This window comes from Sphaerospermopsis sp. LEGE 08334, assembly GCF_015207205.1.
GTDB lineage: Bacteria > Cyanobacteriota > Cyanobacteriia > Cyanobacteriales > Nostocaceae > Sphaerospermopsis.
The window spans coordinates 113,648-155,017 of record NZ_JADEXH010000005.1 but is presented as its reverse complement, the minus strand read 5'-3'; the positions used below and the strand labels follow the sequence as shown (position 1 = coordinate 155,017).

The window sequence follows — 41,370 nt, the reverse complement described above, 5'->3', positions numbered from 1 at the left end:
CCCTCCCCTTGTAAAGGACTGGATTTTCCGGTTTCTCACCTTTGTAAAATCGCTATTCACAATATTCACAACTTTCATGAACTCACAAACACAAACATCACTAAAATTAGCGATTCGGAAATTAATCCACAGTTCCCAAGTCAAACCGGAAGCAGTGCGGGTAATAGTTGAAGGGTTAGAAAATGAGCAAGTTACTAATGAATATTGGGAAAATCTCTTTAATAATGAAGGATCTGATATTGCGATCAAACAAAAAATTTATAGTCCTCAGTTAGTGCAACTAATGACACTAAGAGCTATTGTTATTCCAGAGACTTTACCGCAGTTTTTGGCATGGTTGAATATTCAACCTAATAAAAAACCTGATGAAAATCAAATAGTGTCTTTAGAGTTTCAATCTCAAATTAGTGGATATGTCAAAGAACAAATAAAAAAAGAAATAATTGATGGAATTGATTTGTTACTGATTGAGTTACTAAAGAAACAAATCACCCCTGAGATTTTAGCATCATTCTTTCAGCTTAAAGGTAGCATTTGTAATGCTTGTTATCAAGATTTAGTGATGAGTATCAAAGATGATTTAAATGTCATTGCTAAAGCTGGTAGTTCTCCTCAATCTCAAAAGCTAGAATCTTTGAATATGTTGAAATTTGATCTTCATTGGTTATCAATTAAAAACGGAAAAGCTACGTTAAGCTACTATAAACCTTTAGGTGAATTATTTGAATTATTAGCAGAATACAAATTAGCTGCATATTTTTATCAAGTGAGTTGTGGCGAAGTTCCTAAAAATATTTTATCCAAAATGTCTCTAGATCCTCAAACTTATAAAGCTCGTGATTCTGGTATTATTATTTATGGCTTGTATATCACACGCAAAGCAACAAAGATTGAGTTAATGTCCATGCAGATGATAGAATTGATGATATACATCAAACAAGTCAAGATAAAAACCATGAGAATCTACCTTTACATCATAGCCGACATTACATCAGCCTTAAATAGTTCCTAAAATAGTTCTAAAAATTACTGAATTGTTGTAAAATATAGATACTGCATTGAGAAATTATCACTTCCTGCGGAATGCTCCCCGAACAAAGTTTGTAAATTTCTGGGTTTACTTACTGACAATAAGAGGATAACAAAATGAATACTAAATTACTTGATTCCCTGATTCAAATTATTAACTCTCTAAGTGATGAAGAAAAAAAGATCATCTCTCAAAATATAACTACATCGTTTCCTGTGCAGCAAAATAATTCTATCAATTTAGAAAATGAACCATTTATTGGAATGTGGAAAGATAGAGAAGATATGGAAGATAGTAATCAATGGTTACGTCAGTTAAGACAAAATGAGTGGAAAGTGGAAATAGGAAATGAATAACATTATTGTTGTAGATACAGCTAAAAATTTATATTTAAGCAATCAAAAGATACACCAACCATGAGAATCTACCTTTACATCATAGCCGGGATTACATCAGCCTTACTAGGCTGGAATATAGGTCAATTTTTCCTCACAGATTTGGGTTTATTTACACAATTTCCCGAAATTACCCTATTTCCCTGTATAGCAATTTCCCTAGCATTTGGCATGGTGATGAATGAAATATTTATCAGCAACCCCACCAGACCAAAACGCAGTTTGCAAACTGCTAAACAACCCCTATTAATCGCCTTGGGATTAGGTACACTTTCTGGTTTAATAGCTGGTATTATTTCCCAAATTCTCTTTTTACCAATTATTCGTGTACCTACACCCATAGTCAGAACATTAGGATGGTTATTAATTGGTAGTTCTGTAGGTATTGCGGAAGGTTTAAGTTGGCGGTGGTATAGTATAGAAGCGGGAAGTAAAAAACGCTTTCAACAAAGATTAAAAACTAGCGTTGTTGCTGCCAGTGGGGCGAGTTTTACCGCAGCAATTTTATTTGAACTTATCCGTTTAAATTGGGGGACAATGCCGGCAGAATTTAAAGGTATAGAAGATCCCATTGGTTTTAGTATTTTAGGTCTGTTATTAGGTGGTGTTTTTAGTCTCACCAACTCCCCTAGTTATATTGCAGCTTTGCGGGCGGGTAGAGGTTTTGAATATATAGAATTTAAAGATGTTCCTCCACAATATATAGAATTTAACGATGATCCTGAAGAACCTGTAGAATCTGAAGATGATCCTCAAAATCCACTAATACCAAAGATCAATCAATCTTATCCTGCGATTGATAAGTCTTCCCTATCATTTACCACGGAAACTGAGAATATTAATGATGATGAAATTGAAGAAGGTTTGTCAATTCAGTTACCTGGTCATGGTACAATCAGAATAGGTTGCGCTGTTGAAAATACACATATTTCTATTCCTGGTATACCTCTCCATGTGGCTGATATTAAACTAGAAAAAAGGACGGCTACTCTCATTCCAGATAATCAGTTTTTTTATGCCATAGAAGTAAATGGAACTAGGTTGAAATCTCGACGCAGTATTCCTTTAAAACATAATTATGTATTAACCTTTTATGCAACTAGTCTCAATGGCATTAATGAAGAGAAATATTATCGCTTTGTCTACTATAACCGCTTTCTAGATCCCCAGGCTTAAAGATATGGTAAAAACAGATTTGACAAATAATCAAATATTGTGGGGTGGGCATCCTGCCCGCCCATTAAAAATCATCAGTAAACAAATAATATCAATTACCAGCATTACAGGCAAGATGCCTGTTCCACAAGAGTTGATTAAAAATTGTTTTATTGGTAAGTATTTGGCTGTTTCTTTTTTGTTGGTTGCTGCTTTAGTTGATCCTGGTTTAGCGGCAGTTAAAAAAGCTGAAATTGTGGGTAATCCTACAGTTAAAAATGATAAAGTGACAATTAGAATTAAGGTCAAAGGTGAAGGTGATAAACCTGTTATGGGTTTACAAGATACTAATTTTAAATTAACAGTTGATAACCAAGAAGTCAAATTTAAACCTAAAGATTGGAAAAGCCCAGAAGAAACTGTACCTCCTCCTGCTTGGATTATAGTTTTACTAGATTTTAGTGGTAGTATGAATCAGGTAGATAGTAGGGGAATCAAAAAAGTCACCGGTGCAATTAATGCAATTCGGCAATTTACTAAAATTTCTGGAGAGAGAGGAGGAAATACCCAAATTTCTATAGTTCCTTTTGGTAAGTCTGGTAGTAATTGTCCTGAATATCCTGTGAATAAAGAAACTTTGGATAAATTTCTGGCAGCGAATGATTTTAAACTACAAAATAATTTAGACTATTTATCTAGTTTAACTCCTTGTGCGTCTACAGATTTGTATGAACCTTTAACCAAAGCGGTGAAGTTTTTAGGGAATACAGAAGATGAGCGTTTTTACTTACCAGAAAATTCTTCCCAACCACAACCAAGACTATCAATAATTCTCTTGTCTGACGGTTATCATAATGCACTGAATGAATATGCTGATTTTGAGGATTTAAAAAAGTTATTGAAACGTTATGAAAATATTACAATACATACTTTAGGTTATGGATTGACACCACAGGAATTAGGTGTAAAATATAAATTAGGTAGACCTGCTACCCGTGGTGATATCAATACAAGAAAAGTTCCTGAAGCCCAATTTGTAGATCAAACAAGACTAGCGGAAATTGCCAATTTAACGGGAGGTATTGCGGAATTTTCTGGTGATGCGGAAGCAATAGCGGAGAACTTGAAATTATTTTTAAATGCTTTATTAGGAGAATATGAAATTACCTATACCCAACCCAATGCAGAACGGGGTTCTAAACATAATGTTAAGGTGGGGGTAAGTGATGAAAAAGGTAAAGTTGTGGATGCAAAACAGGTAGAATATACTATGCCTGTATTTGGGCGATCGCTTCCTTTAGGAGTTCGGTTAATTATGGTAATAACGGTGTTATTTCTCATCATCATTGGGGGGATAGTTCCTTTTCACTATTGGGGAAAATATCTCAAAGCAGAAGCACAAAGGGATTGATTTACAGGGATTAATTTACAGGAATGAATTTAAGGAATCAATTTTATGAAAATTCCTCTATTTTCTCTAACTGCTTTGAGTCTTTATTTGTTAACAGGTTGTTTGCAAATTCAACCACTAAATAAAACAAGTATTTCTCAAAATACCTCTGAATGTCCCAACCAACCAACGACAGTTTTAGAAACCAACAATGTCAAAACTGTTTCTCTCAGTTCTCAAACCATCACAGAGTCAGGAATGGTGACAAATAATAAATCACTTGGTTACACTTTCACTGGTAAAACTGGTAATAAGTTAGTTTATCAAACTAATGAAAATATTTGTATTTGGGTTTATACACCAGATAATCAATTAATTAATAATCCTATTTTACCCGTTGATGGTAAATATATTATCCAAATTGCTGCTATGCAAGGTGCAACTACTTTTGATTTAGGATTGCAATTAGAAGATAATACCCAAGTTGTTAATTTATCATCTTCCCCTACACCTGTAGAAACAACTCAGGTGACTAGCCCAACATTAGCAAAAAATACAAATGCTATAACAACTCCCAAATTAACCGCTAACTGTGATGTAGTGAATATTGAATCTGGACAATTAGCACTGCGGTTTACACCCAACGGTACAGCTAAAGCAGGTTTAAATAATGGCGATCACGTTATACTCCGAAAACGACAAAGTATTTGGGCTTATGTTACTGTCATCAGTGGACCAAATAAAAAAGTTGACGGTTTGGAAGGATGGGTTAATTCTAATTATCTTTCTTGTACTAATAATGCTATATCAAATTCAGATAATTCAGATAATTCAGATAATGTTGATAGACCATCGCCAGCAAAAGCTATAGAAAACTATTATACTATGATTAATAATCAACAGTATGATTCAGCTTGGGATATTTATCCTACAGCAGTTAAAGAAGACAAAGAATTACATCCTAATGGTTATGATTCTTTTGTTGAATGGTGGACAAAAGTTAATTATGTCACCGTTAATAATATTAGTATTGCATCAGAAAATAATGATTCTGCTATTGTCAATTTTAGAAGTCGCTATGAAATGAAAAATGGTAAATCAATTCCTTTGAGATTAAAATTTTATCTTGTTTGGGATCAGGAAAATGAGACTTGGTATGTCACTAAAATTAAACATAATAATTAATTTTAAGAAAATATGAAAATATTCCTCAAAATCAAAAATTTATTCATTTATTCTACCTTTGTATCAATTATGGGTTGTCAAAATCAGTCTGCTTTATCTAATTATCTCAGTTCCTCTGTTTGTAGTGAAAAACCTACAGTTTCCTTGAGTGCAAAAGATGTAGAAACGGTAGTATTAAGTGAAAGTACAATTACAAAATCTGGTCAAGTCAGCACTAATAAACATCATGGTTACACCTTCACTGGTAAAACTGGTAATAAATTAGTTTATCAAACTAATCAAAATATTTGTATTTGGGTTTATACACCAGATAATCAATTAATTAATAATCCTATTTTACCCGTTGATGGTAAATATATTATCCAAATTGCTGCTATGCAAGGTGCAACTACTTTTGATTTAGGATTACAATTACAAAAAGATGCAGAAACTCCAATCTCATCAACCGAACCAACCACCTTAGAAACAAATCAGAGCGAAAATTCAAATCAAAAAGATCCTGCTGTTTTTATTAGAAATCATTATTTATCTTTAAACAACCGCGAGTATCGTCAAACATGGAGTAATTTATCAGATCAGTTTCAAAATTATTCTGGTAATTATTCCGAATATCAAAAATGGTGGAATAGTGTTAAAGAAATCAAAATTGGTAACATTGAGATTGTAAATATTAGTAACAATACTGCTAGTGTAGATGCTGACTTATGGTACTATATGAACAATGGTAAAGATTTTAAAGATACCCGCAATCGTATTTATTTAATATGGAGTGAAAATAATAATACTTGGCTAATTAATGACAAGTCTGAACCATGATTATTAAAGTTAATATTGATCCGAGAAAATTATCTGAATAAAATTACATGAGATGAGATGATTAAAAAGATAATTGTGTATTCTACCTGTCTATCTATCCTTGGTTGTCAAACAAACGTCAATCCACTTACTGCTATTTCCTCTAATGTTGTTACCTCCTCTGGTTGTGGTGATAAACCTACAGTTTCTTTGAGTGGAAAAGATGTAGAAGCAGTTGCATTAAATGAAAATACAATTACCAAATCTGGTCAAGTTAGTGTTAATAAACATCTTGGATATACTTTTACAGCAACCACAGGACAAAAATTAAATTACAGCACTGATGCGGATATTTGTCTTTGGGTGTTTACTCCAGATAATGAAATTATTAAAGGTGGAGAATTACCTAAAGATGGTAAATATATTATTCAAGTAGCTGCACCCCAAGGGGTAAAAACTTTTGATTTAAAAATAAGTTTAGGGAGTTTAGAAACTGCGGAATCTACTCCTACACCTGAATATACTTCTAGTGTTCAACCTACTCCTACACCTGAATATACTCCTAGAGTTCAATCTACTCCTACACCTGAATATACTAATGTGCGTCAAAATAACACTTATGAATCAAGTTCAGAAAATAAGAATTTACAACCACAACATGATATTTCTCAAGAAGAAGCATTAGAATTAGTCCAAAGATGGTATGCAGCAAAACCCCAGATATTTGGACCTCCTTTTGATACTAGCTTGGTAGATCAATTAGCAACAGGAAAACTACATACATTTACAACTAAACCTGATGGACCAGTAGCGTGGTTAGAAGAAAATGATGCTTATTACAAATACAATTCTTCAGAAATACAAAGAGTTATTGATTTTTCTAATTCGGGAAAATTACCTTACATAAAAGTTAGAGTATCCGAGGAACTGTATTTATACGGTAAAAGAGGAATTGATAGACAAAATTCAGGATCTTACACTAATAATTTTATCTACGTTTTTGAAAAAGAAAACGGAACTTGGAAAATTTATGATTATAGGAAGGTAGCAAGATGAATAATAAAACTCGGATCAAAAAATATAAAATCAATAAAAAAGTATTATTGAAAAGGTTGATTTTTCTTTTCTTGTTACCTATTTCCTTGTTAATAATTATTGTTAATAAATTGATTGCGAATCAATCTGAAAAATCTCTACCTACAGTTCAAATAGATGTTACTTCTAATCCTAGTATTAGTGGTAAAAATGAGATTTCTGTGCCTTTTAGTAAGAGTCAAATTCCTGTTTCTTTATCAAAGGAAAATATAACAGAAAAAACAATAGAAAAAACAACAGAAAAAACAACAGAAAAAACAGAACAAATGTCAACTACTTCTCCGTTAATAATGGAAAATACTATATTTACACCACCAAGTATAGGACTGAACGAAACAAGATTGATTCAACCTGATGATTATAATTTAGAAAATCTACCAAATAAATATGCTAGTCTAGTCTATAATGTCAAGTCTCCAGAATTTAAAAGTAATGAAAATCTAGATAACATAGTTAATCAAATTGTAAATTATGTGGAAAATAAAGGTTTGCCGAGTGATAAACTATCTGTTAGTTTATTACAAATAAATGAGCCGGAATTTCCTACTTATTCTGGACATTTACCAACAAAACCTAGATTTACTGCAAGTGTAGTAAAATTATTTTGGATGGTTTATTTGTATGGAAATTACAACAGTAATAAGTTGCAACGAGGAATCATCTCTGATAAAGATGTAAAGAAAATGATTCAGGATTCAGATAACGAATCTTCTAGTGTGATTGTAGATAAAATCTCAGAAACAACATCAGGTGAATCTTTATCAGAGGAGGAGTTAAAAAACTGGATTCAAAAGCGTTTAGCCATGAACTTATTTTTTCAAAATGCTGGTTATACAATTAATATAAGCCAAAAAGTGTTTCCTACTTCTTATCAAAAAAATGATAGCCCTGTAGGTAGAGATTTACAAATTCGTAGTAGTAAAACAAACCCTATTCGCAATTATACCAACTCTTATGATGTAGCAAGATTATTATATGAAATATATACAGAAAAATCAATTTCTAAACAGTACAGTCAAAAAATGAAAAAATTAATGAAAAGAGATTTAGCACCAGCAGCTTGGAAAAATAAAGAATTTAATGCTATTGAGGGTTTTTTAGGTCAAGGACTACCTGAAAATGTCGAGTTTTATTCAAAGATGGGCTGGAACTCTAAAACTCGTAATGATGCAGCTATTATAATTAGTCCTGATGGAAAAAATAAATACATATTAGTTATTTTTGGAGATGACCCAAGTTTTTTTCAAGATAAAACATTATTTCCAGAAATCTCGCGTTTAGTTTACGAAAAAATGCTAAATAGTTCTAATACAATATCTGAATTAAATAAAAAATATGACAAATTTTCACCTCATTAAGCGCTTAATAAACAACAAACCTCTATTATTTGCAATATACGGTGCTGGCGGTTGTTTTGCATCAGCAATTTTATGTTTAACCATGATGAATTTTCAAAATTCATGTTGGTACATTACAACTTTAATCAATTACATGATATGATTAAAAAGATAATTGTGTATTCTACCTTTTTATCCATGATAGGTTGTCAAACAAACGTCAATCCACTTACTGCTATTTCCTCTAATGTTGTTACCTCCTCTGGTTGTGGTGATAAACCTACAGTTTCTTTGAGTGGAAAAGATGTAGAAGCAGTTGCATTAAATGAAAATACAATTACCAAATCTGGTCAAGTTAGTGTTAATAAACATCTTGGATATACTTTTACAGCAACCACAGGACAAAAATTAAATTACAGCACTGATGCGGATATTTGTCTTTGGGTGTTTACTCCAGATAATGAAATTATTAAAGGTGGAGAATTACCTAAAGATGGTAAATATATTATTCAAGTAGCTGCACCACAAGGGGTAAAAACTTTTGATTTAAAAATAAGTTTAGGGAGTTTAGAAACTGCGGAATCTACTCCTACATCTGAATATACAAATACTTCTGAAAACTCTACGGATAATAATACACATAATAATTATGAATCTAATTTAGAACCGAATAATCTTCAACCTGAAAATGATATTTCTCAAGAACAAGCATTAGAATTAGTCAAAAGATGGTATGCAGCAAAACCCCGGATATTTGCGCCACCTTTTGATAGAGACTTATTAGGAGAACTGGCAACAGGAAGATTTTATGCACGAGTAGGAGGTGTAGATGGTTCAATAGATTGGTTGCAAAAATATAATCGTTATTATACCTATAATAAATCAGAAATTACCAACATTATGGGTTTTTCCAGTTCTGGAAGACTACCATATATTAAAGTTAGAGTAGTAGAAGAATTATATTTGCAAGGTGAAAAAGGAATTGATAAAACAAATTCTGGAGAATATCAAATTGATTATATCTATTTTTTTGCTAAAGAAAATGGGACTTGGAAAATATATAATAATCAGAAAATATGAAGATCGTTTTGAAGATGATTTTAATTCAAGGATCAATAAAAAATATCACCTTTGTGTCTTTGGGTAAAAAATAAATTGATGTACCTTAATGTAATTGATATAGAACCAATATGTTGAACCTACTTAATCGCTTAAAAAACAACAAACCTCTACTATTTGCAATATACGGCGCTGGTGGATGTTTGACAGCAGCAATTTTATTAGGAGAACCATTTTTAGCCTTAACTAAATTTGCTAAACCTACCCAAAACGAACCCCAAGCAATAGTTTTGTTAATTGACACATCCTCAAGTATGAGTGATGGCAAATTAACAGAAGTCAAAACCGCAGCTAGTAAATTTATAGAACGTCGTAATTTACAGACGGATCAAATAGCGGTCGTCAATTTTGGTATAGAAGTTAAAACTGTTACTCCTCTGACAAACGACATTAACACTTTAAATAATGCCATTAGCACTTTATCAGAAAATGGTTCTACACCAATGGCTGAAGGTATGGACGTAGCTTTAGGAGAATTACAAACAACTGCATTAAATCAGAACATCAATAAAGACATCAATAAAAACATCATTTTATTTACCGATGGTATACCAGATGATCCCAATTTTGCTTATAATTCAGCTTTAGCAACTAGAAACACAGGAGTAAAATTAATTGCAGTCGCTACTGGAGATGCGGATATTAATTATTTAACTCAAATTACAGGCGATCGCTCTTTAGTATTTTATGCTAATTCCGGTCAATTTGAGCAAGCATTTCGCAACGCAGAAGCTGTAATTTATCAACAATTAGTTGAGTCTAATTCTGGAGAAAACTACAGTATTGGTGATTTATTATTACGTATGGGTGGCTGGACAGCATTTTTAGCAATGGGAATATCCCTAGCCTTAATTATGGGACAAAACCGCTATATGCGTCTACCATTATTAACAACAGAAAAAGGAATTATTACCGCCAGTGGTAGTTTAATAGCGGGAATCATAGCAGGTACAACAGGACAATTATTATTTTTAGTATTTTCACCCTTGTCTAATATAGCATTATTAGAAGTTGGCAGAATTGCTGGCTGGGTAATTTTAGGGGCGTTAGTAGGAGGAGGTACAAAATTTTTCGTTCCCAATTTAAACCTCAAAAATGCTTTAATAGGAGGCACAATTGGCGGGGGAATTGGTGCTAGTGGTTTTTTAGTTGCTGCCAGTATTTTCGGTGATATTTTGGGGCGGTTAGTCGGTACATCTATCCTGGGATTTTTCATAGGTTTAATGATAGCTTGGATAGAACAAAAACAATTAGCATCAGCACCATATTTATTGGTACATTGGACACCCACCGAAAAAACAACATATTTATTAGGGACAAAACCAATTTTAATTGGTACATCTTTAAATGTGGAAATTCCTGTAAATGCTGCTGATGGATTTACACCAATTACTGCTAAAATATTCAAAGAAGGAGAAAATATTATTATGGAATTTAATCAAGAATATGCGATGATGAAAAAAATGAAGAAAAAAACTCAAGATTTAAAGATTGGAGATACTCGGAAACTAGGACAAATTACCATAGAAGTGAAGGATAAAACCGCTAATCAATAATTAACTAACAATGGTTAAATATACATTTAATCTCAAACTCCAAAATTCAACCGAAAATTATAATTACACCTTAGATTTAAACCCCATGCAGGAAGATACACCAGAACAGGTTTTTACTCCTACCCTCAAGGAAAATATCCGTACAACATTACAAAATCTCAGCTTATCAGCAATAAAAGATCAGCACCTTAACAACATTATTCAAACCTGGATAGAAGATATTAGAGAAGGTTATAGATTTAGTTCATTAACTCTTAATTTAAGATTATTGATAGAGGAAAACATTGATAAATTACAAGAAAACGGAAATCAAGAACCACCGAAAATTATTAACCCAGATATATCAAACATAGAACCACAATTTGGGATGTTACCACCTTTAAACTTTGTTTAATTGTTGTTTAATTATTCAATTAGGAGATAAAAATGCAGAACGCTATTAACATTAATATTACCCCCCATCGGGAATTTATGCCAGCAGATACAGCAGCACAAAAATTATTTGTGATGTTGAAATTACGACCCATCAAAGATATAGCTGCAAGTCGCCCACCTACTACATTTACCTTTGTGATTGATACCAGTGGATCAATGTATGAAATAGTAGCAGGAGATGTCAAACCTACAGGTATTACCTATCAACAAGATGGGAAACAATATGAACAGGTGACAGGGGGAAAATCAAAAATAGATATAGTCATTGAATCCTTATTAGCATTAGTAAATTCAGGAAAATTAACAACAAGCGATCGCATTTCCATAGTCCAATTTGATGATAATGCTTCCCAAATTATTGGGTTAACCAGTGCTACAGAAATTAAACAACTAGAAACCGCCATTAACAACCTGAGAAACTTTTCCGGTGGTACACGCATGGGTTTAGGATTACGTCGTGCATTTGATTTGTTAAGTGAACAACAAATGACAGTCAAACGTACTCTATTATTTACCGATGGACAAACATTTGATGAAGATCAATGTCGGTCAATTGCTAATAATTTCGCCACCAATAATATACCCATTACAGCATTAGGAGTAGGGGAAGAATTTAACGAAGATTTACTTACTCATCTCAGCGATTTTACCGGAGGAACATTATTATATATAGTACCAGGAATAGCCAAAGGTACAGAAACATCAATTTTAGAATTACCTAATAAAATTATCGCCGAATATAGCCAAGCCCAACAAGAAGTTATCACCAATTTAGCCTTAACAGTAAAAACAGTCAAAGGAGTAGAATTAACTCGCATCGTTCGCGCTTATCCTACCCAAGCAGAATTTCCTATTAATCAAGATCCTTATCCATTAGGAAATGCGATCGCTAACGACGAAACCATATTTATTTTAGAATTTACCATTAATAACCGCCCCGCTTCTCGTGTACGTATTGCCCAACTAGGCTTAACTTATGACATTCCTGGGCAAAAAATACGCGGTGAACTACCACCACAAAACCTAATTATTCAATTCATTACCGGACAACAAAATGCAGCCCAAGTCAATCAAGAAGTCATGGATTATGTACAACAATGCAATATATCTAACTTTGTTGATCAAGCCATTAGGATAGCAGAAAAAGACCCAGAAAAAGCCGAACAAATATTAGAAACAGCCCGACGCATGACCATGAAAATTGGCAATACAGACATGACAGAATCCTTAAATAACGCCCAAGCAGAACTGCGTAAAACCCGAAAAATCTCCCCAGGAACTCGGAAAACAGTCAAAATGGGTGCAAAAGGTAAAACCGTCAAAATGGGTGATGATATTAATGAAATGCCATCAGAAGAAGAAATGCGAAAACTCACAGGAACATAGTAATTGATAATTGATAATTGATTCATAATAGCATTAATAATTGAAAATAAGGATAAAAAACCATGATTACCTGTACAGCTTGTGGCTATGATCAAAACCCAGAAAACACAGAATTTTGTAACGCTTGCGGTTCAGAACTGCAAACCATCACCACCACACCAAATATAGAACCAAGCATAGCACCTACAGTTATTCAACCACCCCTACCACAACCCAACTATCCACCAATTACTAATACTAATATATCCACAAATGCTAAACTAATATGCAAACAAATTAACGCCCCTATTCCCGAATTTCTCATCGAGAATAACGCCATAGTAGGCATATTTGATCCCGACATTGGACCAGTAGATATAGACTTAGAAACATTTTTTGGAGGAGAAACAGTATCTCGCAATCATGCCGAAATTTATCAAGAATTAGGAACATGGAAAGTCAAAGATTTAGGTTCTACCAACGGCATATTTATCAAATCCCCAGGACAAACACGCTTTAGTTCCAGAATTACCATACCCACCCCTTTAAACTCTGGTGATGAAATAGCATTTGGTAAAGTTAGATTTCTATTTCAAGCAATATAAAAAAATCAAACTTCCTTTTTTTTAAATTAATGAGTGAAATTACAAATCAATCCCCATTAATAATTCAAGAAAACATCTGTTTGCAAATCCAAAACCTGCAAATAGAAATCATCTCTTATTTAGGAAAAATCACCCCTGATATTGACTACTTCCAAGTTAACATCATAAATTCTGAAAAACCAGGGTTACTCAGAATAGGTGGAACTGACAGCGCCCTCAACCGAGAACTAGAATTAAGAAACCAATTAGGAGATTACAAATTAATTTCTCCACTCCTCGCGCAAACCAGAGAAGATAATATAAATATTCAAGTTTCTCATATTAATCATCTTCAAATTTCTGCCAACACAGAAATAGATACACCATCAGAGACTTTAGAATTAGAAACTTTAGAAGATGAATATTTAGAAGATAAATATTTAGAAGATGAATATTATCCCGAAGCAGAAATCATCAGCAACACATCAAATCAAAAACTACTACTATTAACCTACCTTCCCCACGAAAATCAAACCTTAGAAACTTGGTTACAAACCGAACATACCTTAGAAGAATCATTATTAATTACCAGCCAAATCTGTCAATTATTCCGCTATTTACATCAAAGACAATGGTGTATTATTAATATAATGCCCCAATTTATGCAAATAGGAACACCTATCGAATTTTTTGATTTAACTAGCGCCTATCCTGTAGGTGAAAATCTCAATAGTGGCTTAATGGGGAACTATTGCGCCCCCGAATTAGCATACTGTAAATATCCTATTCAAGAAACAATGAGTAGTTATACAGTAGCAGCATTATTATATCATATAATTCACCACCAAAACCTACCTAACGATCCAACTATAGAAATACAAATTAATCCCATTCCTCACCTTTATCAAATCCTAAAAATTTGCCTATCTCCCATCCCCGAAGAAAGATTTACATTAGAACAACTATTAAAAATATTAGTTAGCACCCGTCAAGAAATTAGCACCCCGGATATTAATTGGGAAATAGCCAGTTTGTCTACTGTAGGATTATCAATAAATCGGCTAAAAAATGAAGATAACTATGGGATTAAACAACAGAAAAACAGTAATCAAGAAACTATGATTTTAGGTGCGATCGCCGATGGTATGGGGGGAATGTCCCAAGGAGAATTAGCCAGTAAATTAGCAATTAAAACTATATTAGAAACACCCATACCTCCAACAAATCAAACTAAAGAACAATATCAAGAATGGTTAACATCCTTATTTATCCAAGCTAATGAAACAGTATCTAACCAAGTTAAAGAAGGAGGAACAACCCTCAGCGTAATTTTTGCCATATCCCAACAATTGATCATCAGTCATGTGGGTGATAGTCGTATTTATTTACTACGTCAAGGAGAAATAAAACAACTCAGTCAAGATCATTCTCTCGTTGCCATATTATTAGCTAGTGGACAAATTACAGCAGACGAAATTTCCACACATCCAGATAGAAACGTCCTCACAAAATCCATCGGCGGAAAACGCAGATTAAGCGATGATTACGTTCAAGATTTAAGACAAACAACCTCAGAATTAACGATGAAATTAATAAATCAAGATATCATTTTACTATGTTCTGATGGTGTTTGGGACTTAGTTTCTCAAACTGAACTAGCGGAAAATTTCACCAATCAATCAAACCTACAAACAGCCGTCAATGTTACTATTAACCAAGTCTTAGAACGAGGTGCATTTGATAATGCCACCCTGTTAGCATTACGATGTTTAGTTAGTTATTTTTAGTTATTTTTAGTTATTTTTAGTTATTTTTTAATCACCTATTATCCATTACCTATCACCCATTACCCATCACCCATTACCATCTATGCAATGTCCCACCTGTCTCACCGATAACTTAGATCATGCCATGAGTTGTATTGCTTGCGGTACACCTTTAACTTCTCATTCCCCTACATCAAATCTGCATTTAACCCCAGGAACATTAATTGGCAATCGCAGATATAGAATAGAAAACATCTTAGGACAAGGTGGGTTTGGTATTACTTATGCGGCAACATATCTACAAAACTCAGCCAAAGTTGCCATCAAAGAACTATGGCCAGAAAATGCCGCCAGACAAGGTAATACAGTTTTGTGGCCAATGTCAATCACTCCCGTACAGCGTCAACAACAACTGCAAAAATTTCAAATAGAAGCCAACTATTTACAAAAATGTGTACATCCAAATATCGCTAAAATTTATGAATATTTCCTAGAAAATAACACTGCATACATGATCATGGAATTACTGGTTGGTAAATCTTTAGATCAGATATTAGCAACAGAAGGAATATTAGCAGAAAATCGAGTTAAACATTATTTTCTGCAAATTGCTGACGCTTTAAAAGTAATTCACAGTCATAATTTATTACATCGAGATATCAAACCGGAAAATATTATCATTGTAGATCCAGATCAAGCCGTATTAATTGACTTTGGTGCAGCTAGAGAATTTATTGCCAATCAAACTGGAGATATGACTAGAATCTTAACACCGGGATATGCACCCTATGAACAATATATTCAAAAAAGTAAACGTTTCCCTGGTACTGATTTTTATGCTTTATGTGCATCAATGTATGAATTACTAACAGGAAAATTACCAACCGAAGCCACAGAAAGAGCTAGTGCATTTTTACAAAACAGTGCGTTAAATACATTAAATACATTAGTAGATCCATTAATTCCACCGCGACAACTTCGCCCTAATTTAAGTCCTTTAATAGAAAAAGTCATATTAACAGGAATGCAATTTAGAATAGAAGATAGATTTCAAACGGCTGATGAATTAATAGCGGCACTCAAAGGTAAATTTATTTCTCCCCAGCATCAAAGGGCTAAAGAATTAGTGAAACAAGGTAAATTAAATGATGCAGCCCAAGCATATCAAAAATATTTGTCAGTTGAACCAGAAAACGGAGAAGCAGCAGTAGAAATAGCATTATTACAAATACATATTGATGAAAAACAAGCAGAAATAGCCGCCCAAAATGCTATTAAATTACAAGCAAATGATGGCAGAGGATATGGAGTTTTAGGATTGATTAATTGCCGTCAAAATAATTGGCAAGAAGCAGTTAAAAATTTACAAATAGCTGTTAATTTATCTCCTAATGAAACTTGGATACAAGCTAATTATGCTTGGGCATTAGCTAAGTCTGGTAATTTAACAGCAGCCGAAAAAACCATAGATACAGTATTAAAAATCCAACCAAATTGTACTTTTGCGTTGAGTTTGCAATCATGGATATATATACAGCAACAACAATGGAAATTAGCTATTCGTACCGCTACTCAAGCAATATTTAAAATAAATAATCAATTACAAAATCAGCTAAATCATCATGAAAAGCAATTACAAACTAACTTACAAAATAGTTTATATACTTATCTAATTCTTGCTTTAGAAAAAGCCGTTGTTACTAAACAAGCTAATGACGTAGAGAGAAGAATTGCCGAATTTATTCAGCAATCTCCTAATAGTAGCATAGCTTGGGGTTTCAAAGGTTGGAAACAAGCAAATCAATATTTATGGCAAGATGCACTTATCAGTTTTGAAAAAGCTACTCATCAAACATCTATTCCTGGTTGGGTATTACTTAATTATGCCATTACTCAAGAGAATTTAAAGAATTATCAAGATGCTATTCAAATATATGAAAAGTATTTACAAACATTTCCCATTATAGCCTTTCCTTGTTTTCGTCTTGGTACTTTATATGCCCAAATAGGAGTATGGGATCAGGCTAAATTATATCTGGAAAAAGCTATTAAATATAACAATAATTATGCAGAAGCATATCATAATTTAGGTTGGGTCTTACTAAATATTAAAAATCCAGATGGACAAATAGAAAATAGCCGAGAAATGTTATCTGCTTATAGTCAATCTATCAAATTATATGCCTTATCTGCCACATCTGCAAGATTGCAACTATCCGCAAATATTAAACAGGCATTTCAATTAATAGGTGTGAATATAGGTGTTAATATTTAGGTGTGAATAGTTAGGGTTTAATTAATAAATATTAGGCTAGGGACAATTCATGAATTGTCCCTACAAGGATTTTAAGTTATGCACATTTCCAGATCATTACTCCTAAAAAGGTAAAAATTGCAATAATACAGATCCCAGACTACCAACAAAGTCCATAAAACTGGGTTTACCCTTGCTGATATTTTCTGTATAGGGTGTTTTCAGTTCCAGAATAAAAGCTTGTGCTGTTTGTAAACCTTCGGTATTTTTCTGCTCTTCAAACAGTTTTGCGGCGATTTGGGCATCTTCTAAGGCGCTTTTTCTGTCTAAGTTTTGGTAACTGGCTACACCACGGGATAAATAAGCACCTGCGTAGTCTGGTTTGAGAGCGATCGCTTGACTAAAATAATCAATAGCTGGTTTGAGATTACCTTTTTCTGCTGCTGCTACACCCCAAGCATAAAAGTCTTCTGGTTTAGCTATTTGTGCAGGTATGCCTACAGCACCTTGAAAGTTAGTACCGCTAAGGTTTGCATTTGTCAATTCTACATTCATTAAGTAGCTATTTCTCAAATCTGTACCAGTTAAATTTGCGCCATTGAGTTTAGCATCAGCCAAGTTTGCGCCAAATAAACTCGCACCAGTTAAGTTTGCGCCCCGCAAGTCTGCACCACTCAAATTAGCACGACTCAAGTTAGCACCTGCAAGATTCGCACCGCTTAAATTCGCTCCTGATAAGTCAGCCATCACTAACCCAGCATTGCGGAGGTTGCAGTTAGAGCATTTATTGGTTGCTAATAACTGTCTGATCTCTTCATTGTTGAAAGCTTGGGCAGTTACTGGTAAGCTGATGGTAAGTAAAAATGCTGCTGTGGCAATAATTTGGTTTTTCATAATCAGTGTTACAAGAGTAAAAATTCAAAAGTCAGTAGTCAGAATACTGATAAAATATTGAACCCAATTTAACATACTGGGAATAGAGAGTAGGGAAGAAAGCAAGTTAAAATTTTGCTCTACCTACTCTGATACGGGAAAAGCAACCCCACCTCTACTGACTCCTGATTACTGATTTGAATTTCTTTCTTTTGCATCCAATTCTTTATTTTTGTAACGTTGAGTTAACAGAAAAACTGCATGGTTATGTGAGGGAGTTTGCGCCACTTCTTTTTTAGCATTAGACCAACCGATATCTGCAAATAGGCTGACGCTAAATGTTAGGATGGATGCTAATAATAGTTTTTCTAGCATAAGCGTAACTCCTCATAATCATCACTCAATAACTTAATAATTTATATATAGGACTCCTATTTGATTTTTGAACAGAACTCCGTACATACTTAAAGCCTCCTTTCCTGTTCTCTGTTAAGAGTTCCCTGTTCCCTGCCTCCACGAAAAATTCATGAATCAAATCGAATCACTATATTTACAAATGATTTACCTGATTAGAAAATAACTAACTATTTAATCAAGTACCAATGATTTCAATGTTATAATTTCAGTCATTACTATCACAACGGTATTTTTACTGTATTTTCAGTTTTGCACCACTTATCTGTTCATCCTTTTTGATTTATGGGATATCTCCGAAAATTAAATAGACATCTCCGAAAAAGAATGTAGAGACGTTGCATGCAACGTCTCTACAAGGGTTCTGGAAACCGCATATTTAATTTCTGGAGATGTCTAATATAAATAACCTGAAACCCTTGGTAGGGAAAATTCATGAATTGTTCCTACATCTTTTTCGGAGAGTTCTATTGTTTAAGGTACTATATACAGCAGTTTAGACGTGAATGAGGTACAAATTTAGATCACAAAACCTTACACCAAAAGGATTTTCAAGCTGATAGCTGACCGCTGATAGCTGAAAGCTGCTGTATCTATCTATAACCAATGGCATAAATATAACTTCCTCCAAGGGATTGATGATACTTGCATTCAAAAACGTAGTAATAGAGTTATGGCCTTAAAGTCATTCAGAAATAACAGGAATATCACAAGATTTCTGTTTTGCTGTTGGAGGAATATAAAGTATGGTTATGGGTATACATAGGCGTGCTGTAGGCGTATTTCCAGATCGACGTGATGCTGAACAGGCGTTACATGAATTGAGAGATTCAGGGTTTCCAATGGAAAGAGTTTCTGTTATCGCTAGACATCACGAAAATGAAGAAATTGCTGGTCATCAAGTCCGTGAAAAAGTTGGTGATCAGGCGGAAGAAGGTGCAACAATTGGCGCAATTTCTGGTGGTGTTTTAGGTGGTATAACCGGTTTATTAGTAGGACTAGGAACGTTAGCTATTCCCGGAGTTGGTCCAATTATGTTGGCTGGTGCTACAGCTACAGCTTTAGTGACAACCCTTGCTGGTGCTGGTATTGGTGCTGCGGCGGGAGGTTTAATTGGTGCGTTAATTGGTTTAGGAATTCCCGAAGAAAAAGCCAAAATTTATCATGATAGAGTACAGAGAGGAGAATATTTAATCATTATTGATGGCACAGATGCGGAAATTGCGAGAGCTAAAGAAATTCTCCATCGTTGGCGAATAGAAGAATTTGAAGTTTATGATCAACCAGATGGGAAACAGCCAGCCAGGGATGTTATTTCTCAAGATGTCACGGTTCATAAAGATGTTACCGTTCCTAGAGAAACAACTGTTCCTAGAGAGACGACTGTTCATAGAGAAACGACTGTTCGTAAATATGCAATTGGCTATTTTTCACTGCTGCAAGATGCGGAAACTGCTATTAATGATTTAAGAAATGCAGGTTTTCCTTTGAACCAAATTGCTTTAATTCATAGAGAATGTCAACACAGAGATGCTTTTGGGGGTGTTCATTGGAGCGATCGCTTTGAGTCTACTCGCTTTAATATTCCCGATCATCAAACTCAGTTTTACAACGAACGCATCCATCAAGGAGACTATATCATTATCGTCAGTGGTACAGATACCGATATTCACCGGGCTGCAACTATTCTCAACCGACATGGAATTAAACAATGGCAAGTTTACGAAGCAAATGGTCATGTAAAAGCAACTTCGCCAGCACCTTTACAACCCACTAATGTACAAACCACTAAAAGAGCAGTTGGTGTATTTTCCCATCGCCGTGATGCAGAAACAGCACTCAGAGACTTGAGAAATGCTGGTTTTCCCATGAACCAAGTTTCTCTCATCGCTAAAGACACAGACAGCGGTGAAAAAAGGAATTTAGAGGGTAATAAAGCAGATGAAGGACTCAAAGCCGGTGCTGCTACTGGTGGCGCTATTGGTGGTTTAGGTGGTTTATTAGTTGGTTTGGGAACTTTAGCAATTCCTGGAGTTGGACCTGTAATGGCTGGTGGTGCGGTAGCAACTGCTTTAGCCACAACCTTAACCGGTGGTGTTGTCGGTGCAGCAGTGGGAGGTATTGCAGGGGGGTTAATTGGTTTAGGTATTCCTGAAGAAAGAGCGCGAGTTTATAGCGATCGCTTCCAAAGAGGTCATTATTTAATCATTGTTGATGGCACAGAAACACAAATTCACCAAGCTGAAACTATCCTCAAAGGTTTGGGAATTGAAGAATTTGATATTTATGATGCCCGTGATGTCAGCGAATATCAACCAAGTGAACATCAACGCAGTTTTGAAACTGTCAAACCTACAGAAACCGTTCATGGTGATTTTACAGGAGAAGCACCAGTAATTATTATTGACCACCGCCAAAAAACAGTTTAATTCCCATTAATTTTACCAAATTTGAGGAGCAAGAAAATTCAAATTTTGCTCCTGACTCCTGAACTCTGCTATATCAAAATCAAACAATACACCAATGAAAAAATTAACTTCATTCTTAATAGGTTCACTTTTACTTTTTAGTGCTGCTTGTGATAATACTGCTAAAACAACTGTGACTGCACCTGAACCAGGAGAAGTTCCAGTCAGTCCAGCAGCAGAAACCAGACAAGAAACTCAAGAAGACGCTCAAAGTGAACTTCGCAGAAGACAACTCAACGCTGATATTCGCGCTCGTGAAGAACGAAATCTGCTAACTACTGATCGTACAGAAAGAACAGCAGCAGATTTAGCTAGTGAAGTCCGTTCTAAGTTAGAAGCTAATATTCCTGGTGGTGCATTAACAGTTAAAGCTACCGATGATGGTACTGTTACTGTATCAGGAACTGTAAATAATCAGGATCAGTTAGCTAAAATTGAACCTTTGGCCAAAGAAATTAATGGAGTGAAAAATGTAATTGTTAATGCAACAGTCGCACAACCAGGAAGGTAAAACTGCTCACAATTAATATCTGTTAATATCTCTAAGTTGATGGACTTAAATAAGTTTTTCTGGTCAATTCTCAGTAATCAAGATACAAACTGAAATATTTTTGACTTGGTATTCTGAGTCAAGACTGTTATATTGATTTACGTCCAGTCACTTATCAACACTGTTGTGCCAGATGGCAAACATTATGGAAACTCAACAACAGCAAGACTCTGCTACTTCCATCTCACCACCAGGGGTATTATCTCTTGAAGGTGCAGAAACTGGAAATTTGCCCAAACTGCAACCAGCTAAAGCGCCTAACAGCCAATGGCAACGAATTAGCTCACAAATAGTTGACTTATTAGATCAACTACCAAATTATGTGGGTAGTTTTTTTGCTAAAAATCAGCAAGCTATCTTAACAATTGTGTTAATTTTGTCTGCCTTTGTTACGGTTAAGGTAGCGATCGCCGTTTTAGATGCTGTTAATGGTGTGCCTTTACTAGCTCCCATTTTTGAGCTAATTGGCATATTCTATGCTATGTGGTTTGTCTTCCGTTATCTCCTGAAAGCGGAAAATCGCCAAGAATTATCCCACAAAGTTAGTGCATTCAAACAACAACTTTTAGGTTAATCATAGGTTAATAATTCAGAAGTCAACAGTTCTGAATTTTGGTTTTTAGATTTTGGATTTTGGATTGTTTTCACTTAGCACAATCTAAAATCTAAAATCTAAAATTTTTTATTTTTTTGCCCTATACCATACAAACTATCTCAAGATGCAGATAAATATGATCGGGAAATTATTCCAGCGGAAACAGCAGCGCGTCAAGCTAGGGAAGGAGAACATTATCAACAAGTTCCCACAGAGGATAGAGAAGGATATTTAGTTAATTAATGATTTTTCAAATATTCTGACTCCTGACTTCTTATGTAGATTCCTCTTTTATTTCTACAGTTAGGTTAGGTAAACCATCTAATTTTTCTGTGGGAATTTCTTCTTTTACATAAGGAACAAAAACCGTTAACCCTGCTGGGATACATTTAATTTCTACAGGAGTTTTACCCACTATTTCCCCATCTATAACTACTTTTTGCGGTGGTTCTGTGGTGATTTTAAATTGTTTAGCTCGCAAATAACCAATATCATCTCTTTCCACTGGTGTACCTGTAGCAGCAGTTTGGAATAAATGAAATGTGGCAGCGATCGCACCTGTTTTATTTTCCGGAGATACTATTGTTAAATCTAATAATCCATCATCATAAATAATCCCGGAAGGTCCTTGAGCTAAAACTGAAGTCGGAGGTGCTGCGTTTGCCACTGTGACTGCTGATGCAAGAGTTTGAATTATCTTATCTTCTGTTTCAATTTCCACAGCAAATCTTTGTAAATTTCCCAGTTCTTGAATACCAGCTAAGATATAAGCTATCATCCCAAAACGATTTTTAGTTTCTCGATCTGCTTTTTCTACAGTTTCTGCTTCAAAGCCAATACCTGCTAATAATACCATCGGATGATCATGACAATAAGCAACATCTACTGTCCGAGTTTTACCTTGTAAAATAGTTTGACAAGCGGCAGCAATTGTATTAGGAATATTTAAAGCAGCGGCAAAAGCGTTTGCTGTTCCTCGTGAAATAATCCCCAAGGGAATATTAGTATTAACTACAGCTTCTGCTGCTGCTGATAAGGTCCCATCTCCCCCAGAAACAATGATCGCTTCTACTCCCCTTTCTACTGCTGCACGTGCGAGTTCATCAGCATCAACTTCTTCAGTGGTGAGATAAATATCTAAATCAATTTCTGGTTCTAATATTGACCTAATTTGATCTAATTCAAAGTCTGGATCACCTTGACCGGCAACTGGGTTAAAAATTAAACAAGCAGAACTAATCATAGAGATAATTGATAATTGATAATTGACAATTGATAGTTGTTTCAGTAATGGTCAATTGTTCATTATTCATTGTTTATTATTGAATATTAGCATATCTTTCAAATTTAAACTTCTCTCTCAAGACTACTTTGGCTGATAATTTACTAAAATTTATTTATTTATTTTGCTGTTTCCTATTCCTTTACCTAAAATATAATTTCTCAATGTGTAAATTGATTTTTATCTAACGAAATAAATAAAATGATCTGAGACTTGATATGATTGAACCGCAAAGGGCGCAAAGGACACAAAGGGAAGAAATTTTCAGAGATTTTTTAGTGTTGCTGCGGTTGTTTTTTCTTTCATTGAGATAGTCCCCATCAATCTTTGTTGTAGTATCTAAAAAAATCTGCATATAGGTAGATGCGGAAAAATCAAATATGTAAAAATATACATAACGTTTTATTAAACTGGTAGCTGCTGTTGATATAAGAAAAATGTAACTGAATGTAAAGAGAGTGATTCCATCCGGTAAGTCACTTGCTGCGGTAGTCTAGATCAATGTGAATTTATCGCCTGGTTTGACAAATTGTTTTATGACTTCAGTTTCTAGCCCTCCACGCACTATTCGTATTGGTTCACGTAAAAGCCAACTAGCTCTAGTTCAAACATACTGGGTAAGAGAGCAACTTCAGAAAAGTTATCCTGATATCAATTTTGAAGTCCATACCATGTCTACCCAAGGCGACAAAATCCTGGATGTAGCATTAGCTAAAATTGGTGATAAAGGATTATTTACCAAAGAACTCGAACTGGGAATGATCGAGAAAAGTATTGATTTTGCCGTTCATTCCCTCAAAGACTTGCCTACTAACTTACCAGAAGGTTTAGCACTAGCAGCAATTACAGAACGGGAAAATCCAGCCGATGCGGTAGTATTCCATGAGAAATACAAAGGACAAACTCTGGAAACTTTACCAGCAGGTGCGGTGATTGGTACATCTTCTTTAAGAAGATTGGCACAACTACGCCATAAATTCCCCCATTTTACCTTTAAAGATGTGCGGGGAAATCTCAACACACGCATGGCTAAGTTGGATGCGGGTGAATATGACGCTTTGATTTTAGCGGTAGCTGGTTTAGAAAGATTGGAAATGAGCGATCGCATTCACCAAATTTTACCCCCTGATATTTCCCTGCACGCAGTTGGCCAGGGTGCTTTAGGTATAGAATGCCGTGCTGATGATGCGGAACTGATCACCATTCTCAAAGCCATTGAACATCCGCAAACACGCGATCGCTGTTTAGCAGAACGCTCTTTTCTCCGCTCTTTAGAAGGCGGTTGTCAAGTTCCCATTGGTGTCAACACAGAAGTTAATGGTGATAATTTAACACTAACTGGTATTGTAGCTAGTGTAGATGGTAAAAAACTTGTAAAAGATACCGTTACTGGTTTAGCCAAAGATGCCGAGGCGTTGGGTACACAACTAGCCAACACCTTACGTCAACAAGGTGCGACTGAAATTTTAGAAGAAATCTTCACCGAGATTAAACGCGGATCTTGAGGTGACAGGTGACAGGTGACTGGGAAGAGAAATTTTAGATTTTAGATTTTAGATTTTAGATTGGAATTGACAAAAACAATCCAAAATCCAAAATCCAAAATTGAATCACCAATTACCAATCACCAATTACCAATTACCAATCACCAATTACCAATTACCAAATTATGCGAATTCTCTTTGTTGCAGCGGAAGCTGCTCCTATTGCCAAAGTAGGTGGAATGGGTGATGTTGTCGGTGCATTACCTAAAGTTCTCAGACAAATGGGGCATGATGTACGGATATTCCTGCCCTATTACGGCTTTTTGCCAGATAAGATGGAAATTCCCAAAGATCCGATTTGGAAAGGCTTTGCCATGTTCCAGGACTTTTCGGTTTATGAAAGTGTCCTGCCGGGAACTGATGTTCCTTTGTATTTATTTGGACATCCGGCTTTTACACCCCGCCGTATTTATGCCGGAGAAGATGAAGATTGGCGGTTTACCTTATTTGCTAACGGTGCGGCGGAATTTGCCTGGAATTACTGGAAACCGGAAATTATTCACTGTCACGACTGGCATACAGGCATGATTCCTGTTTGGATGCACCAAGATCCAGATATTACCACTGTGTTTACTATTCATAACCTCGCTTATCAAGGACCTTGGGAATGGTATTTACGGAAAATTACCTGGTGTCCTTGGTATATGCAAGGACATAATACAATGGCCGCCGCCGTGCAGTTTGCTGACAGGGTAAATACAGTTTCTCCCACCTATGCAGAACAAATCAAAACTCCTGCTTACGGTGAAGAAATTGAAGGGTTGCTATCTTTTATTAGCGGCAAGTTATCAGGGATTATTAACGGTATAGATACAGATGTTTATGATCCGGCAACTGATAAATACATTAACCAAACTTTTACTGCTGATACCTTAGATAAACGCAAAGCTAACAAAATTGCCTTGCAAGAAGAAATGGGATTAGAAGTTAATTCTAGTGCCTTTTTAATGGGTATGGTGAGCCGGTTGGTAGAACAAAAGGGTTTAGATTTGGTGATCCAAATTCTTGACCGCTTTATGGCTTATACAGATGCTCAATTTGTGTTGTTGGGAACAGGCGATCGCTATTATGAAACCCAAATGTGGCAGTTAGCATCCCGTTACCCTGGCAGAATGGCCACCTACCTTTTATATAATGATGCCCTTTCCCGTCGCATCTATGCTGGTACTGATGCTTTCTTAATGCCAAGTCGTTTTGAACCTTGCGGTATCAGTCAAATGATGGCGTTGCGTTACGGTTCAGTTCCTATCGTCCGTCGTACAGGGGGTTTAGTTGATACCGTCACCCACCACGACCCCGTAAATGCCGCAGGTACAGGTTATTGCTTTGACCGCTATGAACCTTTGGATCTATTTACCTGTATGATTCGGGCTTGGGAAGGTTTCCGTTACAAACCCCAATGGCAAGAATTACAACAACGGGGTATGAATCAAAACTTTAGTTGGTATGAATCTGCTAAACAGTACGATAGTCTATATCGTTCTATGTATGGTTTACCACCAAATGAGTAGGTGAATGGGGACAAAAATTTTAGATTTTGGATTTTGGATTTTGGATTGTATTTAATTACTCCAATCTAAAATCTAAAATCTAAAATCCAAAATTGAATTACCAATTACCTAATTAATTCAAACTTTCCGGATCAACACCCAAATTCTTGAGCATTTCTGCTAATTTCCGGGATTTTTCTTCAGATTCTAAAAGTTGTCTTTCAGCCTGTAAACGTCTTTCTTCTGATTCCTGAATCCGTTCTTCTGGGGTGAAAAATCTTTTTCCCTGCTCATCAAACCAATATAACCATTCTCTAGTTATACCTTGATAAGTTCCCCTTTCTCTACCAATTCCTAAACCTATTTCTGGCAACCAAACGGGATTTCCTGACAGTAGTATGTATTCCCTATCAACTAATTTATAAACTTCTAAAGGTTCTTTTCTCTTGCGGAGGGGATTATAAACCACATAATACAAAATCCCAAATTCATGGGCATAAAAATCCTTTTTAGTGCTATATTCTCCCCGATAAGTTTGGGAAACAACTTCTAATACCAAAATCGGTAATTTATTTTCTTCCCACAATACATAACTAGGACGTAAACCTTCATCAATAAATCTATGTACCCCAATACTTAAAAACCCATCTGGGACGATTGCAGGTTGATAAGGGTCATGATATATTCCCATATCTACACCAAAAAACCAATCCCATCTTTGAGACCACAATAAAGCAAGAATGCTTTCTAGCAAACCGGGAATGAGATGCTGTAATTGATTATCCACTGGTGTGTCGTCAGAGTCGGGTAATTCTTCTGAAGATGGTAAACAATGCAATGGGTTGTAATTGAGCATGATTGATTTTACCAATTCTTTTTTTATTATATATGATTTGTTTCATTAAGCTTTATAAGCTGTTGTGCAGCTAGATTGTATAATAGGGAATTAGGTAACTAAGCTATCGCTTCTGAATTATGCCAGCAAAAAACCATCTATCTCAAAAACAGAGAGAAAATACTAATATTACTGTTGATGAATGATGGAAAAACTTACTAGGAAATAAGTGATTTTTTAATCATAGCATATACAACAATAGCATATTGGGCAGTGCATAGAGATCAGGATAACATAGACAGTTTTTTAGATGGAAGAAGAGAAGGTAACTTCCGTAAAGTAACAAAAGAATATGAGAATTTGTTGTTGGAAGTAATTGAGAAGAACCCTGATGAATGTGGATATGAATTTGGCAGATGGACATCATCAAGACTAGCGACATATCTAGAAATAGAGACTAGCCATTTTCGGACAGGTCTAATAGCAAAATTCGTCTAAAGACGACTGGAAAAATTTTTTAGTCCACTTTAGTGGACTTGAACTATTAGACTGGGAATTAATTCCCAGGCAGTTCAGGAAGCTAATCGAGTATATTGTAAGATGTAAGGATTCAAATATTTACCCATAAATAAACCTTACTTCCGACCACCCAACCATTTAGCCGCCGCAATACCGATAATTCCTGCCACAATAGGATTACTCAAAAACTTAATAATTCCTGGTTGTTCTGCTAACACATCACGGAAAACATCAGGATGATTATGATAAGTAAAAGATGCAAGTCTACTCACATCATCAGCAGTCATGCGGTTAGGGTGATGGGTAGAAAGATTTAACTGCTGTTCTAACCTTTTCTCATCCAGTCCTCGTTCCTTTAATTGTTTGAAAAAAGCCCTTGCTACATCATCTCTTTCATTCGGTTTAATTTGAGAAATGGCCTTTTGTAATTCTGGCTCCATTTGACTTGGAGGAATACGTTCTGGTTGCAAAGATTGATTAAATAAATGTCTTCTTTGATCCTTGGTTGTGCGTTGAGCAAAATCATCAAAAGTTTCGTACTCATCCGTTGTCATGGCGTTAGTATTATCCAAAGATTCTACATTTCCCTGCGCCAAATCTTGTAAAATATTACGTCTATATTCTTCACTACTTCTCACTTTAATTATCTCCTATATTTTAGGGTTTTTAATTTCCTAATATTTGAAAAACAATTCTCCTAGCTATACCTAATTTGATTAGTCTGAGCAACATAATCAGCAGTCAAAATTAGTTTTTTATCAGGACTATATACCAAAACCTTCACATCCTGATTAGGAAAATTCTTTCTAAAACCTTGTACCAAAGAACTCGCTAAAGGACGCACTTCATTAGGACTAACTTGAGGAGAAATAACCACACCTAGCTTATTATTATCTCGCACATAAGCGTCAGTAATTAACCCCTTAGAAGTTTGTACAACCCAATTACCAAAATTTTGCCCTGCGGGAGTATTACCACGTTCTAATTCAGCATAAGTCACATCTCTACCCACTGCTGGAGTTGTCGTTGTCCGATCAACTTCTGCAACTCTTCCTCCACCACAAGCAGTAGTTAAAGTTAATATTAAAATCAACACAAAAGCCATCAATATTTTGCGACTTTGCTGAATTAGATTCATAATTCAACCTCCTCAGATAACAAACTTTTTACCAAATAAATCATCTGCGTTCCTTTAATCAAGCTTTTTCTTCACATTATCTTTGACATCTTCCACAGCGTGACGCACTTCACTTTCTGCTTGTTTAGCTTTTCCTTCTGTTTTATCTTCTGGATCTCCAGTAACGTTTCCTAATGCTTCTTGTGCTTTACCTTCAATATTTTTCGCTGTAGCTTTTGCTCTTTCTTCTAAACTCATTTGTTTTCCTTTTTGCAATTACTATCCTAAATTAACGGAAATATAGGCTGATTACTTCCATCATCAGGTAGACAGTTGATATAAAATATCTATATAAAAAGGAATATTTAAGCAAATATTCTGATTCTTGATTTTGGCATTTTTCCCATAAAAAATCCCAGTTTATGAATAAAACTGGGTTGTTCAATAATGGACAATTAACAATGAAAAATTTTTTTTGGTTTTTTCCCCTGGAAAGGGGAGCTTTTAAACCGTTCGGCTGACGCTCACGGCGGAAGCCTTGAATGAAACAATTATCAATTGTCAATTGTCAATTATCAATTGATAAAAGTATGAGGATAATTTTGGTAAATTAGTCTAGAAAACCCATCAAAATATCAGAATCATCAATGGTATTTGATGCTACTGGACGACTACCAAAAATTGAATAGTTTTCAGAAACTACCAACGCACTAGAACCGATGGGACGATTTCCAGATAAGTTGATACTGCTGACAACGCTGAAAGTATTAGCACCAATGGGACGAATACCCATTGCATTGTATGTTTCAACTACTTGTAAGCTACTTGTACTGATAGGACGTAACCCAGCAATGGATACTGTCCCTGCGACTTGTAACCCACTGCTACCAATAGGACGCTCTCCAGCGACTACAATTGTTCCTTGAGAAGCTTGTTCTGTATTACCTTGGTTATTTTCTTCCACTTTTTTATCTCCTTTGCTGCTAAGATGCTTTGTTAACTAACGCATCTAGCTGGTTACGTGAATTTTACAATAATTAAGGAAAGGTATTTTTTCCTAATATATGTAGAGTTTAACTCTAAAAAACGACCCTTATATATAAGTTTCTGCAAAAGTGATACATAAGTAAACTTAAACTATTAATTTATGTAAACAAGTATTGCTAAATGTTTTCTTCAGATCCCCGACTTCTTGAAGAAGTCGGGGATCTCGACCTTAGAGGATGTCGCTACTATAAGAAAGGTATATTTAACAAAACGGTGATTATGGAATTTAGTCTCAAAGCGCCTTTTACTCCCACAGGTGATCAACCACAGGCGATCGCTCAACTTTTGAAAACCATCCAAGCGAGTAATCGTTATCAAACTTTACTCGGTGCGACGGGAACGGGTAAGACGTTTTCTATCGCCGCAGTTATTGAAAAAGTTGGTAAACCTACCCTAGTTCTGGCACATAATAAAACCCTAGCAGCGCAGTTATGTAACGAGTTACGGGAATTTTTCCCCCATAACGCTGTTGAGTATTTCGTCAGTTATTACGACTATTACCAACCAGAAGCATACATTCCCGTTACTGATACATATATAGAAAAAACCGCAGCAATTAATGATGAAATAGATATGCTGCGACATTCTGCAACCCGTTCTCTGTTTGAAAGGCGTGATGTTATAGTTGTTGCTTCCATTAGTTGTATTTACGGTTTAGGGATGCCCGCAGAATACCTCAAAGCCGCAATTAAACTAGAAATAGGTATGGAAGTTGACCAACGGCAAGTTTTAAGAGATTTAACATCTGTGCAATATAGCCGCAATGATGTAGAAATGGGAAGAGGTAAATTTCGCGTTCGTGGTGATGTTTTAGAAATTGGACCAGCTTACGAAGATAGAATAATTAGAATTGAATTTTTCGGCGATGAAATTGACGCAATACGTTATATTGATCCGGTAACAGGAGAAATTCTCAGCAGTTTAGAAAAAGTGAATATCTATCCTGCGCGTCACTTTGTCACCCCAGAAGAACGTTTAGAAATTGCTTGTGCAGATATCGCTGCGGAATTAAAATCACAGAAATTAAAATTAGAAGAATTAGGAAAATTAGTAGAAGCACAAAGAATAGATCAACGCACTCGTTATGACATTGAAATGTTAAGAGAAGTAGGATACTGTAACGGGGTAGAAAATTATTCTCGTCATTTAGCAGGGAGACAAGCGGGAGAACCACCAGAATGTTTAATTGATTATTTTCCCCAAGATTGGTTATTAGTAATTGATGAATCTCACGTTACAGTACCACAAATTCGCGGAATGTACAACGGTGATCAAGCACGGAAAAAAGTTTTAATTGATCATGGTTTTCGTCTTCCTAGTGCTGCTGATAATCGTCCTTTAAAAGCAGAGGAATTTTGGCAAAAAGTCAATCAATGTATTTTCGTTTCTGCAACTCCGGGAACTTGGGAAATTGAAGTTTCTGAAGATAATATAGTAGAACAAATTATTAGACCGACGGGAGTAGTTGATCCAGAAATATTTGTCCGTCCCACCGAAGGTCAAGTTGATGATTTATTAGGAGAAATTAAGGATAGAGTTGATAAGAAAGAACGGGTTTTAATTACCACGTTAACTAAAAGAATGGCGGAAGATTTAACAGAATATTTGGAAGAGAGAGGAATAAAAGTTAGATATTTACATTCTGAGATTAATTCTATTCAAAGAATTGAAATTTTACAAGATTTAAGAAATGGGAAGTTTGATGTTTTGGTAGGGGTGAATTTATTAAGAGAAGGTTTGGATTTACCGGAAGTTTCTTTAGTTGCTATTATGGATGCAGATAAAGAGGGTTTCTTGCGTGCGGAACGTTCGTTAATTCAAACTATTGGCCGTGCAGCGCGTCATATCAATGGAAAGGCAATTATGTATGCTGATAAGTTAACAGATAGTATGATTAAAGCCATTGAGGAAACTGATAGAAGACGGGGTATTCAAATGGCTTATAATAAAATGCACGGGATTACACCGCAACCCATTGTTAAAAAATCAAGTAATGCAATTTTATCATTTTTGGATGCTTCCCGCCGATTGAATGCGAGTGATTTAAAGGTGGTAGATGAACATATTGATGAATTTGCTTTGGAAGATATTCCTGAGTTAATTACTGTGTTGGAAAAACAGATGAAGGATGCAGCGAAAAAGATGGAGTTTGAGGAAGCTGCAAAGTTGCGCGATCGCATTAAGCATTTAAGGGATAAAATGTTGGGTAGATGATTATGGGATTTTTGAAAACGAACCGCAGAGACGCAGAGAACGCAGAGAAAATGAGGTTTTTATGTTAACTAATATTCGTCAAATTAGTGTTACAGAATATCATAAAATGGTGGAAATGGGGATTTTTCACCCGGAAGAACGTCTAGAATTATTATCAGGACAAATTATCAAGATGGCGGCTAAAGGAACTGCACACGAAGCAGCTATTACTCGTATTCAAAGAATTTTAAATCAACGTTTGGGTGATCAGGTTTTAATTAGGACTCAATCACCTATTACTCTTGATGATTTTTCTGAACCTGAACCAGATGTTGCGGTTGTGAAAACGAATATTTTAGATTATGAAGATCATCATCCTCAACCATCGGAAGTGTTTTTGGTGATTGAAGTTGCTGATTCTAGTTTGAAATATGATCGAGAAGTTAAAAGTTTAGTTTATGCTAAGTCTGGTATTATTGATTATTGGGTTTTAGATGTAAACGGACGTAAGTTATCTGTTTATCGTGATCCTCATATCAAAGGTTATCAAAGTGAAAGTATTTTAGGGGAAAATTTGACAATTTCACCTTTAGCTTTTCCTGGTTGTGAAATTAAGATTAGGGATTTTTTGAGGAAGGTTTAAAATAGGTAAAAATTGGCGATCGCATTAAGTCTTTAAGGGATAAAATTTTATCGAAATAGGATTTTAGCCAATAAATTATTTAAATTGTTTACTTCATAAATTCCTTTTTTTCTTGATCAGAAATGTAACCTTGTTTAACAGCTTTATTAACCAAATCCCGTAAAAATCTTCTGAATACGTATAATACTTGAACTCTCTCTAACGTAAATTTATGTGTTTCATGAGAGTAACCATACTCTTGCCAAATACAATTTATTTTCCAAGTATCTAATGATTTAAAACTAATTGCGAAACCACTTTCTGGAAAATCCAGTTCAATGTTTTGACCTATTAAAAGCTGATAAATTTTTTCTGGTAACTCTTCTAGTACCAGAATTATATCAGGATCTAAGAAGATTTCCTTTCTCTTTTTTCCAAGTTTGATTAAAACTTTTTGATTATTTCTAAAACAAAAAAGTCTTAACCCCATTTCTAAATGAGAAAGTTCACCTTTAGGATCTTCAGGGGGTAGACAATATTCTACATTGATAAATTCTTCTAATTTCAGAGAAAATGTATTCATTCTTACCTCTTGCATAAGATTTAACTTAGTCTAAATGTATCTAAAACAGGATATCCACAATTGAATGTTCCATCATCTTTTCTTTTGATAAATACACGAGTTACATTTTCAATAATAGTTCCGTCAGTTTGATAAACTCTGCCAATAGGACGTTTAAAATCCAAAATATATCTACCTGGATATTTAGGTATAATTTGCTCCGCCTCTACCCAGTCTTCTTCATTTAACCATTGTCCTTGAGGATTTTGTGTACTGGCTATTCTTCCCCTTAATTGCTCTATTCTAACTCTAGGTCCATGATGTCGCTCAATATGATCATAGGCTTTTGTTGATCTAGGATTATTCCATTGTGGTTCTTCTCCCTTACCTCTCCACATATACCCACTTCCTACTTCTATATTAGAATTTGTTATCTCCTGTTGTACAACTTCCGCAGATGGGTAATTTTGCTGAAAATTTGTAGAATTGTCACTCAAAACGCTCTATTCCCCTACTTTATTAGTTGATCAAAACGATTTTCTCATGTTTTTATGCACCACAGCTAAATACCACATATAATCATCAATTTTATATTTATCCGCAGCTTTCACAATATACTCTTTTGCTAACTCTTCATTCCCCTCCGCTTCATAATACAAACCTAAATAAAGATGACTGTAAAAATTACCCTTTACACCTTCTAATTTACCCACAATCAAAACATCATCAGTTGTACAATTACCTGCAAATAAATCATATACACATCTCATGATTTTTCGCGGATCATTTTTCACAGGTAATAAAGAATTTCTCGCTTCTTCCACACCCGATAACCTAGCAATACAAAGATATCGCCACACAGTTTCTTCTACATCCTGTGCATTCACCGTTAAATCAATTTCAAATTGTTTTGCACCTTCCGCAAATCTTTCCGCGTAATAATAAGATAAACCCCTTTGCCACAAATAAGGAGTAATTCGATCATCTAATTTTTCAGCAGTATCAAAATCTGTAATTGACTCCTCAATTTTACTCAGTTGAAAATAAACCATTCCCCGACGAATGTACACATTAGGGTTATTTGGTTGCTTAATAATTGTTTCGTTCCAGCGTTGCAGTTGACTTTCTAAAGAGTTGATAAAAAACATAGATTTTGTGATGAAAAATTATCATAAAATGACTTTTGATCTCTGTATGGTTTTCTTAGTGCTAAACCCCTACTCCTAAATTATTATTAATTCCATTGAGCAGAACAAGCAACACGAAAACCACGATTGTTATCTCTACTAACTGCGGGATAATTGATTCGATAAGCAGAACGGCAATAAACTGGACGATAGGACCAAGAACCACCACGCAATACACGACGAGGGTGATTATCACTACCTGTTAACCACGCGCTACCATCAGTAGGCGCTCCTATATAATTATCATACCAGCCATCTTCGCACCATTCCCAAACTAACCCGTGCATATCATATAAACCAAAAGCATTAGCGGGAAAAGTTCCGACATTCGTTGTTTCTTTGCGGTAAATACCTTTTTGTCCATTAGCATATACATATTCACCATTGTAATTTGCTAAATCAGTGCTAATAGTATTGCCAAAATAAAACGGTGTAGTTGTACCTGCACGACAAGCATATTCCCATTCAGATTCACTTGGTAGACGATATAATTTACCTGTTTTTTGTGATAATCTCGCGCAAAATTCCTGAGCTTCATGCCATGATACTTGTTCTACTGGTCGGTTAGCACCTTTAAAATGAGATGGGCTAGAATGTAAATCAAATTTAATTTTTGGTAAACTAGAAACGGCTTGCCATTGTGCTTGAGTGATAGGATATTTGCCTAATAAAAAAGGTTGAATATTAACTTGATGTTGAGGACTACCCCTATCTCCACTTTCTAGTTCATTTTCTGCTGAACCCATGACAAAAGTACCACCAGGAATGGCAACTAATTCTAAAGCTATGTTATTTTCTAATTCTTCTGCAAAGAACTGTGCTGTTTTCTGGTTGATTTGAATTTCCCAATTTTTTACTAAACCCAAAAATCCGGGTTTTAAAACTAATTGGGCTGTGACAAATTCAAAGCTTTGAGTTTTAATAATAGCTGGAGATTGTGGTTGAGGTGGAGTTAATTTATTTTCTACTTCTAATGGCTGTTGACGTGCAAATGTATGGATGCTTTTATTAACAGGTGTAGTAACAGGTGGCTGGGGAAATCTGGTTGACATTAATTGCCGATTTGGCGATGGTTTTAGTGATGTTTGTTGACTAGATTGATATGTATGATGAGTTGGTAAAACTGCTTGTCTAATTGCCCTGGCTTCTTCTTCAGATAAACCTAACTCCAGTCTTTTTTCTTCCAATATTTTCAACATTACCGGAGAAAAATTTCCGTTACTTTTTTGAGCTAAATTAGCAGCTTCCTGATAATAGACATCTTTAGGGGAATAGCCGACCACTGAAGATGATATAATTGCGGTAGGTAGAGAAGCATTTAATTTTTGGAAATCCTCTAAAGCTGCTGGAGCATTTTGATAACGTAAGCTATGGTGACGACGCACCATTTTTGTTAAAAATGCGCCTAACTTATCACTTATCTGGGCTTTTTCTTGCCATAATAACTCGGCTGTTTCTGGATCTTCTTCAAATTCTTGCGATCGCAAACCTGTTAATGCTTGAATAGCAGTTATTCCCAAAGCATAAATATCACTGGCAAAAACTGTTTTTCCCCTAGCTTGTTCTGCTGGCATATAACCAAGAGTACCTGCCATAATTGAAGTCTGCACACTGCCACTACTATTGATGACTTGAGTGGCTATTTCTTTGACTATGCCAAAGTCAATTAAACAAACTTTCCCATCTTGTTGTCTGCGGATGAGATTTTGCGGTTTAATATCACGATGAATCACTTTTTGCTGATGAACAAAAGCCAAAACCTCTAAAACATCTTGCAATAATTTGCTGACATAACCTTCACTGAGTCGCTTACCGGGAATTATTTCTTTATCTAAACACTGTCCTTGAATAAATTCCTGGACAATGTAAAATTTTTTCTCTTCCTCAAAGTATGCAAATAAATAAGGAATTTGAGAATGTGTCCCCAACATTTCCAAAATTCTTGCTTCCTTCTCAAAATACTCTAAATAGGAACTATTATAGTGTTGCCGTAGAAGTTCCTTGACTACACATATAGGTTTACTTGGTTTTTGGGTATCTGTAGCTTTATAGGTAATGCCAAAACCACCAGTTGCTAATACTTCGATAATTTCGTAACGTCCACCTAATCGCATAATTCAATTTAACCTAAAAACCTATAGTTAGGGTTGGCTGAAAAAGTCTTTCCTTGAAGATTAAGGATTTCAAGGAGTCAGGAGTTCAAGGATATCAAGGAGTTTTTTGTATTTGGAAACGAGGTAAAAACCAACAAAGTGCAAGGTTTTCCTACTCATAGTTTCCAAAACCTTCCACCTATTTTCTTTGTTATCACCCTCAAACTCTTTATTCATCGTGGTTTTCAGTTTATTCATCAAGCCCTAGTTAAGCCTATCCAGATTTATTAGTAATATTATAGTCCCTATTCAGTAGAATGCGGGATTAAATTGTAGAAGATTTGACGAAATCTAAGAATTACATCTTCAATTTTTCCGTTAGGGTTTAGGGGAGTCAGGAGTCAGGAGTCAGGAGTCAGGAGTTCAAGGAGTTAGGAGTTCAAGGAGTTAGGAGTTCAAGGAGTCAGAAGGTAAAATTTTTCCCCATCTTCCTATTCCCTATTACCTATCAAAAAAATTGGGGTACTTCCAGAAAACCCAGAAATACCCCAATCTAAAAAACTGAATTAACTACTATGCAAAAGCAGCAGTTCTCACATCATTATTTCCGAGAATTTCTTGCAATTCATCAGCGTCAACGGTTTCTTTATCAATCAACATTTGGGCAATTTGATCCAAAATGTGACGGTTATTTACCAAAACTTCCTTAGCCCGTGCGTAAGCAACATCTACTAATTTACGGACTTCCTCATCAATGGCAGCAGCGGTTTCTTCAGAGAAATCACGCTCAGACATGATATCTCTGCCTAAGAACATATTACCTTGTTGACGACCCAAAGCCACAGGACCAAGGCGATCGCTCATGCCAAAACGAGTAATCATTTGTCTGGCAACTCGCGCTACCTGTTGCAAGTCGTTGGAAGCACCAGTAGTAACTTCCTCTTCACCAAAGATAATTTCTTCAGCTAAACGACCACCCAAAGCAACGGCCATCTGATTTTCCAGATATGCACGGCTATATAAACCTGTATCCATGCGGTCTTCACTAGGAGTAAACCAAGTCAAACCACCAGCACGACCACGGGGAATAATGCTAATTTTTTGTACAGGGTCATAGTCAGGCATTAATGCACCAACTAAAGCATGGCCAGCTTCATGATAAGCAACCAAGGTTTTGCGCTTTTCGCTCATTACCCGATCTTTCTTCTCTGGACCTGCTAACACCCGGTCAATAGCATCGTTAATTTCATCCATCGCAATTTCGGTTAAGTTGCGACGTGCTGCTAAAATTGCGGCTTCGTTTAACAGGTTAGATAAGTCTGCACCGGTGAAACCAGGGGTACGACGAGCGATTTTATCCAAGTCCACATCTTTAGATAAGGTTTTACCACGTGCATGAACTTTGAGAATTTCGCTACGGCCACCGTAGTCGGGACGGTCTACCACCACTTGACGGTCAAAACGACCAGGACGCAATAAAGCAGCGTCGAGTACGTCAGGACGGTTGGTAGCAGCAATGATGATGATGCCGGTGTTACCTTCAAAACCATCCATTTCAGTGAGTAACTGGTTGAGGGTTTGTTCCCGTTCATCGTTACCACCACCTAAACCAGCACCCCGTTGACGACCTACTGCGTCAATTTCATCAATGAAGACGATACAGGGAGCGTTGGTTTTTGCTTGTTCAAATAAGTCGCGGACGCGGGAAGCACCTACACCAACGAACATTTCCACAAATTCTGAACCGGAAATACTGAAGAAGGGGACACCTGCTTCTCCAGCTACTGCACGGGCGAGGAGGGTTTTACCTGTTCCTGGAGGTCCGACTAATAATACACCTTTAGGAATTTTTGCACCAACAGCAGTAAAGCGATCGGCGTTTTTCAAAAAGTCTACAACTTCGTTTAATTCCAGTTTAGCTTGGTCAATACCTGCCACATCGCCAAAGGTCACTTGGGTTTGGGGTTCCATTTGTACCCTAGCTTTGGACTTACCAAAGTTCATTGCTTGGCTACCAGGACCAGTTTGAGCGCGACGGAGTAAGAAAAATAAACCCACCAACAGCAATACAGGGAAAAATAAGCTGCTCAGTGCTTTAAACCAAAAGCCTTCGTCGGTTTGGGGTAATACGGCAATATCAACACCTTTATCTCTCAGAGTATTGATTAAATCTGGATCGCTAACTAAGGTGACACGCTTTTTATTGGGGTCGTATTTAGGTGTAACAATTGCTGTAGAACGATCTGAACTGAGACTAACTCTTTCTACTTTGCCTTGATCAACTTCTTGAATAAATTGACTATAGCGCCATGTTTCTACTTGGGGGGGTTGGTTGTCAAAAAACGCAGTCCCTAAAGCAATTACTACAATAAACAGCAGCGCATATAGCCCCGCATTTCTCCATCTTTTATTCACTGAGGTCTATCCTCCTGTATTTTTTGGGCGTTAGTGTAAGGTCTCTAAAATAAGAGAGGGCTTTATGAGAATTATGTTAACTTATCTTAAGATATACCAAAATGGCGTTCCTGTCATGGTAGAAATAATCCTTTAAGTTCTAAAAAGCAAGGATGCTTAGGATTATATTCTAACGATCCGGTGGGCTGATGTACGGTATGAATGGGAATTATCTCGACAACGCTGCTAGTGTAGGCGATCGCTGCAAATTCTTTTACTAGCTGTGGTGTCCAAGGTTGTTGCTGGATGGTAGTTCCCAGCTTTTGTAAATGTTGGATAATGTGCGATCGCTCTATCCCTGGTAATATTCCCACTTCTAATGGTGGTGTCCACCAACTGCCATCTTTCCAACCCCAAAGATTACCTGTACTGGTTTCTAACCAATTTCCCTCACTATCTATTAAAATCGCTTCTTCAGCGTTTACGGCTTGAACATTATTTTTCGCTAACCAAGGACTCAAATAATTGCCTGTTTTATGGTTGGGGAGAGAACGGGCAAATTCTGATTTTGCAAGCGCAGCTATTATACCATTATTTTGTTTTTCTGTCAAGTTTGCTGGTAATAATCTACCTGTGATCCATTCTCTCCCATCGGGAAAAATAGTAATTCTGATCACGGGAAAATGTTGTAAAAGCATTTCTGCACCTTGACGCACAAAATTCCAATTTGGTTCTGGCCAACCAAAGGTTTGTAAACTTAATTGCAAACGCGAACAATGGGCTTTCCAGTTAGTTAAACTATGATCAAGGGAATGATCATAAACTCTTAAAGTTGTAAAAACTGTAGCTCCAAAAAGCAAACCTGGATCATTAATATCTAATTCCAGCGTTTTTGATTCTATTAATTTACCACAATACCAGTACATGACAGGTGACAGGTGACAGGTGACAGGTGACAGTAACCAGGGGAAGCAGGGGAAGTTTATTAGAGGATGTTTGAAAAGTATCAGAATTAATGGAGATCCCCCCAACCCCCCTTAAAAAGGGGGGCTAAATTCCTCAAAGTCTCCCTTAAAAAGGGGGATTTAGGGGGATCTGCGGGTGTCAAATCCCACACGAAAAAGTTTTCAAACAACCTCTTAAACAATTGTCAATTATCAATTATCAATTGTCAATTATCAATTACCTTAATCTTTTTCCGGGAAAGTTACAGTTGGTACTCCTTGATTATTAATCACTACTTTACCTCCAAGATTTTCAATTTCTTTAATTGCACGGTTGCGGGTTTTTTCATCTACGTTATTTTGTAAAACCATGCCCCAACTGGCAATTCTAGCATACTTACTATCAGGGTTTCTTTCTAGAAATCTAGCAGTAGCTTGGGACAGAGAAACTACATTTTTACTTTCTGGATCATCGTATTCACTAGCCCATTCTGCTGCTTTGAGAAAAGATTTGCTTGCGGCTTGGGAGTCACCTAAAAATAATAATTCATCCGTGCCTTTATAACGCCAGATATAATAAGATTTTTCTGGGATTTTAGGCGATAAGGATTTTAAACTTTTATCCATTAATGTAATAGCTCTTTCTGGCATACCTGCATATAAAGAACTACTAACAGAAAGACCAAGATAAGCTTGTCTAAATTTCGGGTCATGTTTAAGTATGATTTCAAAAAATTCTGGACTTAAACCATAACCTATTTTGTCTCTAACTTCATCATCACCAAAGTATTGCAAAAAGTCAATATATACCCAATTAGAAATGAGGTTATCATAACCAAAAGTGGGTATTTCTTGTAGCAAACTCAAACGTAAAGCTTCTTTTTGTTGTTCTTTTTCCAAAGCTTCCACAGACATAGATTGTTCGCTGTTGATAAGTTCTTGCAATCTCGGAAATTGACTTAAACTAATTCCTAAGATGCAGAAACAAGCTACTAAAGGCGTAATAATAAATTCACGAGATAACAACATAATTTTTCTTAGCTTTCTCAGCAAATTTACCCGATTGTATATTTTACCTGGCTTTGCAACAAGTTCGTAACAGATTGACAATAGGAAATGTTTAATATAAACTTACATTTACGTTAAAATACTTATATTAAAGTTAAGTTTATTAAAAAAA

General features: G+C 35.7%; 37 protein-coding genes and 1 pseudogene. 23 read left to right on the top strand and 15 right to left on the bottom strand.

Features of this window, described 5'->3' with window-relative positions; genetic code table 11:
• The 15 genes and pseudogenes from IQ237_RS04615 to IQ237_RS04545 form a co-directional block, all read left to right on the top strand.
• Positions 1-1,012: pseudogene (locus tag IQ237_RS04615) on the top strand (hypothetical protein); the annotation flags it as partial.
• 134 nt (positions 1,013-1,146) lie between these two features.
• Entirely contained in the window at positions 1,147-1,386 is a 240-nt protein-coding gene (locus IQ237_RS04610; RefSeq protein WP_194052825.1) for a hypothetical protein, read from the top strand.
• A 60-nt stretch (positions 1,387-1,446) separates the two neighbouring features.
• A complete protein-coding gene (locus tag IQ237_RS04605; protein WP_194052824.1) occupies positions 1,447-2,601 on the top strand; it encodes a hypothetical protein in 1,155 nt (384 codons plus the stop codon).
• Between the two features lie 4 nt (positions 2,602-2,605).
• Entirely contained in the window at positions 2,606-3,991 is a 1,386-nt protein-coding gene (locus IQ237_RS04600) for a vWA domain-containing protein (RefSeq protein WP_228019666.1), read from the top strand.
• A 45-nt stretch (positions 3,992-4,036) separates the two neighbouring features.
• Positions 4,037-5,155, top strand: coding sequence for a hypothetical protein (locus IQ237_RS04595; protein ID WP_194052823.1), 1,119 nt, complete (start codon positions 4,037-4,039; stop codon positions 5,153-5,155).
• Between the two features lie 69 nt (positions 5,156-5,224).
• Entirely contained in the window at positions 5,225-5,971 is a 747-nt protein-coding gene (locus tag IQ237_RS04590; RefSeq protein WP_194052822.1) for a hypothetical protein, read from the top strand.
• Between the two features lie 57 nt (positions 5,972-6,028).
• Positions 6,029-7,006, top strand: a complete 978-nt coding sequence (locus IQ237_RS04585) for an IMS domain-containing protein (protein ID WP_228019663.1) — start codon at positions 6,029-6,031, stop codon at positions 7,004-7,006.
• Complete coding sequence (locus IQ237_RS04580; protein ID WP_228019661.1) at positions 7,003-8,403, top strand: serine hydrolase; 1,401 nt, start codon at positions 7,003-7,005, stop codon at positions 8,401-8,403. The genes IQ237_RS04585 and IQ237_RS04580 overlap by 4 nt, the downstream gene beginning before the upstream one ends.
• 138 nt (positions 8,404-8,541) lie before the next feature.
• On the top strand, positions 8,542-9,462 hold the full coding sequence (locus tag IQ237_RS04575) for an ARC6/PARC6 family protein (protein ID WP_228019657.1): 921 nt from the start codon (positions 8,542-8,544) through the stop codon (positions 9,460-9,462).
• A 110-nt stretch (positions 9,463-9,572) separates the two neighbouring features.
• Positions 9,573-11,057: a VWA domain-containing protein gene (locus IQ237_RS04570; RefSeq protein ID WP_194052821.1), complete on the top strand. Its 1,485-nt coding sequence runs from the start codon at positions 9,573-9,575 to the stop codon at positions 11,055-11,057.
• Between the two features lie 10 nt (positions 11,058-11,067).
• Positions 11,068-11,451: a hypothetical protein gene (locus tag IQ237_RS04565; protein ID WP_194052820.1), complete on the top strand. Its 384-nt coding sequence runs from the start codon at positions 11,068-11,070 to the stop codon at positions 11,449-11,451.
• A 32-nt stretch (positions 11,452-11,483) separates the two neighbouring features.
• On the top strand, positions 11,484-12,878 hold the full coding sequence (locus IQ237_RS04560) for a VWA domain-containing protein (protein WP_194052819.1): 1,395 nt from the start codon (positions 11,484-11,486) through the stop codon (positions 12,876-12,878).
• Between the two features lie 62 nt (positions 12,879-12,940).
• On the top strand, positions 12,941-13,462 hold the full coding sequence (locus IQ237_RS04555) for an FHA domain-containing protein (protein WP_194052818.1): 522 nt from the start codon (positions 12,941-12,943) through the stop codon (positions 13,460-13,462).
• 29 nt (positions 13,463-13,491) lie between these two features.
• A complete protein-coding gene (locus IQ237_RS04550) occupies positions 13,492-15,228 on the top strand; it encodes a PP2C family serine/threonine-protein phosphatase (RefSeq protein ID WP_194052816.1) in 1,737 nt (578 codons plus the stop codon).
• An 82-nt stretch (positions 15,229-15,310) separates the two neighbouring features.
• Positions 15,311-17,482: a protein kinase gene (locus tag IQ237_RS04545; RefSeq protein WP_194052813.1), complete on the top strand. Its 2,172-nt coding sequence runs from the start codon at positions 15,311-15,313 to the stop codon at positions 17,480-17,482.
• A 102-nt stretch (positions 17,483-17,584) separates the two neighbouring features.
• Here IQ237_RS04545 and IQ237_RS04540 read toward each other — a convergent pair whose 3' ends face one another.
• Together IQ237_RS04540 and IQ237_RS04535 are read right to left on the bottom strand one after the other, a co-directional pair.
• Complete coding sequence (locus IQ237_RS04540) at positions 17,585-18,355, bottom strand: pentapeptide repeat-containing protein (RefSeq protein ID WP_194052811.1); 771 nt, start codon at positions 18,353-18,355, stop codon at positions 17,585-17,587.
• 168 nt (positions 18,356-18,523) lie between these two features.
• Positions 18,524-18,709 (bottom strand): hypothetical protein, encoded by a 186-nt coding sequence (locus IQ237_RS04535; protein WP_194052809.1) that lies wholly within the window; start codon positions 18,707-18,709, stop codon positions 18,524-18,526.
• 785 nt (positions 18,710-19,494) lie between these two features.
• Between IQ237_RS04535 and IQ237_RS04530 the strand changes: the two genes are divergently transcribed.
• The 3 genes from IQ237_RS04530 (at position 19,495) to IQ237_RS04520 (ending at position 22,340) form a co-directional block, all read left to right on the top strand.
• Positions 19,495-21,177 (top strand): general stress protein, encoded by a 1,683-nt coding sequence (locus IQ237_RS04530; protein WP_194052807.1) that lies wholly within the window; start codon positions 19,495-19,497, stop codon positions 21,175-21,177.
• Positions 21,178-21,271: 94 nt separating this feature from the next.
• Positions 21,272-21,727, top strand: coding sequence for a BON domain-containing protein (locus tag IQ237_RS04525; RefSeq protein ID WP_194052805.1), 456 nt, complete (start codon positions 21,272-21,274; stop codon positions 21,725-21,727).
• A gap of 172 nt (positions 21,728-21,899) precedes the next feature.
• Positions 21,900-22,340, top strand: a complete 441-nt coding sequence (locus tag IQ237_RS04520; protein WP_194052803.1) for a CAAD domain-containing protein — start codon at positions 21,900-21,902, stop codon at positions 22,338-22,340.
• A 295-nt stretch (positions 22,341-22,635) separates the two neighbouring features.
• Here IQ237_RS04520 and IQ237_RS04515 read toward each other — a convergent pair whose 3' ends face one another.
• Complete coding sequence (locus IQ237_RS04515; RefSeq protein WP_194052801.1) at positions 22,636-23,604, bottom strand: YegS/Rv2252/BmrU family lipid kinase; 969 nt, start codon at positions 23,602-23,604, stop codon at positions 22,636-22,638.
• 575 nt (positions 23,605-24,179) lie between these two features.
• Here IQ237_RS04515 and hemC point away from each other — a divergent pair.
• Together hemC and glgA are read left to right on the top strand one after the other, a co-directional pair.
• On the top strand, positions 24,180-25,148 hold the full coding sequence (gene hemC / locus IQ237_RS04510) for a hydroxymethylbilane synthase (RefSeq protein ID WP_194052791.1): 969 nt from the start codon (positions 24,180-24,182) through the stop codon (positions 25,146-25,148).
• A gap of 164 nt (positions 25,149-25,312) precedes the next feature.
• On the top strand, positions 25,313-26,698 hold the full coding sequence (gene glgA / locus IQ237_RS04505; protein ID WP_194052789.1) for a glycogen synthase GlgA: 1,386 nt from the start codon (positions 25,313-25,315) through the stop codon (positions 26,696-26,698).
• A gap of 112 nt (positions 26,699-26,810) precedes the next feature.
• On the opposite strand, the gene IQ237_RS04500 is transcribed toward glgA, so the two are convergent.
• A complete protein-coding gene (locus IQ237_RS04500; RefSeq protein ID WP_194052787.1) occupies positions 26,811-27,533 on the bottom strand; it encodes a Uma2 family endonuclease in 723 nt (240 codons plus the stop codon).
• 252 nt (positions 27,534-27,785) lie between these two features.
• Between IQ237_RS04500 and IQ237_RS26100 the strand changes: the two genes are divergently transcribed.
• Positions 27,786-28,010, top strand: coding sequence for a hypothetical protein (locus IQ237_RS26100; RefSeq protein ID WP_228019654.1), 225 nt, complete (start codon positions 27,786-27,788; stop codon positions 28,008-28,010).
• Between the two features lie 137 nt (positions 28,011-28,147).
• Here IQ237_RS26100 and IQ237_RS04490 read toward each other — a convergent pair whose 3' ends face one another.
• From IQ237_RS04490 to IQ237_RS04475, 4 genes are all read right to left on the bottom strand, one after another.
• Positions 28,148-28,669: a hypothetical protein gene (locus IQ237_RS04490; RefSeq protein WP_194052785.1), complete on the bottom strand. Its 522-nt coding sequence runs from the start codon at positions 28,667-28,669 to the stop codon at positions 28,148-28,150.
• A gap of 59 nt (positions 28,670-28,728) precedes the next feature.
• Positions 28,729-29,169: a hypothetical protein gene (locus tag IQ237_RS04485; RefSeq protein WP_194052783.1), complete on the bottom strand. Its 441-nt coding sequence runs from the start codon at positions 29,167-29,169 to the stop codon at positions 28,729-28,731.
• 54 nt (positions 29,170-29,223) lie between these two features.
• On the bottom strand, positions 29,224-29,406 hold the full coding sequence (locus tag IQ237_RS04480; RefSeq protein ID WP_194052781.1) for a CsbD family protein: 183 nt from the start codon (positions 29,404-29,406) through the stop codon (positions 29,224-29,226).
• 352 nt (positions 29,407-29,758) lie between these two features.
• The gene (locus IQ237_RS04475) at positions 29,759-30,112 is read right to left on the bottom strand and encodes a hypothetical protein (RefSeq protein ID WP_194052779.1); all 354 of its coding nucleotides are present in this window, start codon (positions 30,110-30,112) and stop codon (positions 29,759-29,761) included.
• 299 nt (positions 30,113-30,411) lie between these two features.
• Here IQ237_RS04475 and uvrB point away from each other — a divergent pair, with 299 nt between their 5' ends.
• Entirely contained in the window at positions 30,412-32,409 is a 1,998-nt protein-coding gene (gene uvrB, locus IQ237_RS04470) for an excinuclease ABC subunit UvrB (protein ID WP_309225653.1), read from the top strand.
• Positions 32,410-32,470: 61 nt separating this feature from the next.
• Positions 32,471-33,031, top strand: coding sequence for a Uma2 family endonuclease (locus tag IQ237_RS04465; protein ID WP_194052777.1), 561 nt, complete (start codon positions 32,471-32,473; stop codon positions 33,029-33,031).
• A gap of 88 nt (positions 33,032-33,119) precedes the next feature.
• On the opposite strand, the gene IQ237_RS04460 is transcribed toward IQ237_RS04465, so the two are convergent.
• The 7 genes from IQ237_RS04460 to IQ237_RS04430 all read right to left on the bottom strand — a co-directional run bounded on the left by IQ237_RS04460 (position 33,120) and on the right by IQ237_RS04430 (position 41,219).
• A complete protein-coding gene (locus tag IQ237_RS04460) occupies positions 33,120-33,593 on the bottom strand; it encodes a hypothetical protein (RefSeq protein WP_194052775.1) in 474 nt (157 codons plus the stop codon).
• A gap of 20 nt (positions 33,594-33,613) precedes the next feature.
• Positions 33,614-34,069 carry a hypothetical protein gene (locus IQ237_RS04455; RefSeq protein WP_194052773.1) on the bottom strand — a complete coding sequence of 152 codons (456 nt, stop codon included), beginning with the start codon at positions 34,067-34,069 and terminating at the stop codon, positions 33,614-33,616.
• A gap of 30 nt (positions 34,070-34,099) precedes the next feature.
• Positions 34,100-34,720, bottom strand: a complete 621-nt coding sequence (locus IQ237_RS04450) for a hypothetical protein (RefSeq protein WP_194052771.1) — start codon at positions 34,718-34,720, stop codon at positions 34,100-34,102.
• A gap of 86 nt (positions 34,721-34,806) precedes the next feature.
• Positions 34,807-36,873 carry a bifunctional serine/threonine-protein kinase/formylglycine-generating enzyme family protein gene (locus tag IQ237_RS04445; RefSeq protein ID WP_194052769.1) on the bottom strand — a complete coding sequence of 689 codons (2,067 nt, stop codon included), beginning with the start codon at positions 36,871-36,873 and terminating at the stop codon, positions 34,807-34,809.
• A 552-nt stretch (positions 36,874-37,425) separates the two neighbouring features.
• Complete coding sequence (gene ftsH3 / locus IQ237_RS04440) at positions 37,426-39,267, bottom strand: ATP-dependent zinc metalloprotease FtsH3 (protein ID WP_194052763.1); 1,842 nt, start codon at positions 39,265-39,267, stop codon at positions 37,426-37,428.
• A 113-nt stretch (positions 39,268-39,380) separates the two neighbouring features.
• Positions 39,381-40,172 (bottom strand): aminotransferase class IV, encoded by a 792-nt coding sequence (locus tag IQ237_RS04435; protein WP_194052760.1) that lies wholly within the window; start codon positions 40,170-40,172, stop codon positions 39,381-39,383.
• A 261-nt stretch (positions 40,173-40,433) separates the two neighbouring features.
• On the bottom strand, positions 40,434-41,219 hold the full coding sequence (locus IQ237_RS04430; protein WP_194052759.1) for a hypothetical protein: 786 nt from the start codon (positions 41,217-41,219) through the stop codon (positions 40,434-40,436).
• Positions 41,220-41,370: the final 151 nt, after the last annotated feature.

Excerpts from the sequence above, each read along its gene's own strand:
- IQ237_RS04540 (WP_194052811.1), bottom strand. The coding sequence starts at position 18,355 with ATGAAAAACCAAATTATTGCCACAGCAGCATTTTTACTTACCATCAGC.
- IQ237_RS04450 (WP_194052771.1), bottom strand. The coding sequence starts at position 34,720 with ATGTTTTTTATCAACTCTTTAGAAAGTCAACTGCAACGCTGGAACGAA.
- IQ237_RS04465 (WP_194052777.1), top strand. The coding sequence starts at position 32,471 with ATGTTAACTAATATTCGTCAAATTAGTGTTACAGAATATCATAAAATG.
- IQ237_RS04435 (WP_194052760.1), bottom strand. The coding sequence starts at position 40,172 with ATGTACTGGTATTGTGGTAAATTAATAGAATCAAAAACGCTGGAATTA.
- IQ237_RS04560 (WP_194052819.1), top strand. The coding sequence starts at position 11,484 with ATGCAGAACGCTATTAACATTAATATTACCCCCCATCGGGAATTTATG.
- IQ237_RS04535 (WP_194052809.1), bottom strand. The coding sequence starts at position 18,709 with ATGCTAGAAAAACTATTATTAGCATCCATCCTAACATTTAGCGTCAGC.
- IQ237_RS04575 (WP_228019657.1), top strand. The coding sequence starts at position 8,542 with ATGATTAAAAAGATAATTGTGTATTCTACCTTTTTATCCATGATAGGT.
- IQ237_RS04485 (WP_194052783.1), bottom strand. The coding sequence starts at position 29,169 with ATGAATCTAATTCAGCAAAGTCGCAAAATATTGATGGCTTTTGTGTTG.
- IQ237_RS04460 (WP_194052775.1), bottom strand. The coding sequence starts at position 33,593 with ATGAATACATTTTCTCTGAAATTAGAAGAATTTATCAATGTAGAATAT.
- IQ237_RS04530 (WP_194052807.1), top strand. The coding sequence starts at position 19,495 with ATGGTTATGGGTATACATAGGCGTGCTGTAGGCGTATTTCCAGATCGA.
- glgA (WP_194052789.1), top strand. The coding sequence starts at position 25,313 with ATGCGAATTCTCTTTGTTGCAGCGGAAGCTGCTCCTATTGCCAAAGTA.
- IQ237_RS04480 (WP_194052781.1), bottom strand. The coding sequence starts at position 29,406 with ATGAGTTTAGAAGAAAGAGCAAAAGCTACAGCGAAAAATATTGAAGGT.
- IQ237_RS04555 (WP_194052818.1), top strand. The coding sequence starts at position 12,941 with ATGATTACCTGTACAGCTTGTGGCTATGATCAAAACCCAGAAAACACA.
- IQ237_RS04500 (WP_194052787.1), bottom strand. The coding sequence starts at position 27,533 with ATGCTCAATTACAACCCATTGCATTGTTTACCATCTTCAGAAGAATTA.
- IQ237_RS04600 (WP_228019666.1), top strand. The coding sequence starts at position 2,606 with ATGGTAAAAACAGATTTGACAAATAATCAAATATTGTGGGGTGGGCAT.
- IQ237_RS04605 (WP_194052824.1), top strand. The coding sequence starts at position 1,447 with ATGAGAATCTACCTTTACATCATAGCCGGGATTACATCAGCCTTACTA.
- IQ237_RS04580 (WP_228019661.1), top strand. The coding sequence starts at position 7,003 with ATGAATAATAAAACTCGGATCAAAAAATATAAAATCAATAAAAAAGTA.
- IQ237_RS04590 (WP_194052822.1), top strand. The coding sequence starts at position 5,225 with ATGGGTTGTCAAAATCAGTCTGCTTTATCTAATTATCTCAGTTCCTCT.
- IQ237_RS04545 (WP_194052813.1), top strand. The coding sequence starts at position 15,311 with ATGCAATGTCCCACCTGTCTCACCGATAACTTAGATCATGCCATGAGT.
- IQ237_RS04585 (WP_228019663.1), top strand. The coding sequence starts at position 6,029 with ATGATTAAAAAGATAATTGTGTATTCTACCTGTCTATCTATCCTTGGT.
- IQ237_RS04565 (WP_194052820.1), top strand. The coding sequence starts at position 11,068 with ATGGTTAAATATACATTTAATCTCAAACTCCAAAATTCAACCGAAAAT.
- IQ237_RS04445 (WP_194052769.1), bottom strand. The coding sequence starts at position 36,873 with ATGCGATTAGGTGGACGTTACGAAATTATCGAAGTATTAGCAACTGGT.
- IQ237_RS04520 (WP_194052803.1), top strand. The coding sequence starts at position 21,900 with ATGGCAAACATTATGGAAACTCAACAACAGCAAGACTCTGCTACTTCC.
- IQ237_RS04570 (WP_194052821.1), top strand. The coding sequence starts at position 9,573 with ATGTTGAACCTACTTAATCGCTTAAAAAACAACAAACCTCTACTATTT.
- hemC (WP_194052791.1), top strand. The coding sequence starts at position 24,180 with ATGACTTCAGTTTCTAGCCCTCCACGCACTATTCGTATTGGTTCACGT.
- IQ237_RS04550 (WP_194052816.1), top strand. The coding sequence starts at position 13,492 with ATGAGTGAAATTACAAATCAATCCCCATTAATAATTCAAGAAAACATC.
- IQ237_RS04595 (WP_194052823.1), top strand. The coding sequence starts at position 4,037 with ATGAAAATTCCTCTATTTTCTCTAACTGCTTTGAGTCTTTATTTGTTA.
- IQ237_RS04430 (WP_194052759.1), bottom strand. The coding sequence starts at position 41,219 with ATGTTGTTATCTCGTGAATTTATTATTACGCCTTTAGTAGCTTGTTTC.
- IQ237_RS04515 (WP_194052801.1), bottom strand. The coding sequence starts at position 23,604 with ATGATTAGTTCTGCTTGTTTAATTTTTAACCCAGTTGCCGGTCAAGGT.
- IQ237_RS04610 (WP_194052825.1), top strand. The coding sequence starts at position 1,147 with ATGAATACTAAATTACTTGATTCCCTGATTCAAATTATTAACTCTCTA.
- IQ237_RS04525 (WP_194052805.1), top strand. The coding sequence starts at position 21,272 with ATGAAAAAATTAACTTCATTCTTAATAGGTTCACTTTTACTTTTTAGT.